At 58.0% G+C, this 50,262-nt stretch carries 34 protein-coding genes and 1 pseudogene (1 of these 35 cut by a window edge); 13 read left to right on the forward strand and 22 right to left on the reverse strand.

The window, feature by feature from the left end:
- The 10 genes from LHW45_01720 to bamA all read right to left on the reverse strand — a co-directional run.
- On the reverse strand, nt 1–2,460 hold the 5' portion of the coding sequence (locus tag LHW45_01720) for a PD-(D/E)XK nuclease family protein (GenBank protein MCB5284296.1). Its footprint begins 420 nt before the window's first position; the window shows 2,460 of its 2,880 coding nt (coding positions 1–2,460); the start codon lies at nt 2,458–2,460; its stop codon lies off the left edge, out of view.
- 297 nt (nt 2,461–2,757) lie between these two features.
- Nucleotides 2,758–3,429, reverse strand: a complete 672-nt coding sequence (locus LHW45_01725; protein MCB5284297.1) for a hypothetical protein — start codon at nt 3,427–3,429, stop codon at nt 2,758–2,760.
- A 28-nt stretch (nt 3,430–3,457) separates the two neighbouring features.
- Entirely contained in the window at nt 3,458–3,664 is a 207-nt protein-coding gene (thiS, locus tag LHW45_01730; GenBank protein MCB5284298.1) for a sulfur carrier protein ThiS, read from the reverse strand.
- Entirely contained in the window at nt 3,661–4,278 is a 618-nt protein-coding gene (thiF, locus tag LHW45_01735; GenBank protein ID MCB5284299.1) for a sulfur carrier protein ThiS adenylyltransferase ThiF, read from the reverse strand. The genes thiS and thiF overlap by 4 nt, the downstream gene beginning before the upstream one ends.
- A gap of 3 nt (nt 4,279–4,281) precedes the next feature.
- The gene (gene mobB / locus LHW45_01740; GenBank protein ID MCB5284300.1) at nt 4,282–5,031 is read right to left on the reverse strand and encodes a molybdopterin-guanine dinucleotide biosynthesis protein B; all 750 of its coding nucleotides are present in this window, start codon (nt 5,029–5,031) and stop codon (nt 4,282–4,284) included.
- On the reverse strand, nt 5,028–5,504 hold the full coding sequence (gene ispF / locus LHW45_01745; protein MCB5284301.1) for a 2-C-methyl-D-erythritol 2,4-cyclodiphosphate synthase: 477 nt from the start codon (nt 5,502–5,504) through the stop codon (nt 5,028–5,030). Before ispF ends, mobB begins: the two co-directional genes overlap by 4 nt.
- A 3-nt stretch (nt 5,505–5,507) precedes the next feature.
- Nucleotides 5,508–8,255 (reverse strand): SIS domain-containing protein, encoded by a 2,748-nt coding sequence (locus LHW45_01750; GenBank protein ID MCB5284302.1) that lies wholly within the window; start codon nt 8,253–8,255, stop codon nt 5,508–5,510.
- Between the two features lie 11 nt (nt 8,256–8,266).
- Entirely contained in the window at nt 8,267–8,965 is a 699-nt protein-coding gene (ispD, locus tag LHW45_01755) for a 2-C-methyl-D-erythritol 4-phosphate cytidylyltransferase (protein MCB5284303.1), read from the reverse strand.
- Nucleotides 8,953–9,900 carry a radical SAM protein gene (locus tag LHW45_01760; GenBank protein ID MCB5284304.1) on the reverse strand — a complete coding sequence of 316 codons (948 nt, stop codon included), beginning with the start codon at nt 9,898–9,900 and terminating at the stop codon, nt 8,953–8,955. Before LHW45_01760 ends, ispD begins: the two co-directional genes overlap by 13 nt.
- Nucleotides 9,901–12,171: an outer membrane protein assembly factor BamA gene (bamA, locus tag LHW45_01765; GenBank protein MCB5284305.1), complete on the reverse strand. Its 2,271-nt coding sequence runs from the start codon at nt 12,169–12,171 to the stop codon at nt 9,901–9,903.
- 182 nt (nt 12,172–12,353) lie between these two features.
- Between bamA and LHW45_01770 the strand changes: the two genes are divergently transcribed.
- Both LHW45_01770 and LHW45_01775 read left to right on the forward strand, forming a co-directional pair.
- Nucleotides 12,354–15,242: a T9SS type A sorting domain-containing protein gene (locus LHW45_01770; GenBank protein ID MCB5284306.1), complete on the forward strand. Its 2,889-nt coding sequence runs from the start codon at nt 12,354–12,356 to the stop codon at nt 15,240–15,242.
- Between the two features lie 48 nt (nt 15,243–15,290).
- A complete protein-coding gene (locus LHW45_01775; protein MCB5284307.1) occupies nt 15,291–16,547 on the forward strand; it encodes a T9SS type A sorting domain-containing protein in 1,257 nt (418 codons plus the stop codon).
- 763 nt (nt 16,548–17,310) lie between these two features.
- Here the strand turns inward: LHW45_01775 and LHW45_01780 are convergent.
- From LHW45_01780 to LHW45_01805, 6 genes and pseudogenes are all read right to left on the reverse strand, one after another.
- Complete coding sequence (locus LHW45_01780) at nt 17,311–18,033, reverse strand: energy-coupling factor transporter transmembrane protein EcfT (protein ID MCB5284308.1); 723 nt, start codon at nt 18,031–18,033, stop codon at nt 17,311–17,313.
- A pseudogene (locus LHW45_01785) lies at nt 18,030–18,578 on the reverse strand (ATP-binding cassette domain-containing protein). Before LHW45_01785 ends, LHW45_01780 begins: the two are co-directional and overlap by 4 nt.
- Nucleotides 18,579–18,670: 92 nt before the next feature.
- Nucleotides 18,671–19,318: an energy-coupling factor ABC transporter ATP-binding protein gene (locus LHW45_01790; GenBank protein ID MCB5284309.1), complete on the reverse strand. Its 648-nt coding sequence runs from the start codon at nt 19,316–19,318 to the stop codon at nt 18,671–18,673.
- Between the two features lie 5 nt (nt 19,319–19,323).
- Nucleotides 19,324–20,247, reverse strand: coding sequence for a hypothetical protein (locus LHW45_01795; GenBank protein MCB5284310.1), 924 nt, complete (start codon nt 20,245–20,247; stop codon nt 19,324–19,326).
- Nucleotides 20,244–20,777, reverse strand: coding sequence for an ECF transporter S component (locus LHW45_01800; protein MCB5284311.1), 534 nt, complete (start codon nt 20,775–20,777; stop codon nt 20,244–20,246). The genes LHW45_01795 and LHW45_01800 overlap by 4 nt, the downstream gene beginning before the upstream one ends.
- Complete coding sequence (locus LHW45_01805) at nt 20,777–21,256, reverse strand: cytidine/deoxycytidylate deaminase family protein (protein ID MCB5284312.1); 480 nt, start codon at nt 21,254–21,256, stop codon at nt 20,777–20,779. Before LHW45_01805 ends, LHW45_01800 begins: the two co-directional genes overlap by 1 nt.
- Nucleotides 21,257–21,434: 178 nt before the next feature.
- On the opposite strand from LHW45_01805, the gene LHW45_01810 reads away from it, so the two are divergent.
- From LHW45_01810 to LHW45_01855, 10 genes are all read left to right on the forward strand, one after another.
- On the forward strand, nt 21,435–22,007 hold the full coding sequence (locus LHW45_01810) for a PadR family transcriptional regulator (protein MCB5284313.1): 573 nt from the start codon (nt 21,435–21,437) through the stop codon (nt 22,005–22,007).
- 1 nt (nt 22,008) lies between these two features.
- Nucleotides 22,009–23,364 carry a TolC family protein gene (locus LHW45_01815; GenBank protein ID MCB5284314.1) on the forward strand — a complete coding sequence of 452 codons (1,356 nt, stop codon included), beginning with the start codon at nt 22,009–22,011 and terminating at the stop codon, nt 23,362–23,364.
- Nucleotides 23,365–24,435, forward strand: coding sequence for an efflux RND transporter periplasmic adaptor subunit (locus LHW45_01820; GenBank protein MCB5284315.1), 1,071 nt, complete (start codon nt 23,365–23,367; stop codon nt 24,433–24,435). It abuts the gene before it with no gap.
- Between the two features lie 3 nt (nt 24,436–24,438).
- Complete coding sequence (locus tag LHW45_01825; GenBank protein MCB5284316.1) at nt 24,439–27,615, forward strand: efflux RND transporter permease subunit; 3,177 nt, start codon at nt 24,439–24,441, stop codon at nt 27,613–27,615.
- A 522-nt stretch (nt 27,616–28,137) separates the two neighbouring features.
- Nucleotides 28,138–29,889 carry an ABC transporter ATP-binding protein/permease gene (locus LHW45_01830; GenBank protein ID MCB5284317.1) on the forward strand — a complete coding sequence of 584 codons (1,752 nt, stop codon included), beginning with the start codon at nt 28,138–28,140 and terminating at the stop codon, nt 29,887–29,889.
- Nucleotides 29,886–32,048 (forward strand): ABC transporter ATP-binding protein/permease, encoded by a 2,163-nt coding sequence (locus tag LHW45_01835; GenBank protein MCB5284318.1) that lies wholly within the window; start codon nt 29,886–29,888, stop codon nt 32,046–32,048. The genes LHW45_01830 and LHW45_01835 overlap by 4 nt, the downstream gene beginning before the upstream one ends.
- A 168-nt stretch (nt 32,049–32,216) precedes the next feature.
- Complete coding sequence (locus LHW45_01840) at nt 32,217–35,024, forward strand: T9SS type A sorting domain-containing protein (protein ID MCB5284319.1); 2,808 nt, start codon at nt 32,217–32,219, stop codon at nt 35,022–35,024.
- A gap of 164 nt (nt 35,025–35,188) precedes the next feature.
- Entirely contained in the window at nt 35,189–37,516 is a 2,328-nt protein-coding gene (locus tag LHW45_01845; protein MCB5284320.1) for a TonB-dependent receptor, read from the forward strand.
- Nucleotides 37,510–38,457: a DUF4249 domain-containing protein gene (locus LHW45_01850; GenBank protein MCB5284321.1), complete on the forward strand. Its 948-nt coding sequence runs from the start codon at nt 37,510–37,512 to the stop codon at nt 38,455–38,457. The genes LHW45_01845 and LHW45_01850 overlap by 7 nt, the downstream gene beginning before the upstream one ends.
- 264 nt (nt 38,458–38,721) lie before the next feature.
- Nucleotides 38,722–40,293 carry a T9SS type A sorting domain-containing protein gene (locus LHW45_01855; GenBank protein MCB5284322.1) on the forward strand — a complete coding sequence of 524 codons (1,572 nt, stop codon included), beginning with the start codon at nt 38,722–38,724 and terminating at the stop codon, nt 40,291–40,293.
- Between the two features lie 914 nt (nt 40,294–41,207).
- Here the strand turns inward: LHW45_01855 and LHW45_01860 are convergent.
- The 6 genes from LHW45_01860 to purS are packed head-to-tail and all read right to left on the reverse strand — an operon-like array spanning nt 41,208 to nt 46,253.
- Nucleotides 41,208–42,338, reverse strand: coding sequence for a hypothetical protein (locus tag LHW45_01860; GenBank protein ID MCB5284323.1), 1,131 nt, complete (start codon nt 42,336–42,338; stop codon nt 41,208–41,210).
- 9 nt (nt 42,339–42,347) lie between these two features.
- On the reverse strand, nt 42,348–44,210 hold the full coding sequence (locus LHW45_01865; GenBank protein ID MCB5284324.1) for a glutamate mutase L: 1,863 nt from the start codon (nt 44,208–44,210) through the stop codon (nt 42,348–42,350).
- Between the two features lie 11 nt (nt 44,211–44,221).
- Nucleotides 44,222–44,623 carry a hypothetical protein gene (locus LHW45_01870; GenBank protein ID MCB5284325.1) on the reverse strand — a complete coding sequence of 134 codons (402 nt, stop codon included), beginning with the start codon at nt 44,621–44,623 and terminating at the stop codon, nt 44,222–44,224.
- A 1-nt stretch (nt 44,624) separates the two neighbouring features.
- Nucleotides 44,625–45,332: a ComF family protein gene (locus tag LHW45_01875; GenBank protein ID MCB5284326.1), complete on the reverse strand. Its 708-nt coding sequence runs from the start codon at nt 45,330–45,332 to the stop codon at nt 44,625–44,627.
- Nucleotides 45,298–45,993: a phosphoribosylformylglycinamidine synthase subunit PurQ gene (gene purQ / locus LHW45_01880; GenBank protein ID MCB5284327.1), complete on the reverse strand. Its 696-nt coding sequence runs from the start codon at nt 45,991–45,993 to the stop codon at nt 45,298–45,300. The genes LHW45_01875 and purQ overlap by 35 nt, the downstream gene beginning before the upstream one ends.
- A complete protein-coding gene (gene purS / locus LHW45_01885) occupies nt 45,990–46,253 on the reverse strand; it encodes a phosphoribosylformylglycinamidine synthase subunit PurS (GenBank protein MCB5284328.1) in 264 nt (87 codons plus the stop codon). Before purS ends, purQ begins: the two co-directional genes overlap by 4 nt.
- A 303-nt stretch (nt 46,254–46,556) precedes the next feature.
- Here purS and LHW45_01890 point away from each other — a divergent pair, with 303 nt between their 5' ends.
- Nucleotides 46,557–49,916, forward strand: coding sequence for a hypothetical protein (locus LHW45_01890; GenBank protein ID MCB5284329.1), 3,360 nt, complete (start codon nt 46,557–46,559; stop codon nt 49,914–49,916).
- The last annotated feature ends 346 nt before the right edge of the window (nt 49,917–50,262 follow it).

Below are 50,262 nucleotides of genomic sequence, written 5' to 3' on the forward strand. Positions count from 1 at the left end.
CTCTTTGGTCATGAATTCCTCTTCCGGAATCAGCCGGAAGGAAACTTCTTGCAGCCGGGGTTTCAGAAACTCGAAGAAAAACTCGCGAATGGATTCCACCAGATTGTCCGAGATGATGCTCACCAGAAACTCGTGGTTGTAGTTTTGCGGGATCTTGTAGAGGTAGAGTTGGTCAGGGTCGTTCAAGATCCTGCCCAAGGCTTCCGCCAGGCCTTTGGAATCCGTGAAAGCCTTTTCCAGACCGGGCAGGTCGGCCTCCTCCCTGGCCAGAGGCAGCAGCACAGACGAAAGAAAGGAGTGCATGATGCTGCCAAAGAGTTTGCGCGTGAGGGTTTCCTGCGGACGCAGTTCCAGTTCCGGAAGCTTGCGCAGATGCTCCAGATACCAGGCGAAGGGGTTTTTTTTGAACCAGGCCAGGCTGTAATAGCTGGTGTGGACGCGCCCGCCCGCCCCAAAATCTTTCTGGGGAGAACAGGGCAGAGTGAAAAAGTCCCCGTCCGGCTGGTCCAGCCCACAGAAGGCCTTGTCGGCGAGCCCGGGAAGGCTCTCCGCGGGGTCCGGAGCAGCCTCAAAGCCAGCCAGATAGAGTTTGGATATCCGCGGCGCCAGCTGCACTGTCTGCTCTTCCGGCTTCTCCCTGTTCACCTCCGGCAACGCGCCGTCCGCCATGGCCTGAACCAGTTCGGTTACAAAGCTGCCCGGCTCGATGTCCTTTTCCTGGTCGCGGTAGCTGAAGATCACGCAACGCCTGCTGGTGAGCACGGTGCGCAGAAAATAGTAGCGTTCACGCTCGCGGAGGTCGGGATAGCTTTTCAGGCCCAGACTGGCGCGCTGGTTTTCGTTGAGCAACCAGACCGGGCTTGGATTTGAAGGGATTTCCCCCTCGGTGGCATGGAAGAAGTAAACGCTGTGGTGCTGCAGGTCGCGCAGATCCAACAGGTTGCTCACCTCCACGCGGGATTCAGCCTCCAAAGCCTGCTGGAAGCTGAACTTGCCGCTACCCAGGGATTCCAGGAACAGCTGCAGAATGGCCGCGGCCAGGCTCACTCCGCCGCAGCCGAAGAGCGCTTCCCAGTCGCTTACAATGGCCAGGTTTTCCAGGCTGGCAAAGTTGGAGAGCCGCTCGTAGAAGACATCCAGGATATCGCTGTGCAGCAGTTCCTCTTCCCGGCACAGGTCCTGGATCCGCAGACCCTCAGGAATGTCGACCAAATCGATGAGGTCTTTGGGCCGGGCGATCCTGCCCAGCTGGCGGAGGAGGGCAAAGTGTTTGTGCAAAACCACCCTAAGCAGGGGAAAACCCTGCTTGCGGTAAAGTTTGCTCAAAAGCCGCAGCTCGCTGTCCACGTAGAGGATATCCTTTTGCAGCATGTATCTCAGCTCTTCCAGCAGCGGGGCCTTATCCGCGGCTGAGAGCCCGTGATAGCGCAGAAAACCCTCTTGCGCGCAGGCATCCAGGATGAGTCGCAGCGGCAGGAAGGATTCTTCCAGCGTGGCCTGCATCGCCTCCAGGTGCCTTTGGAAAACACGCAGCAGCTGAAAGACGTTGCTGCCAACGATGGATTCGGAGCGGGGGATGGCAAAGCGGGCAGGATCGAACAAATCACGGTAATGGGCCTGGTTGAAATGGCTGTCCACGATCACCGCATCACCCTCTTCCCCACTGGCCTGGGCATGGTTGGCGAGGAAGGCCAGCACCATCTGTTCGGCGTTTTCGCATTCCACGATCTCCAGTTGCCTGAGCTTGTATTCCGCCGCTTCCAGGCTGGCCAGGTCGATGCGGGGTGGCTCCAGATCACGGTTTTCTTCCGCCGGGGCCTGCGCCAGCACCAGCACCTCGTTGCCGGCATGTTCCAAAGCATCCAGCAACGCTTTTTCCAGCCGGCTGTAATAATATTGGTTCACGAAAACCACTTTCCGGCCGGAGAAATGAACCCGGGCGCGGTCGGCCCGGCGAGTGAAGATGGGATCGCTGCAGGCCAGTTCCTCCAGTTTGCCCTGATACCGGGAGCGGATCTCCAGAACCCGGAGCAGGTAATCCTCCTGCCAGTTCAGCAGCGTCATCTGGGCGCGGCCGGGAAGGTCGTGCAGGATCTGGCTGTCCACGTTTTCGTCGCAAAGTTCCTCAAAGAACTGGAAGAAGTGGCCGCCCCACTCCACGATGTCGAAATAGCCGTTGATGTGGAAATACTCCCGGTCTTCCTCCAGCAAGGATTGGTAGAGACAGAGCAAGCGCTTGTCGTCACTGATCCGCGGCAGGGAGGGGAGCAGCAGCGCGGCTTTGAAATCCTCCATCGCCACAAACTCGCAATCCTGCAGGGCCCAGCCTTCCATGAAGCGTTGCCTGGCCCTGGCAGCGGAAATGCGGGTGGGAAAGACCAAAATGCTGGCGTCCCTGACCTGGCTCACGGCCGCTGCGGTCAGGTCTTCACTGAAAGAGATATTGATGAGGGCGTGCAAAGAAACCTCCCCTATGGCTTTTTTGCACGTTCGGACCAGGCTGGTTTTCTGTCAAGCCGAAATCCTCCCAATCTCAATGACGAAGGCTATTGATCCGCCCAGTTCAACTTCTCTGGCCCTTTTCGCCTCTTATCAAGCCATGGCTGGAACGGAGGCCGGGCAAGCCTGGCAGTTATGGCCCTCTGGTCCCGCCCTCATTCGCCTCCCGCCTAATCACCGCATCTGATGCGGCTATAAGGCGGGAGGCTTGATATGGACTGATCTGAAAGGGCTTGGAGCCAGCCCGGCTTGGGGCATTCAGGATGTTCCAGAGGGACAAACAGCCCTTAAAGGACAGCCAGAGCAAAGCGAGGTCTTTTTACAGAAATCTTTGCACTGGCGGACGATCTGGGCGTGAAAGTCATTGTAGAGGGTGACCTCCTGGGGAATGCGGGCACAGATGTAATCCTGCAGCTGGTGATAGTCCAGCCTTTCCACCGCGTGGCCGAGCCGCGACAAAAGCCTTTTGGTGTAAGCATCCACCACAAAGACCGGCAGCCCGCCGGCATAGAGGAGGATGGAATCAACCGTTTCCGGCCCCAAGCCCTTGAGGGCAAGCAGCCTGGCGCGCAGGTCCGATAGGTCTTCCGTGAACAAGCGGTCCAGATCGAAGCCGCAGGTTTCTGCCAAAAAATCGGCAAATCCCTTGAGGCGCAAAGCTTTCTGATTGTAGTAGAGGCTGGGGCGGAGCAGCGGGGCCAGGATCTCCACAGGCGTGGCGTGAACATCCCCGAGCGTGGTGATGCCGCTTTCCGCGAGTGCGGCCAAAGCCTTGGCCACATTGCCCCAGGCCACGCTTTGGGTGAGGATTGCGCCGATGATGATCTCGTCCCGGGTCTGGCCCGGCCACCATTTTTGGCAGCCATTGCGATTGAGCAGGAATTGGTATGTTTCCGGCAGGAGGAGAGGCGATTTGCTCGAGCCTGTCATGATTTTTGGTGAAGCGACGCGCTCTGGCTCAGCCGCCGCTGATCAGGTGATAGACGCTTACATCCGCCCCGGCAGGCACTTCCGTGGTATCCCAGTCAGCTTTTTTCACCAACTGGCCGTCGATCTTGATCACCAGCATCATGAAAGTGTAGTTCATCGCGGTGAGCACGTCGCGCACCGTCATGCCTTCCCGCCAGCTTATCTGATGCCCGTTGACGGTGACGCAGGGCGTCATTTCGCCGCCTCCAGAAGCAGTTCCAGACAGAGGTTGGCCTGCATATTGGCCACTGTCGCCACCCGCGCGGAAACCGGGCTTATTCCTGGCTCCAGCTCGGAAACGCCGTCGCCGACAATGATCAACCGGCCCAGAGTCTCGGTGTGGATCAATTCGTTTTTCCCCACCCCGGCAATGCCTGAAGCGGCGATGATATAGCGCTGGGGGAAGAGGCTTTGCCAGGCCTCGATCAGCATCTGCTTTTCCGCGGCAGCATCAAACGCTTCCAGCATGATGTCCGCCTGGGCAAAAATGCTGTCGATGTTGAGTGGGCTTACCTTGATGTGATATATGACCACGTTGGTGTAAGGGCTGATGTGGCGTAGATTGTCTTTCAGCGCGGCCACCTTGGGCAAGCCGACTTGGTTGAGGAAATACTGCTGACGGGCCAGGTTGGCGGTGGTCACCGAATCGTGGTCGGCAATGATGATTTTGCCAATACCTGCCCTGGTGAGGGATACGGCGATATTCGATCCCAAGCCCCCGGCCCCGGCTATGCCCACCACGGCTTTTTGCCAAACTTGCAGCTGGCTGGGGTCATGCCCGGAAAAGAGTTCTGTGTATAGCTTGTCCACGGCTCATCTCCGGATGTGAATCCTGATGTCGCCGCCGTTGTCGGTTCCCTTGAGGTTGGCTGTGAAACCCAGAATGATGTCCCGCAGCAGGTTTTGCACGAAGGGGACGATGGTGAGGGGCTGGCCGCCGATCTCAAGTTCGAGATCCTGCTGGCTGTCCAAAACGCAGTCGGAGCGCCCGGCCCGGCCCTGCACTATGTCCGCGGCTAGTTGCCAGCAGGTTTTTCCGCAGGCGGAGCAGCACTCCGGAGCGCTGTGGGGCAGGATATCGAAAGCTTTGCTGACGGCAAGTTCGATCAGTTGCGGCGTTTGTTCCTCGAGGGAAAACACCGGCAGGCCTTTGTAACTGCTGGTTTGGCCCGAGATCCGGCCACAGAGGCAAAAAACCGTCTCATCGATCAGTTCGTCCGCCTGGGCTGTGTCGTTGGCGCAGACTATCTTGGGCACGGCGGCATCTTTCATGCCTTCGATGATCAGCCACTCGGCGCTGAGCAAACTCAGCATCCGCGGCAGGTCAGGCGGTTGATCCAGGATCAGGGCGGCATCGCGCAAGCCGCGGGCAAATACCTGTGAAGCGCCGGCCTGGGCATGCTTCCAAGAATTTTTGCCCTCGCTGTCGGCCCGATAGGCCTCGGAGTGAATGTCCTTGATGGAGGCCACTTGAAAACCTTTCTGCGCCAAGGCGCTGATGAGGGCTACAGCTAGGGTGGTCTTGCCGCTGTGATGGTAGCCGATGATCCCGATCGCTTTCACACTCGCCTCAGCAGCAAAATGCAGTGCGCAGCCATCCCGCCTCCGCCTCCGGAAACTCCCAAACCCTCTTCCGTGGTCGCTTTCACGCTCACGTTGTCCCGGCCGGTATTCAGGTCCAGGGCCAGATTGGCCCGCATGTCGTCGATGTATGGACGGAGTTTGGGCCGCTCGGCGCAGACGGTGCAGTCGAGATTGGCCAGCGCCCAGCCGCGTTCACGCACCATCGCGTAGGTGCGGCGCAGCAGGTCGCGGCTGTCGGCGCCCGCGTAGGCGGGATCGGAATCGGGGAAATGAGCGCCGATATCGCCGAGAGCCAGGGCTCCCAGCAGGGCGTCGATCACCGCGTGGACCAGCACATCAGCGTCGGAATGACCCAGCAGTCCCAGATGAAAGGGGATCTGCACCCCACCGAGGATGAGTTTGCGTCCCGGTGCCAGGGTGTGAACGTCGTAGCCGTGGCCGATGCGAAACATGGCTCAATCCACCGTTATCGATTTGGACACGTTTTTAGGCACATCCGGATGCACCCCGTGGTCCGGAATGTTCAGCTTGTCCAGCTTTTTCATCTTGCGCAGGCTCATTTTCAGGGCCAGCATCTGCAGGGCGACGGTGGCTGAAAAGCAGGTCAGAAGTCCGTCTCCGGTCTTGGGCAGCATCACGTAGCCCCAGCCGTAGCGTCCTCCCTCGCGGGGATTGTCGCTGGCGTTCTTGAGCAGGCGCTCGTCTTCCTCGGCGATCACGTAGGTGTTGGCGCCGCGGATCTTATGGGTGTTGATCTGCGAAATGGAGAGATTCACGTCGCGGGTTTCGGGGCCGGTGACGTAAATGAGCGGATAATTGCGGTAGAGGGATTCAAAGAAGTCGTGGCTGTCCACGGTGGCGTGGAACAGCCTGTCCGCCGCTGGCGACAGATTGAAGGGCAGATTGCCGGTGAACATGTAGTTCACCAGGGCGTTGTAGATGTCCCGGGTTTCCTTGCGGCTGATGTTCTGCTCTTCAGCCCTGCCATCCAGGTTTTCGATCACCCCGCTGAAGGCGCGCATGAAGCTGCGGAGGTGCTTGAATCCGTAAACCGTGTTCTTGCCAAGGATGGTATTTGGCCCATGCTTGAATTCAGATGCTTCGCGGCCCTCAGCGTGATTGAGCACTGTTTCGCGGATCTTGAGAGCGCCTTCCATCGCCACGCCGCTGATTTTGGTGGCCAGGATGTGCAGCGAAGGCTCCATATAGATCTGGGCCGCGATGGAGTCGATTATGTCGGAGGTGTTTTCCAAAGTCTCGCGGATCAGGGAGGGTATCTGCGGCAGGGTCTGTTCCCGCGCTTCCAGTTTGGCTAGTTGCTCCCGGCGCCGTTCCTCGCTTTCAGGGCCAGACAGTTCCTGCAGTTTCATTTTGGCGGTGCGGATGGCCAGGTAGTAAAACAGGGTGATCTGATTCATGAAGCTCTTGGTGGCGGGTACGGCGATCTCCGGTCCGCAGAGGATCTGGATGGCGAGGTCGCCTTTTTCCACGCCCAAGGTGGAATTGAGGTTGTTCACCAGCACCACCTGGGAAGCCTTCACGCTGCTGGCTTCGAGGTCGTTGAAGATGTCGATGAGGTCCTTGGTCTCACCGGATTGGGATACGCCGATGATGAGGTCGTTATCCTTGATGCAGCGAGAATATTCGCCGCGGAAATCGCCCGGCAGGATGGGCATTATCTCCACACCCGCGATCTCGTTGAAAAAGAGGGCGCCGATCTTGGTGGCGTGAAAACTGGTGCCGCAGGCGATGGAGTAGGCATTGCGGCTGTGGTTGATGGTGTTTTTCACCCGTTCCAGAAAACCCTGCACGCTTAGCTCAAATTCTTGCACACTGTGGCTTTCGGATACCGCGTCGAAGGCCTTGGCCAGGATCAGCCGCCGGATGTCGTATTCCGGGCCGATCAGGTCGATAAAGGTGTTCTTATCGTTGGAGAAGAAATACTTCTTTTCGAAATCCTCCTGCACGGCCACTTCGAAAATGGCGCGGTAGGTGGCCTGGGCGGCCTCAAAGAAGCTGGCGATCTCCCCGGAGGCGAGCAGCGCATTGAAGACGGTGTTCCGTTCCTCGAGGTCATGGCAGTCCAAGATCTCTTTTAGCTTGGCATTGAGCAGATCATCAAGCTTTTCCCGCCGGATGAGTTCCAGCATGCGTTTGCCAGAGTTCGATCCGCCCTGGAACAGTTTCACCAGCTTGCCGGTGGATTCCACTTGGGCGAAGATCTCCTGCTCCATGAAATACTCAAACTCCGGCTGCAGTTCCACATCTTCGGCGCGCAGCCTGGAGAGCACCGGTTTGGTGTCGATCAGGTCGCCCGCCGCGTAGGTTTCGTCGGCGGCGTTCACGCGCTTGAAGCGGAGCTTCTTTTGCGCGTGGATATTATAGCCGGCGGAAGTGAATTCCACGAACTCGCCCTCGCGCAGATTCACCAGCAATTTGGTGTAGCGCAGCACCGCGGTGAGATCGGAGGAGGCCAGTTTGAAGGGCATGCCGTCCAGCTCGCCCACTCCGAAATAGAGACTACTGCCGGCTTTGATGGCCCACATCGTCTGAGTGGCGGGATCCACCACCACCGCCGCGTAAGAACCCACGATCTTTTCGGCTGTGTTGATGATGGCCCGGCGCATGCAGGCTTTTCTGAGCTCCGTGTCCACCGGATTTCCGGCTTTGTCCATCTCGATATCGAAAAAGTGTTCCACGCTGTGCACCAGCATCTCGCCATCGTTGTCCGAAAGAACGGTGTGGCCTTCTTTGGTCAGCCAGATCTTTAGTTCGCGGGTGTTGGTGATATTGCCGTTGTGAGCGCCGTAGAGATGGCGCTTGCATTTCACCTCGTGCGGCTGGGCATTGGTCTTGTCCACATTGCCAAAGGTGGCCCAGCGCACCTGTCCGCAGAACAGCTTTCCTGCCTGCTTCTCGATCCCCAGTGTCTTCACAAGGGTGCTTGGCGCGCCTACATCCTTCAGCAGGACAATGTTTTCGCCATCGCCCTGAAAAGCCGCGCCGGTGGAATCAAAACCCCGGTATTCCAAAGCCCGCAGCAGGCGCGAGGCGTATTCTCCCAGCTTCAGCGTGGTTTTGGGCAAAGCCAGACCCAGCACTCCGCAACCCAGACCGGGCACAGGCAAAGGCATCCGGATATCCTTGAAACAGCCCGCGAACTTGCGCAGGGCATTATTGTAGAGCTCATACAGGCGGGGCATGTTTGCTTCCTTTAGATCAAGCTGTTTTCGAGGATCTGCCGGGCGAAGAACAGATCAACCTCGTCGGTGATCTTCACATTCAGGTCCGAACAGAATTTATAGCGGACCCGGCCACCGTTGTGTTCCACCAAAGCGGAATCATCCGTGCTCACATAGCCTTCCTGGTAGGCGCGCTCGTAGGCGGCCAGGATCAGCTTGTAGGAGAAAACCTGAGGCGTGAACACCTGCACAAGATTGTGGCGGGGCACGGTTTGTTCAACATGGTCGCCCTGGATGCTTTTGATGGTGTTCTTGAGCCTGGCCACGGGGATCACGGCCTTGTCTCTGCGCGCGATCTCCAGCAGTTCTCCGATCAGGTCTTCCGTGATAAAGGGCCGCACGGCATCGTGAATGAACACGAACTCCGTTTCGGGAGGGCAGTTTTGCAGGGCGCCAAACACGCTGTCCTGCCTCTCGATACCACCGCTTACAACCAGCCAGGGCTTCAGGGCGTCCTCAAAATATCCGCGGATCAGGTCTTCACAGTAGCTCAGCTCCTCTTCCGGGGCGGTTACGATGATGTTGTCCACATAGGCGGAATTGAAAAACTTCTGCAGGGTGTGAATGAGGATGGGTATGCCGCCCAACCGCAGCCACTGTTTGCGGACGTTTCCGCCCATGCGGCTGCCGGAACCGGCGGCGGTCACGATCGCCGTGGTCATTGCTTCCATGAGTAAAAGATCCCCCTGTGTTCGCGCTTTACGCTGATTTTTTGCTCCGCGTGCAGCTGGCGCAGAAACTTGCTGACCTCGTTGATGTGCAGGCCCAGGGTGGCGGAGAGGTCTTCCGCCGTGGAGGGCCGGCGCTTGAGAGTTGCCGCGATGGCTGCTTCAATATCCTCCGGGACAGCCACCGCGAGGTTATCCTGATGCGTTTTGGCGATGATTTCCACGGGCATGTCCAGCCGGGCGCTAAAGTAGTTCAAAACCTTGGTCAGCACGGCATCCCCGGCCGCCTTCACCCAGGCTTCCGCGCCGGGACGGTCCAGGGAATTGATCTGAACCAGGTCCGGCCGGATCCTTGCGATCGCTCCGCAGAGACAGGCCAGTTCTTCCTCGGAATCGTTGATCCCCGCGATGATGAAGACCTCCAGCCAGATCTGCCCCTGGTAATCATCCCGCAGCGAGATCAGGGCTTCCACAAGTCCCTCAGCCGTCAAGGCGGGATGGGGTTGGTTGATTATCCTGAAAGTCTGCTGACGGCAGGCGTCTAGGGATGGTAGGATGAGGTCGCAGGGCAGGATTTCCTGGCGCAGGGAGGAGCTGTTCAGCAAGGTCCCGTTCGTGAGCAGGGCCAGCTTATAGCCGGGATATTCGTCTTTAATGAAGCGCACGATCTCGCCGATGCGGCTGTAGAGCGTAGGTTCGCCCGCTCCGGAAAAAGTGATGTAATCCAGTTCCGGCTTGGTTTTGAGGAAATCCCCCAGCTCGCCGGTGATCTCTTCCAAAGGAAAGAACTCCCGGCGTTCCAGCGTAAGGTGGTCGGTGCTCTGAACCTCGCAGTAGACGCAGTTCAGGGGGCAATATTTGAAGGGAACGAGGTCCACACCGAGGGAATAACCCAGCCGGCGGGAATGGACCGGACCGAACAGATGTTTGTATTTCATTCAGAAGGTGGTGCCGAACTGGAGGTGCGGCTCCCAGGTGCCTTCGTCGAGGTTGTAGGCGTAGTCGAAGCCGATCAGACCAAAGGGGCTCTGGATGCGGATGCCCGCCCCCACGCCCTTTTTGAATTTGAGGAAATTGAAGTCCCGCAGCTTGTTGTAGGCATCGCCGGCGTCAAAAAAGACCAGGCCGATGATCTGGTCGCTGCCGATGGGGTAACCCAGTTCAGTGGAAAAGATGATCTCGCGGGTGCCTCCAGTGTCCATCACTCCGTCTCCGTCCTCATCCACCCCGATCCTGCGGTCCGCGTAGCCGCGGATGCCGTCCACCCCCGTTCCGCCCAGATAAAATTTCTCGTCCGGGGGAGCGTCTGTGGAAGAGCCGTAAGGCGTGATATAGCCGAAGCGCCATTTGGTGCGCAGGGTAAGCTCCCGCCAGAGTTCCATGTACCAGTTAACCTGGGCTATCTGCTTGAAATAATCGAAGTTGCCGCCCAGAATGCCGCCCGCCAGTTCCGAGAACAGCGTCATCTGCGTGCCGCGGGAGGGGAAATAGATGTTGTCGCGCGTGTCGCGGCTTACAGTGGCGCTCACGGCGCTGGTGTAGCGCCAGCCTTGGGTGGCCAGTTCGATCAGATTGGCGTTGTAAACAGTATCGATCTGCGTCGGGCTGGTGATCTCGTATTTCTTTGAATAGAGCGAATATCCCGCCACCAGCCGGGTCCTGTCGATCCAGGGCAGATACTGGCCCAGGCGCACACTCGCGCCCCGTGTGAATATCTTGTAGAAAAAGGAACTCCAGTCCTTGGTGGTATAGTAGAGTGAGGAGCCCAGCAAAATGTCGCTGTCCATCAGATTGGGATTGGTGAAGCTGAACTGGAAATCCTGGGTCTTGCCGCCGAACTCCCAGGCCAGACTGCTGGACCAGTTGTTGCCCATGATGTTGTTCATATTCAGCGAAAGCTGGCCCACAAAGCCGTCCTGGCTATTGTAGCCCACCCCGCCGTTGGCCGATCCGGCGGATTTGTCGATCACGTCGATCTGGAGGTCGATGTCGCCGTTTTTGTTCACTGGTGTGTAATCCAGCCGGATGTCCGGCTCGAAGAAGCCCAGGTTGTATATGTTCTGCTGGCTGCGGATCACCTGGCTCTGGCGGAAATAGTCTCCCGGCGCGATTTCCAGTTCGCGCAGCAGCACCTTGTCCTTGGTGCGTTCGTTGCCGGTGATGTGGATCTGGCGGATCCGGGCGCGAGCGCCTTCCTTCACGTTTAGAACGATGGTCAGGGTGCTGTCGGCCCTCTGGATGTCCTGGCCAATCTCGGTGTAGATGAAACCCTCGTCGTAGTAAAGCGTGTAAACCTTGCCCAGCTGTTCGTCGAACTTGGTCTGGTCGAAAGGTTCTCCCGTTTTCAGGGTGAAGGTTTCCTGCAGCTTCCCGGTGGTGAAATGCTCGTTGCCGATCACGGAGATGCCCGAAAAAGTGTACTTTTTCCCCTCACTGATGTTGATGACCAGTTCCTGGGTCTTCTCACCGGTGGAGATCAGTTCGTGCGGCCCCACTTTCACGTCAATGTAGCCGTTCTTCTTGTAATGATCGGCCAGCTTGATCAGGTCTTGGCCAAACTTATCCTGTTCGAAGCGCCCGGAGCGGAAGATGTTCGCGGGCTTGGTTTTCATCCGTTTCAGCAGTGTGGCGTCGTCGAAATTCTCGTTGCCCACGAAGGTCACGGCGTTGATGGCCAGGCGCCCGCCTTCCACCACGCTCACTTTCACCCGCACCTTGCCTTCAGCGTCCGTCTGCTCGTTCAGCGTCACCTCGGCGTTGTTGAAGCCTTTGCTGTTATATTCAGCGGTGAGTTTGCTCACCAGCTCGTGTTTCTGATAGTCGCTCCAGAACGAGCCCGCACGCACCGTGAGCAGCTCGTCCAGCCGGTCCTTTTTCACGGCTTTCATCCCTTCGTATTCGATGAAGGCCAGCACCGGGTTTTCCACCACGTCCACGATCAGGTTCACGCCTGTTCGATAGGGCTCTGTGGATATCCGGACGTCCGCAAACATCCGCATCTTGTAGAGCTGCCGGATGGATCGGGCCACTTCCTCCGGGTCCAGCTGATCGCCCGTGCGCAGGGTGATCGCGGTGGTCACCATCTGGGGTGAGACCGCCTTGTTGCCGCGCACGATGATCTCATATATCGTTTCGCCTGCCGCGAACAGGCTGCCCCAGCTGATCAACAGCATCAGGCAGGGCACCAGGCACCTCTTGAAAATGTGCATTTCTCCTCCCTTGAGAGTTGACGCCTATTTCTGGCAAGGCCGCTTTTTCGTAAAGAGTTTTTTTTGCCGCCCCGCGTTCTTGCGGCTTCTTCCAGCTGTCATTGACAGAAATAACCGGCTTTGGAAACTTTATTGCTTCACTTTTTGGCAATGTCCAAACCACTTTGGGAAGGAGATCCGACATGAAACTTAGACCGGCCCTGCTTGCCGCTTTGGCCCTGGCCTTGGCCGTCTGCGCCTGGGCGGAGCCCACTGCCGCCCGCAAACCCTGGGTTGCGGCGCCCAGCCGGGGTTTTGAAGCCCGCGCCGATTCCCTCACCGGATTCGACGTCCAATCCTACGACCTCACTCTGAACATCAACCATGCCGCCCAGCAGATCAGCGGAAATGTGCTCGCCACCGTCCTCGCGGAGCAGAACCTCACTTCCATTCCCTACAATCTGGTGGGACTGAGTGTCAGCGAGGTGCTGGTGAATGGTGAGCCAGCCGCCTTCACCCACACCGGCGGGATCATCAACATCAGCCTGAACATCCCCGCGGGCCAGACTTTCAGCACCCAGGTCTTCTATTCCGGAACACCTCAGCTCTCTCCAAATGTTTACCACATCGGCATGATCTTCAACACCAACACTGTGTTCACCATCTCCGACCCCGACGCCGCCCGCTATTGGTGGCCCTGTTACGATCACCCCTGGGACAAGGCCATCGTCCATCTGCGCGTAACCCTGCGCAGCGACTGGAAGGTGGCGGCCAACGGCATCCGCGAATCCATCGTGGACAACGGCGATGGCAACTCCACCACTTTCTGGACCGGATCCCATCCCATGACCACCTATCTGGTTTGCGTCACCTGCGGCCCTTACGTGGAGATCAACCAAAGCTTCGGAGACCTGCCCATCCAGAATTTCGTGATGCAAAACCAGTATAACAACGCCCTGGTGGACCTGGCCAATTTGCCGGACATGATAGACTGGTTTTCCCAGATCTTCGGGCCCTATCCCTTTGAAAAATATGGCAACGCGGTGGTGGCGATGAGCACTTACGGCGCCATGGAGCACCAAACCATGACCACCCTGGGGAATTATATCATCACCGGCACGGGAGCTTATGAGCTCACGATCGCGCATGAGCTTGCCCACCAGTGGTTTGGCGACGCAGTGTCCTTCCTGGATTTCAACGACGTTTGGCTTTCCGAGGGCTTCGCCACCTATTCAGAACATCTCTGGACGGATAAAACCGAGGGCTGGCAAGCCGCCTGCGATTACGTGGCATCCAGCTATCACCAGTATTATCTGAACTGGGAGGGAAGCAATCCTCAGACCATCTACGATCCCGATTTCAACAGCTATTTCGCCCCGCCTTCCTATGAAAAGGCCGCCTCCGTTTTGCACATGCTGCGCCTTAAACTTGGCAACGCCCAGTTCTTCCAGTTGCTCCAGTCCTGGTTCGACACCTACAAGCATGGAAACGCGGTTACAGCCGAGTTCCAGGCCATGGCCCAGAACATCAGCGGACAGGACCTGGGCCAGTTTTTCAGCCAGTGGATATACAGCGCCGGGATCCCCGCCCTTGAATACAGCGTCTGGAACAACCCCGCCAGCGATTCGCCCCTGAAAATCATCGCCAAAACCATCTCCAACACCTCCACCCCCTTCCACATCGAGGTGCCGTTCCGCTTTAATAACGGCGTGTTAAGCGATTCCCTGCTGGTGGAGGCCACCCCCGAATGGACTGTCAATAATTTCTGGAACGAACTGTCACCCACCGCTGTTCTGACCCCAAATCACAATAACTGGACCTTGTTGCGGGGCATCACAGAACTCAAACCCGTCCTGGCCGAATGCCTACCCTCGAACTCCTCAGTGCTGCTCGCCTGGGATCCCTTTTTGGATAACGGCAGCCTGGATTACAACCTGTACCGCAGGACCTTGGGCGGCCCGGAGGAATGGCTGCTCCTGAATCCCGAACCTGTAAGCGGACTCAGCTACACCGACCTCAGCGCTCAAAACGGAGTGAGCTACCAATACGCCGTGGCGGCGGTGGACCCTGCTGGCTGGATCAGCATAATGTCTGAACCCCTGCCTGCCACTCCGGTGACCTTCAGTTTTGCCCAAAACCTGCTGGTGGTGGATGAAACCCGCGACGGCAACGGCGCCAACATCAATCCCGACGACGCCATGGTGGACGCCTTTTACGACGCGGCCCTCTCCCCCATCGCTTTCACCCAGTGGGATGTGGGCGTCTTGGGCCTGCCTCCGCTGGGCGCGCTGGGCGAATACAAGCTGGTGCTTTGGCACGCGGACGATTTTTCCCAAAACCAGCTCATTGACCATCTTAACACCCTTGGCGGCTATCTCATCGGGGGCGGAAAAGTGATCCTCTCCGGCTGGAAAACCGCTTCCATCCTCTCGGAGAGCTTTCTCAACCGCTTTGGCGGAAACATCAGCCTCATCTACGACAATTCGCCCAGCCTGATCAGCGCTCAATCCAACTCCTATACGGACATCACCATCGATCCGGACAAGCTGGTCCCCGCTTGGAACGGCATGCTGCCCTACATTTACACTTTCAGCGGAGTTGCCAACCCCCTCTACACTGCCAACATGCTCCCCTCCGCCCAGGGCAACGGCGCCTGCGCCGCTCTGCGCCGTGACGATCAGGCCACCGGCTCCGTTTTCATCCTCTTCGGATTTCCTCTCTATTTCGCTCAGTTCCCCGGGGTGAGCGCTTTCCTGCAGGAGATCATCCCTGAACTTATCGACATCACGGCTGCCGGCGACCCCGGCGCGCCAACTCTGGAAACGGGTCTGGAGATCTGGCCCAATCCCTTCCGCGAAACTGCCGGTCTACGGGTGTCCCTGCCGGATAAAGGCCCGCTTCGCCTCAGTGTTTTCAACCTTCGCGGCCAGGTGGTCCGGCACATCTTCCAAGGCGAAAAAAACTCCGGAGTTCACGGCTTCGAATTTGACGGCCGGGACGAACGCGGAAACCCTCTTGCCAACGGAATCTACTTTCTGAGGATGGAACACGCGGGAGGGAGCCTCACCCGCAAGATCAGCCTGGTAAAATGATTCACAGCCTGGCCGAAAGCCAGGCCTGTAAAGAGCAGGGAGGTGATCATGCTGCATATCTCGAAAGCGCGCTGGACAGTCCTGCTTCTCTTCTGTCTGCTGGCCGGCGTAGCCTGGTCTCAGCCGGAGTTTTTCCACTTGAAAGGCTTGCAGTTCAACTCCTCCGGCGGCGGAGTGAACGGTTCTGGATGCTGGTCATACGAGCGTTACAGTTATTATTCCGATCCCCTGGAACCGCTGCGGATCATCTCTGTCCGCTGGCAGCTGGATGCCTGGATGGAACCCGATCTCGAAACTCATCAGGACAATACCTACGCGTTCCTGGGCCTGGTGGATTACGACCCCGCCGAGGTGCTGGTCCGCTCCCCCGGCTATGACCACACCGGTGGCAACAGCTACCGCGTAAGCCGGATCAGCAACTCAGGCCATTACCTCGAGGACCGGTTCTCCGAAAATCCCTGGGCTCCCTATGCCCAAGTGCAGATCCGCTATTTCTACAATTCCGACCTGTGCTTGGTCCAAAAAACCCGCCGGGTCAACTGGCCGCTGGAATTTTGGAACTACGAATACACTCTGGACCACCGAGGCCGGCGTTTATCGGAAACCGTTAGCAGTTCCAACGATTCACTGAACTGGACGCCGCGCCACAGCTATGAATATATTTATGGCGATGAGGCGGTCCCGGACGGCTATGAGTTTGAAAAATATAGCTCCTACGTACCCTGGCGCCATACCTGCGGCTCCCCGGAACTGCCGCCTTTTCCATACCTGAACGACAGCCAGGTGATAAGTTCCATACTTCGCAGGGAATATCTCAACGGCGCTTGGACCGAGCCGGACACCCTGGCGCTGGATCTCACTTTCTCGGCGGAAGGGGCTTCGGCAACTTGCTGCGATGGCCATTTTACCTGGACCAGCGAGGGTTTGCCCAAAAGTTCAGAGCTTGCTCCGGACGCGGATCCTTATCTCAAAGTTAATTTCACGTTTGGCCATTCTGGAAATTCCGCAGTGAGCGATCCTCTCATCCCCGCGGCGCTCTCTTTGCGGGTGAGTCCCAATCCCGTGCAGGACAAGGCTTGGGTCCATTTCCACGCCCTCCCGGACGGACCGGTCGGACTGAAGCTCTACAATCTGCGCGGACAGCTGCTGCGGGAGGATGCTTTTCCTGAACTTCCCGCCGGATCGGCCAATCTGGAATTGCCTACGGTCGATTCCCGCGGAGAACGCCTGCCCAACGGCATTTATATTTTGCGTGTGGGATCCTCCAAAAGCTCGGAAACAGCGCGCTTCCTGCTTTTGCGCTGACCGCTGTTTTCAAAACCCTTTCCCAGTAAGCATTCCTGTGCAGGCACATGCCGCAATCCTTTCTGGAAGATGATCCCGGCTTTTCTGCCTGGACCCGCCCTGAGCCCTCTCCCCTCCGCCTCTTGTCCGCCTCCCGCTCACTTCCCGCATCTCAGGCGGGAAGTGAGCGGGAGGCTCTTGGGATGTGAATGGGAAGTGAAATGAGGGCGGTGCCGGCAAGATTGTCCAGGATCTGCGGTCAGACCTTTTCCCAACCCTCCGAATATAGTGGGTAACAGCAGAGCGATTCCTTATGGAAATGGTGGAAACCCGGAGCATGTAAATGAAACCAATAAAAAAAGTAAGGCTCTCTTTCAAACGAGTGGGTAGAGTGACAAAATGACTGAAGAACATTAACCCAACACATATTGATTCGTCATTCCGGACGCAGGTGCTTTAGCGCCGGAGATCCGTAGGGGTCCTCGCCGGACAACTTGTTGGCCAGTGGGGTGAATAGAATTCAGCCCTTGCGGGAATAGCCAGTCCAGGCGGGGTCGCTTCGGACGCAGTCTGTAGCGACACCCTTTTAGGGCATTACCCGGACCGTCTGGATTCCTGGTCTGGCTCTGCTGGAGTCGATGCTCTTGACTCACTCGACTCCAGCCTCACCGCCCGGAATGACGGAGCGGGAGAGGGGGGGGGGGGGGGAGAAAATCTGTATCCAGCCGTTCTCGCCACCCAATCGATTTGAAAGAGAGCCAAAAGTAACTGCCGAAAAGCTGGCCTAAATTGTTATGATGATAAGAGATGTAACTCCGGCCAACACCAATGTGAGAGCGAGGTCGGAAAGGCCGAAACTGCGGGTGTGGAGGCATGATCTGGGTCCGGAACTGCGAAAGCCGCGCAGATCCAGCGCGGTGGCCTGGATGTCGCTTCCGGAGAACAGTCCGGCTATCACGGTAAGCGAGATCCGCTGGTAAAGCTGAAGTTTGGCTTTCCAGCGCAGCTTGTTTAGATCAATACCCCGCAGATGCAGCAGGCGCAGGTTGTGTTTGATCTGTCCGGTGGCCGCGGGGATGAGGTGGACCACATAGAAAACCATGAAGCAGAGCTCTTCGGGCAGGCGCAGAGCGCGGAAAGCGAGATCGAAATCCTCATAGCTGAGCCTGAGCAGGACTTGGGCGCTGAAAAACACGATCAGCAGGCGCAGGGAAACGTTCACGCCAGTTCTGAAGCCGGCTCCGCTGAGATCGAGATAATGTCCGCCCTTCAGGCTAATGCCCGGATCGCTGAAGATGATCTGGAATATTATTACCAAAGCGATCAGCGGAATGAATTTGCCGATCTGCCGGACCCAGAGTTTGAGCTCAAAACCCACCAGCGAGCCGCGGAAAAGCAGGCAGAGCAGCAGAAGAACCGCAAGCCAGATTGGATCAGGGATGAAAATGGCCAGGGAGCTGAACCACAGCGCGGCCAGAATCACCACGAGAGGATGCTGGCTGCTCACCCCAGTTCCTTCAGAGCGCCGTTTTCCAAACTCAGCACCCGGGTGAAAAGGCTGTTGGGAAGCAGCCCGGAGTGGCTCACGATGAGATAGCCGGGAGCCTCTTTGGCCGCGCAGAGTTCCCCAAACCGCTGCTTCCGGCTGGGATCCAAGCCCGCGGTGGGCTCATCAAGCAGCCAGAATTTGTCCACTAGCAGGGGTAGCCAGAGCAAGGTGAAAGCGCGCAATTCGCCCGCGGAGAGACGGCTGTAAGGTGTATCAAGCTTGTCCAAAAGAGGATCTTTGAGACCTTGCACCACAGGCTCGGAAAAGCGTTCCGGCCAGGCCAGCCGCCAGGCTTCCAGATCGTGGCGGGGCACCAGCCCAAAGAGGTCATCTTCAGCTTTCTGGCGGCGGAAAACCAGGTCCAGAAAGGCCTCGGGACTCTGTTCAGCCGGGGCTTTGTCCAGCAGCAGAAGCATGCCGGAGCTGGGTTTGAGGATGCCCGCCAGCAGATCCAGCAGCGTGCTTTTGCCGCTGCCGTTGGTGCCTGTGAGCAGGATCCTGTCACCCATGCAAACAGTCAAGCATAGCTTGCGCAGCAGCGGCGGATGGCTTGGATAGGCGAAATCCAAGTCCCGCAGTTGAAAGAGGGGGGCGTTCATGTTGCGAATTCCAGGGTAGCGGTGGCCAAATCGCCGATAACCGGGTTGTGTTCCGCCACCAGCACCATGCGTCCAGCGCTCAGGATTTCCCGCAGCCATTTGGCAAGCAGTTCCAGAGCCTCCTGACTGAGGGCGGTGCTGGGTTCGTCGAGCAGATACAGAGGCGGGTCCAGAGCGGCGCAGGTGGCCAGCACCAGCAGTTTTTTCTGGCCCCGGGAAAGGTGGCCGGGCTCCACCTGGCCAAACTTGCTCAGGCCGAATCTTGCCTGCGCCCGCCCGATCCTCTTCAGCATCTCAGCCGCCGGCAGGCCGCCGTTTTCAAGGGCAAAGGAAAGTTCTTTCTCGATGCGGGGAAAGAAAATCTGATGGTCGGGATCGCTCATCTGATAGGCCAGATGGCGGAATTTTTCGTTCAGAGGCAGGGCGCAAATATCTGTATCGAATAGCGTTACAGAGCCGATCAGCTCAGCCTTCACCCGCTGGGGGACGATGCCACTGAGCGCGTTGAGCAGGCTGGTTTTACCGCTGCCGTTGGGGCCTTTCAGCCAGAGCAGTTCTCCCGGGGCCAGGCAGAAGCTGAGGTCCCGCAGCAGAGGCCGGTCCTGCCGGGGATATCTGAGGCTGAGCCCTTCAACTTGCAGCATCCAGATCAGGGAACGAGTTCAAAGGAGAGGGCGTCATCCAGCAATCCTGGCTCGGCCAAAATGTCGTTCAGAGTGATTTTCTCGGCCCCATATCCTTTTTGGACAATGAAATGCACGTCCGGACCCAGCTTCCAGTCCAGCACCCGGTTGAGGGCGATGAGGGCGTCCAGGTTGCCGGGATGGATGAGGGCGAAATCACCCAACTGGATGTAAACGATGTTTTTCAGCCACATGCCGCCTGGGATGACGGGGCTTTTTAGGTTGAAACCTTCGTCGGTGGGTTCGAGCACGGCACCCCGCAGATGCCGGGGATATTCCAGGGCCAGCTTCATGCCGTCGGCGCTATAAAGTATTGCGCCCAAAGTGTCTTCCCGGGACGAAAGCGGCAGCAGGTCGGCAAAGTAATAACCGCTCAGGTTGATGAACGGCGCGGGGTCTTCCACCAGGGCGGCGGATCCCAGCCGGTCATCCAAAAACTCAAAGCGTTTGGGCATTTGCAGGGGATCGAAGTCCTCGAGCACCACGCGGTCCAGGTCGCGCACCCATTTCATGTCTCGCAGGGCGGGAAAAATGATGCGCAGGCCATTGTCGGGGAAGGTTTTGCCATTCTGGGCAAAGACCAGCCAACAGGTCAGGGTGTCGAATTCCACGCGGCTGAAACTCACCAGATAGCGATCAGCGGATTCCAGGCGGATGATTTTGAAAGGCACATCCAGCTTGGCTTTTAGCCAGTTGTCGAAGCGGATGCCCTGCCAGGTGTCGGTTTTGGTGAGGCCATCTTTTTCCCGTATGGTTTGGAACTCTTCCCGAGGCAGGGAGGCCAGTTGCTGATAGGCAAAGTTTTGAGACAATCCGGCGGGGCCGGTTACCGTGATGGCTCCCAACAGGGCAGCCGTGGCTAAAATGAGGGCTAAGATAAGTTTTTTCATTCCACCAACTCGTAGTAGTTCAATTGTTTGTAAATGCTGCGGGAGATCCAGCCGCCCATCAGCCCGGAAGCCAGCGACATCCCCAGAACGATGAGCAGCAGGGGCAAAGGATGGCGGAACAGCACAATGGCCACCACCATCGCGCCGACGATATTGGCCCCGGCGCAGATCGCCAGATGCGGCCAAAGCCTGGCAGGATCTTTCACCAGGGGTTGGATGAGGTCGGCCAGGATGCCCGGCAGGGTGTAGCTGAGCAGAGTGAGCAGGCCCTGATTGCCGCGCACGCCCATCACCAGGGTCACCAGCGCCTGCAGCAGTCCAAAGATGAAGCCGGTGCCTGGTTTTCGCACGATCAGCACCGCCATAGCCAGCCAGAGCATGTACAATCCACCGGTGAATGAACCTCCGGGCACCATCAGGGGCATGGTGATCATCTTCGAAAGCGGCGACACAATGGGCTTCACGGCCAGGCCGATCCCGGCCAGGACGGCGATGACGATCAGGTCTCGGGTACTGAAGCGCTTGAACATCAGAGCACTTTTTTCATTCTGCCGGTGCCCATGTCGTAGTGGATCAGTTCCACTCCCGCTTCGGCCAGCAGCTGTTCCGCCAGCACGTCGGGATATGTATCCGCGATATACACGGTGCGGATCTCGGCGTTGATGATCATCTTGGCGCAGATGCTGCAGGGCTGATGCGTGCAGTAGAGCGTGGCCCCGCGGGCGCTGGAGCCGTTCAGGCCGGCCTGGATGATGGCGTTTTGTTCCGCGTGGAGGCCGCGGCAAAGTTCGTGCTGCTGGCCTGAAGGAACATTGTTTTGGGCGCGCAGGCAACCGGTTTCAGAGCAGTGCCGCACGCCTTTGGGGCTGCCGTTGTAGCCGGTGGAGAGGATCTGGTTGTCCTTCACCAGCACAGCCCCCACCTGCCGGCGCAGACAAGTGCTGCGCGAGGAGGCCAGAACCGCCATCTGCATGAAATATTGCTGCCAGGAGGGTCGCTTGTTCATCATAACGTCCTTGGAGGGGATTTGCGCTCAGCTTTGCCGGGGGTGCCTTTCTGTCAAGCGTGATTTCCACCGCCCTGCAGGAGAGTCAGAAAAAAAACTTGCCAGATCCGGCCATACTATTAGATTGACTATTATATCTTATAATAGTTTGCGTAATAATAGTAGCCAAAGGAGTAAACGCATGTCCAAACCGAAACTGGTGGTGCTGGGTTTTCTGCACCGGGCACCCATGTACGGATATCAGATCGGGCACGTCACCGAGAGCTTCGGCCTGCCCGTCTGGGCCGGGATCAAGCTGCCTTCGATCTATAAAGCCTTGCAGGACCTGGACGCCTCCCAGCATATCCGGGGCGAACAGATCACCGAAGGCAACAATCCGCCCCGCACGGTGTTTCACATCAACGCCAAGGGCCGTAAATTCCTGGCCGAGATGGTGCGCCAGAATCTGAGCTCTGCCAGCGTCAACTCCCAGGATTGGTGGCTCACCCTCTCCTTTGCCTGGCAGACCGTATCCCGGGAATTTCTGGCGGAAGCCATCCAAAACCGGCTGGCGAAGCTGAAAAACAAGATGATGCGGGCCCAGGACAGCGTTTACCACGAATTGCCCGAAGTGGGCCAACTGCCCTTTACCCATAACCATATCCTGAACCTGGGGCTGCGCCACCACCGCGTGGAAATGCAGACCCTCAAAGAGCTTCTGGACGATGTTCTCACCAACGACCATCATGATTTTTTCACAGATAAAGGAGTGTGATTTGAAACGCTTTATCACTTTATGCGTCCTGCTCGCGACCGCCGTTTTGGGAGCCCAGGCCACCGGCCGGCTCAGCCTGGAGGAAGCGCGGCAACTGGCTTTGCAAAACAACAACAGCTACCAGGCCAAACTCGCGGAGGTTGAAGCCGCGGATTGGAGCAGCAAAGCCGCCCTGAGTAGCTTTCTGCCCACCCTCAGCCTGGACGGCAACTGGCTTTACATGGAGCCAGCCCAGACCGTCATGTCCGGGACCACGCCCATCACGTTGAACCACGATATCCGCAGCTTTGGCTTTTCGCTTTCCCAGCCCCTCTTTCTGGGCGGAAAGATCTGGCACGGCTACAAGATGGCCCAGCTCTCGCAGGAGATCAGCGCCTCCGGACTGGAAGCGCAGAAGCTGGCCACCCTCACTGAGCTGAACACCCTCTATCTCACGCTGCTCCAAACCCAGGACCTGCAAAAGATCTCGGACATGGACCGCCAGTCCGCCGAGCTCAATTTGCAGATCGCGCAGCTGAAGTACGACAATGGCCTGCTTTCCACCGCGGATTATCTGCGCTTCAAAAGCCAGCTGGCCTCCAAGGACGTTTCGCTGCTCCAGGCCCGCACCGCGCTCCAGCTTTCCCAGCTGAACCTGCGCAACTTTCTGAACCTGGATTATCTGCCCATCGCCGATGACCTGCCGGACAGCGACAACGACCCCCTCATCCTCGCCCTCGATTCCTATGACTCCGGCGCGACCCAAAACCTCAGCGCCGCCGCCCTCGCCGCCGGCAAGAACAACAACACAACGCTGAGCGTGCTGGAAAACAGCCTGGAACTCTCCCGGCGCAGTTACGAGATCAGCAAAGGCGCTTTTCTGCCCACCCTGATGCTCATCGGCAGCAGCGAGTTTTCTGAGAACGGGATCGACCGCTACAAGTTCGAGAGTTCCAGCCAGATCATCCTCAACGCCTCCATCCCCCTGCTGCCCCAACTGGGCAACTACGCCAACCTCCAAAAGGCGAAATTCAATTACCGCAAAGCCCAGCTGGAGGCTAAAACCGCCACCGATGGGATCCTGCTGGGCACCGAGGCGGCCGTCCTGAATCTGGTGAGCGCCGCCAAGCAGGTGCGGGCCTCCAAACTGGCCCTGGATTTCACCCGCCAGAGCTTTGAGCAGCTGCAGCAGCGCTTCCGCATGGACCTCATCTCACCCAAGGACCTGCTGGACGCCGAACTGATGCTCTCCGCAGCCCGAATTGCTTATTCCAACTCAATTTACAACTATCACAAAACCCGCGTCAGCCTGATGCAGACCATCGGCATCTCCGACGCCGCCACCCTCGACGAAATGATCTTTACGGGAGTAAAATAAATGAAAAGACAGCTTTTGACCCTGGCCCTGATCCTGCTGCTGGCCCTCACCGCCTGCGGCAAAAGAGGCAAAGACGCCCCAGACACGGCGGAGGACATCCAGCCGGTGACGGTGGAAGAACTCAGCCTCAAGGAACTCGACGATTTCATAACCGTCTCCGGAAAACTGGAGGGAGCGGACACCTTCACCATGAGCAGCGAGGCCTCCGGACTGGTGCTGCAAGTGAGCAAAAAACTGGGCGACCGCGTGAGCAAAGGCGAAAGCCTGGGCCGCATGGACAACCAGGCCTATGTGGACCGTCTGGCCCAGGCTGAGGCTGGACTGGCCTCCGCCGAGGCGAATCTGAGAACGGCCACCCAAAATAAGACCTTCGCCAACAACGCGCTGGACCAGAAACTGATCTCCCAGGCCGAATACAACAACGCTGTTTCGGCCTACAACAGCGCCATGGCCGCCCGGGACGGCGCCAAAGCCGGAGTCGAGCAGGCCCACGCCGCCAGAAACGGTTCGCTGCTCCTTGCCCCCGCCTCCGGAGTGATCTCCAGTCTGAACGTGGCCTCCGGCCAGTTTGTGGCGGCCGGGATGCCCGTGGCCACCATCGTCAGCGAAGGCCGTCTCATCCTCAAGACCGGCGTGGGCGAAAGCCAGATCTCCAGGCTTCAGAAAGGCCAAAGCGCCGAGATCAGCTATCCCGGCCTGGCCAACCCGCTGTCCGGAAAGGTCCGCGGCTTCGGGATCAGCCCCCTGCCCAATTCCGCCACCTATCCCGTCGAGATCGAGATCTCCGGCTCCCAGGGCCTCCTGCCCGGAATGGTGGTAACCGCGAAGATTCTCACCGACCGCTACAGCGACCTGCTCTACTCCTCCCTCACCTATTTTTCCAACGAATTTGGCCGCAGCTACGCTTACGTGGTTGACGCCCAAAACATCGCCCACAAGCGCGAAGTCAAGCTGGGCCGCGTGATCGGGGAACATGTGCTGATAGAATCCGGTGTGAGCCCTGGCGACAAGATCGTCACCAGCGGCGCGGAAAACCTGGAGGAAGGCAGCAAAGTGGAGATCAGGAAATAGCCGATGAAAGTAGCCGAAACCGCCATCAAGTACTCCATCCTGATCAACCTGCTGGTGATCGCCATCGTGATCATGGGGGTGTTTTCCCTGATCCGCCTGCCCCGCGAGGAATTCCCCGCCGTGGAATTCGGCCGGGTGCTGGTGATCACCGTCTATCCCGGCGTTTCCGCCGAAGAGATAGAACAGCTGGTGACCAACAAGGTGGAAACCGAACTCAACGACCTGCCCAACCTCGACAATATCCAAAGCTCCTCGGAGGAGGGCCGCTCCACCGTTTCGGTCTCATTCGACACCAGCGTGGATTCCGAAGAGGCCTACGACCTCGTTTCCCGCGAGATTAGCAAGCTCTCCGACCTCCCCAGCGACGCCCTCGACCCCATCGTGATCCGCCTGGCCATGCGTGAGCTGAACCCCATCGCCCAAGTGGTGATCGGCGGCGATTTCCAGCCCCTCGCCCTGCGCGAACTTGCCGATGACCTCAAAGACGGCATCCTGCGCGTGAAAGATGTTTCCAAGGTGGAACTGGTGGGCGCCCGCGACCATCAGATCTGGGTGGATGTGGACCAAGCCAGGATCGATGCCTATGGCCTCAGCCTCAGCGACGTCTCGGCCGTGCTGCAGGGCCGCAACCTAAACATCCCCGGAGGCACCGCCAAATACGGCAAATCCGAATTCCTCGTGCGCACCCTCGGCCAGTTCAACTCCACCGAGGAGATAGCCCGCATGATCGTGACCTCAGACACCTCCGGCCGCGCCATCCGCATCGCCGACGTCGCCACCGTGCGCGACACCCTCTCCAAGATGCAGACCCGCGCCAAACTCAACGGCCAGGAAGGCATCAGCATCTTTCTCTATAAACAGGGTGACGGCAACATCATCTCCATCATGGACGACGTGCGCGCCTACATCGCCGAGTTCGAGAAAACCCATCCCGGCGCCCAGATCAGCGTGCGCAACGACGGCTCGATCGACGTGAAGAACGGTATCGGTGCCCTCGGGACCAACGCCGTGATCGGCATCCTGCTCGTCTTCGCCGCCCTTTTCATCTTCCTGGGCTGGCGCAACGCGGCCTTTGCCTCCACCGGCATCCCCATCGCCATGCTGATCACCTTCATCGTGATCCCCCTCTTCAACATCACCCTCAACAACCTCACCATTTTCGGCCTGATCATCGTGGTGGGCATGATCGTGGACAATTCCATCGTGGTGCTGGAAAACATCCACCGCTACCGGGAACTGGGATTTGACCACAAATCCTCCATCTCGGAAGGTGTCAACCAGGTGATCTCGCCGGTTTTTGCCTCCACCCTCACCACAGTGGCGGCCTTCATGCCAATGCTGCTCACAGGAGGCATCATGGGCCAGTTCCTCTCCGTGTTTCCCATCGTGGTCACCGTGGCCTTGCTCGCCTCCTGGTTCCAGGCCATGGTGATCCTGCCCACCAACGTCCATCAGTTCGGGCATCGCCTGGAAGCCAAGGAAGACCGCACCACCAGGCTCATCCGCCCGCTGAACAAACTCTACCGCCGCATCATCACCAAGGCCCTGCACCGGCGCGGACCGGTGATAGGTTCTGTGGTGGGGCTGCTCATCCTCTCCTTTGTGGTGCTGGGCAGCGGCGCCATCCCCTTCGAATTCTTCCCTTCCTCGCTTTCCCAAACCATCCCGCTGGAACTGCACACGCCAGTGGGCACCTCTCTGGAAGAAACGGACAGGATCGTCGGACTGGTGGAACAGCATATCCTTTCCATGAAACAGAAGGAAGACATCGAGTTCGTGGTAAGCAACGTGGGCTCCCTCAGCAGCGAGGGGCTGCGTGACAACAAGACCTCGAACGCCGCTGTCAGCATCGACCTGGTGCCCCTTAAAGAGATGAAATACACCCACGAGGAAATCAAAAGCGAAATCCGCCGCTATCTGGACACCCTGCCCGGACTCTACACCTACAAATTCGGCCAGGCCCAGGCGGGACCCCCCATCGGTCAGGATATCGACATCCGCGTCAAGGGCCAGAGCCTCGAACGCCTTGCCTACATCGGCGATGTGGTGCAGTCCAATCTGAAAAAGATCCCCGGCGTGGAAGACATCGACGACAGCTTCGACGAAGGCAAGATGGAGGCCCGCATCTCGCTCGACCAGGAAAAGCTCTCCATGTATTCCCTCAGCGTGGCCCAGGTGGCATCAGCCATCCGCATGGCCAGCACAGGCAGCGAAGTTACCCAGTTCCGCGGCAATGGCGTGGACGAAATCCCCATCCTGGTGAAGCTCAATGACCGCTATACCCAGGAACTCGAAGCCCTCAAGGACCTTAAGATCCGCTCCCGCACCGGCAGCCTCATCGCCATCCGCGACCTCGCCACCTTCGAGATCAGCAGCAGCATCTCCCGCATCGGACACTACGACGGCAACCGCGTGATCTCTGTCACCGCCGCCGTGGGTGAATATACCGAAGGCGGAAAAACCCGCAAGCGCACCACCTCCGAAGTGATCAACCTCCTCACCGGCGACAGGCTGCGCGGCACCAAGGGAACGCTTTCCAGCTTCGAACAGCGTTTCCCCGGCTACACCCTGGAATTCGGCGGCATCCGCGAACAGCAGACAGAATCCTACACCTCGCTTGCCTACGGCTTCCTGATCGCCCTGCTGGCCATCTTCGCCATCCTCGCCTCGCAGTTCCGCAGCTATGTGCAGCCCCTCATAGTGATGGCCACCATCCCCTTCGCCTTCATCGGAGTGATCATCGGCCTGCTGGTAACCGGGCTCTCTTTCTCGCTGAACACCATGCTCTCCGTGGTCGCCCTCGCCGGCGTGGTGGTCAACAACGCCATCCTGCTCATCGATTTCATAAATACAGAACGCGAAAAGGGTGTGGACCGCTGGCACGCCATCATCAACAGCGGCGGCGCCAGATTGCGCCCCATCTTGCTCACCACCGCCACCACCGTGGCCGGGATGCTGCCCCTGGTCTTTTCCGGCGATCCCTCCTCCCAGGCCTGGCGCCCGCTGGCCGTGAGCTTTGTCTTCGGCCTCACATTCTCCACCCTTATCACCCTCTTCGTGATCCCGGTGATGTACAGCGCCGTCGATTCCTTGTTCGGCCGCTTCAAAATGACCCGCTTCACCGAACACACCAAGTTCACCGAAGCCATCACCGCGGAGGAGGAAAGCGGCCACAGCTGACCCCATTGAACCAATGACAAACAATGCGGCCAGGGCGGGGATGCCCCCCCGCCTTGGCCCCGTCTTTCATTCGGTTTCGCGGAAATCTCCTCTGAGAGATTTCTGCCTTCGCCCCCAATATCAATACGGTATCAATACGGAATCATTACGGATGAAATCCGTATTGATTCCGTATTGATACCGTATTGATATTGGGGGCGACGCGGGTTTTTGCCTGGATACAGAATTGGTATCAGGCGCTCTTTTTCAAACTGAGAAGCTGGATTAATCGGCTAAGCACAGAACTTGCACCCGTCCAGCCTCGAATTGTCATTCCAGGCGGTGAAACTGATGCCCGCCTACCCTGACACCCGCCAACCCGAGTCCAGCAAAGTGGGAAAGCACTTTTAGATTGACAAAATGGGACTTCGGAGGAGTTTGGCGCGCACTGTGTGGGTATTGTCAACGGAAGGTGGAAATCTCTCTTTCGCAGATCAGGAAGGGATTTCCGGCTTGCGTTGAAAATATCAACAGGGAGAACGAATGCGTACATTTGACGCCATTCTTCCATATCTGAAGAAGAGTTATGGCAGAATAGCCGGGGGCATAGTGATGCTGATCCTGGTGGACGTGGTGCAGCTGATCACGCCCCGGGTGATGCAATACGCCATCGACAGCATCCAGGAGCGGCGGATCACCTCCACGGGCCTGATCTGGGTGGCCCTGCTCATCATTGGGCTGGCGCTGGCGGTGATGGTCCTGCGCTATTTCTGGCGGATCCTGATCATCGGCAACTCCTTCCGGATCGAGAAATATCTGCGGCAGGATTTTTACAACCACCTGCTGAAGCTATCCCAGAACTTTTTCAACCGCAGCAAGACCGGCGACTTGATGGCCTATGCCACCAACGACCTGAACGCCGTGCGGATGCTCTTTGGCATGGGACTGATCGCGGCGATGGACATCGTGCTGATGACGATCGCCAGCTTCAGTTTCATGGGCTCGATCGACTGGCGGCTCACGGGGTTGGCGGTGCTGCCGATGCCCATCCTCACCATCACCATCACCATTTTCGGCAAGAAGATGCACAAGAGCTTCTTCCGGGTGCAAAAAAGTTTCGCCAGCCTTTCCGGCGCGATCCAGGAAAGCATCTCCGGGATCCGCATCGTGAAAGCCTTTGGGCAGGAAAAACCGGAGCTGGACAAGGTGGACGAGGTTTCCTGGCAATATGTGCAGGAAAACATCCGCATGGCCAAAATCGCGGGCTTTTTCCACCCCTTCCAGAGCCTGATCATCAGCCTTTCGATGATCATCACCCTCTATTTCGGCGGGCGCGCCGCCATCCGGGGCGACATCACCATCGGGCAGTTCATTGCCTTCTTCCAGTATCTGGGCATGCTGGTCTGGCCGATGATCGCCATCGGCTGGATCGTGGACATGTACCAGCGCGGCACGGCTTCGCTGAAGCGGCTGAACGAGATCTTCCAAACCGTTCCGGAGATCGACGACAGCGAGGCTGATCCCGGCATCAAATCTTTGCAGGGCAACATCGAGATCCGCGACCTCAGCTTCCGCTACGGCGACAAGCTGCCCCTGATCTTCGACGCCATCAGCACCTCCATCTCCGACGGCAAGACCCTGGCCGTGGTGGGACCCACCGGCTGCGGCAAAACCACCCTGATCGAACTGCTGGTGCGCATCTACGAGCCGCCCAAGGGCAGCATCCTGATCGACGGACACCTGCTGCACAGGATCCCGTTGAACGTGCTGCGGCGCGACATGGTCTTGGTGCCGCAGGACATCTTCCTCTTTTCCGACACCATCTCGAACAACATCCGCCTGGGCAGCCCGGAAACAAGCACCGAAGAGGTTTTGGAGGCGGCCAGGATGGCCCAGATCCACGACGAGGTGATGGATTTTGAGCACAAGTTCGACACTGTGATCGGCGAACGCGGCGTAACCCTCTCCGGAGGCCAGAAACAGCGCGTGGCCATCGCCCGGGCCCTGCTCACCAATCCCGAGATCCTGATCCTGGACGACGCCCTCTCCGCCGTGGACACCAAAACCGAGCGCTTCATCCTGGAAAAACTGATCGAGACCCGCAAAGGCAAAACCACCATCATCATCGCCCACCGCATCTCCTCGATCCAGCACGCCGACCTCATCATCGTGCTGGGCGAAGGCAAGATCACCGAGCGCGGCACCCACGATGAACTGGTCGCGCAAGGTGGGCTTTACCACGAACTTTACGAGAAACAGCGCATCCGGGCCCGCCTGGAAGGGGAGGAGTTATGATGGGCGGTGGACCCGGACGCGGCGGCGGCTTCGCGGAAGACGACCTCAAGAACAGAGTTTTCGACAAACACCTCTACAGCAGGATGCTGCGTTACCTGCTGCCCTATCTGAAATGGGTGGTGGTTTCGTTCCTCATCCTGATGGTGGTGGCCGGCGCCGAACTGGTGCAGCCCCTGATCCAGCAACGCGCCATCGACGATCACATAGTATCCGACAAAAATATCGCCATCTTTGCCAGCGAAGCTGAGGTGGACGCCTTTCTGGCCAAATACGAGCTGCTCAAGCTGGAGAAACTGGCCCACGGCGGCAACTTTTTCCTGATCATCCCCAGCAAGGAAATGAACAAGATCGACCAGCCAAAGCTTGACGAGCTCACGCGGCGGAACATCCTCGCCGGGGCCAAGGTTTACCTGATCGAGGACAAGCCCTCGAACGTGGCCATCCTGAACAAATACCTGCCGGAAGTGACCGCGCCGGTCGGCGGCAAAAGCGGCCTGGAAGGTTGGTTCAGGCTGGGCAACGGCCAGCTGGCTTTAGAACGAGACCAGCTGAACAAGATCCCGGGGGAGGAACGCTTCCAGGCACGCAGCGAAGCGGCGCACAGCCTCATCTGGCTGGCCCTGGCCTTTTTGGGCATCAGCCTTTTGCGCTTTGTGGCGGGATATTCCCAAATGGTGATCACCACAACCTTTTCCCAAAAAGCGATGAACGACATGCGCCACGACGTTTTCGCCCACATGCAGCGCATGCCGGTGCAGTATTTCGACAAAAACCCCGTCGGGCGGCTGGTGACCCGCGTCACCAACGACATCCGGGCCATCGACGAGATGCTGTCCTCAGGGGTGATCACGCTGTTCCAGGACGTGCTGATGATCATCGCGATCGTTGTGCTGATGCTGATCTTGGACTGGAAGCTGGCGCTGATCAGCTTCGCCATCCTGCCCCTGGTGATCTGGGTGATCCGGGAATTCCGTAAACGCACCCGGGTGCTCTACCGCGAAGTGCGCAAACACCTGGCAGCCCTGAACGCCACCCTGGCCGAGCACATCAGCGGGCAGAAGATCATCCAGCTCTTCAACCAGTATTTCCACAAGCGGAACGAGTTTTCCCGCATCAACCAGGAATATTTCAATACTTCGCTGAAGCAGATGAAGCTCTTCGCCTTTTTCCGGCCTATCATCCATGTGAGCAGCCAGATCGCCGTGGCCCTGATCATCTGGTACGGCGGCGGGCAGATCCTGCGCAACGCCATCACCATCGGCCTGCTGATGGCCTTCACGCAGTATATCTCCAAGCTGTTTCAACCCATCAACGACTTTTCCGAGAAGTTCAACGTGCTGCAGGGCGCTCTGGCTGGCGCGGAACGCATCTTCGATCTCATGGACCAAAACCCCGAGGACTACCGCGACGCCCTGGCCAGCGAGGTGAAGCTGAAAGGCGAGATCGAGTTCAGGAACGTCTGGCTGGCCTACAATCCCGGCGAATGGGTGCTCAAAGACGTGAGCTTCAAGATCCGGCCAGGGGAGAAGATCGCCCTGGTGGGCCACACGGGCAGCGGCAAGACCTCGATCGTGAACCTCATCCTGGGCATGTACCCCTTCCAGAAAGGCGAGATCCTGCTGGACGGAAAGCCGCTCTCCGATTACGCTTTGAACGACCTGCGCCGCAACGTGGGCATCGTGCAGCAAGACGTCTTCATCTTCAGCGGCAACATCAAGGACAACATCGCCCTGAACAACACCGCCCTCACCCGCGAACAAATCATCCAAGTGTCCAAATATGTGAACGCGGACAAATTCATCAGCAAGCTGCCCGAGGGCTACGACGAGCCTGTGATGGAACGCGGCGCCACCCTCTCCACCGGACAAAGGCAGCTGATCGCCTTCGCGCGAGTGCTGGCCTACGATCCGGCCATCTTCATCCTGGACGAGGCCACCTCCAACATCGACACGGAAACCGAACTGCTGATCCAGGACGCCCTCGCCAAGCTGATCGTGAACCGCTCCTCGATCATCATCGCCCACCGCCTTTCCACCATCCAGCACGCGGACCGCATCATCGTTCTGCACAAGGGCGAGATCGTGGAGAAAGGCTCACACTTCGAGCTGCTGGACCAGAAAGGCCTCTACTATGACCTCTACCGGCTGCAATACACCTGATGTGGAGTTTAACGCCGTGTCTTATAACAGCTTGGGGCGATAAATTGTCCTGATGGTTGGAATGAAACTTGCTCCATTGCAGAAACAAGAGAAAAAACTGATTGACAGAAATATGCGGTCAGTTTGAATTGATATAGAAGACTATCCCTTGATTCATAAGGAGGATCAATGAAAAAAAGATGGCTTGTTATACTGGCCCTGACGCTTGTCGCAGCCATGTTTGCCAATGGTAGCCGCTACGAAGTGGTGGCATGGCAGGAAACCTTTGAAACCGGTGCTGCCGGCTGGACCCACTACGACGGCAGCATTCCGCCCAACCTCTGGGCGCCTTACAACTATGGCGGAGCCCAAGGCAACGTCTGGTGGATGGGCGACACCGCCCTGGCCCAGGGAACCAACATCGGTGGCTATTACGACGCCCAATATCTGGTGCTGGACACCCCTGCCCGCACTTTGAGCGCAGCCAACGCTGTTCTAACTTTCAAACTTCGCTACAACGTGGAAGATCCCGCTGGCGCCACGGCCCCCTATACCGGCTGGGACGCCTGCAACGTCCGCATTTCCACAGATGGTGGAACCGTCTGGACCCCCATCGCCGGTACCCCCGCTTACAACATCACCAGCGCCTATTCTTTTGGCTTCCAGCATGGTGAAGGTCCGAACATCCCCGCCTGGGGCGGAGTTTTGGATGCCTGGACCAACGCCAGCTTTGACCTTTCCGCCTATGTGGGCCAAAGCGTGAAGATCCGCTTCGCCTTTGCCTCCGACCCTGCTTACAGCACGGGCGACGCCCCCGCCATGTTTGGCATGATGGTTGACGACATCGCCTTCGGCGGCTACACCAACAACGGCACCGACGACGGCCAGATGGTTACCAGCAGCATGGTCCCGGTGGGCGGAGACATCTGGGCCATCGGCACTGACGCCACGGCTCCGTCACCCACCCACATCATGAAATGCCAGAATGCCCAGGGATCCTACAACCCCAACATGCTGAACTACCTGGTGAGCCCTCCCATCACCCTTCCCAACGATGGAGACATCCGCGTGGACTTCATGATCATGGGCCTCTTCACCGACCCCGACACCTTCCCGGAAGTTGACTATTTTGGTTGGGAAATCTCCCCCAACAATGGTCTGACCTGGAATGCCATGAGCAATCCCTATGGCGATCCCACCGGCACCAACTACGTATATTCCGACGCTCCAGACGTCTGGTCATCCATGACCGGCAGCTATTCCCTGGACGGCCTTATCTCCGATTACGCCGGCCAGACAATTATGCTGCGCTGGTATTTCCTCTCTGATGACGACACCCCCCAGGGTACCGGCATCATGATCGACGACGTGACCATCTACAACGACGTCTTCATCGCCCCTCCGGCTAACCTGGCCGCGACGGTTGATGGCAGCAACGTCAACCTGACTTGGGAAGAGCCTGGTTCCGGCGGTGGCGGCGGCGAAGAAGGCTGGCTGCACTACGACGGTGAAAACGCCGGCAACGCCATTGGCACAGGCGCTGCGGTTGATTTCTCAGTCGCGGCCAAGTGGGATGCCATCGGAACATATGGCATCTTCGACTACGTGGGCATGAACATCACCAAGATCCAGTTCTTCCCCAACGAAGCCAACTGCGTTTACACCCTGCGTATCTGGACCGGCGCCGCGGGCGAAATTGCCTACGAACAGGCAGTGCCTGCCCCCACCATTGGTGCCTGGAATGAAATAGTCCTCACCACTCCTTGGATCATACCCGCCCAAACCCAGATCATGGCAGGTTACCGCGCCAACACCCAGACAGGTCATCCTGCTGGTTGCGATGCCGGCCCCCATGTTCCTGGCTACGGCAACATGATCTACTGGAACAATGCCTGGACCACCCTGAACGCCCTAAGCTCCGCCCTCACCTACAACTGGAATGTCCGCATCTATGTTGCGGATCCCGTAACAGGCAAGGAATACGTGCTGGGTCATGGGCCCTATGAACAGGAAGTTCATGCCTATAATGACGCCACCCTGGAAGAGGTTGGAGCCACCCAGCCTGTCCGCACCCTCGACGGCTACAAGATCTTCCGCGACGACGTGGAGATCGACCAGGTGGGCGCCACCGTGCTCACCTACACCGACGCCAACGTCGCCGGCGGCGTTCACACCTACTATCTGAAAGCTGTTTACGGCGCCAACACCTCCGAAGCTTCGAACGTGGTCACCGCCTTTGTGCTTCCCGCCATGCACGCTGAACTGATGCACGACGACGGCACTGCCGAAGAAGGCTTCAACGTTGGCTCCACCAAGCAGATGGCCGTGAAACACGCCTACGGCCAGGCCGTGACCGTCAAATTCGCCAAGGTCTACGTCCACACCGTGGGAACCGCTGGCATCATCCTCCGCGTCTTCGACAACGACGGCGCCAACGGCATGCCCGGCACCCAGATGGCCCAGTATCAGTATCCCGCCGCCTCCGTGGTGGAAGGCTGGAACTGGATCGCCCTGCCGGCCGACATCAATGTGGCCGACGGCGAATTCTACCTCGCCATCCTGGAAACCACAAACGCCGCCGCGATCGGCCTGGATACTGCCACCAACGGCTACAGCTACAAGAAGATAGCCACCGATTGGGAACCCGTCACCACCGGTGAGATCATGCTCCGCGCCATCGTGGAATACGGCACCGCCAACGACGACAACGTGACCCCGGTTTACACCCTGGACGCGAAGAACTATCCCAATCCCTTCAACCCTGAAACAACCATCGCCTTCAGCGTTCCCAAAGCCGGACCCGCCAGCCTCAAGATCTACAACACCAAAGGCCAGCTGGTTCGCACCCTTGTGAACGATGCCCGCGAAGCCGGCAACCACAGCGTTGTCTGGAACGGCATGGACAACCAGGGCAACAGTGTTTCCAGCGGACTGTATTTCTATCGCCTCAGCAGCGACGGCAATACTGTCACCCGCAAGATGCTGCTGGCCAAATAAGCAAGTTCAACCCGGCTGAAAAGCCGCAGAATACTGGGAGCGACCCGCGTGGCCGCTCCCTTTTTTGCTTTGGGGCGTGCTCCGTGGAAAATTTGGGGTTGGCAGTTTGCAGGCTTTGAATACTCTTTAAATAGCTATCACTTAACTAAATCATGGGAGAATGAATGCATAATCACCTGCTGCCGCTACTGCTGATGCTTGTGGCCGGAAGGCTTTTCAGCGCCACTGTGAGCGGATTTGTGACCCGGGAGGAAAGCGGTGAGCCCCTGCAGTATGTGAACGTGACCGTGGCCGGCACCAAGATCGGCGCGCAGACCAACAAGCAGGGTTATTATGTGCTAACCGTAAACCAGACCGGCAGCTACAAGATCGAGTTTTCCCTGGTCTCCCACCTGCGGGAAAGTAAAAGCTTAAGCATCCGCGGCCAAAACGACGACATCACCCTGAACGCGCGGCTGAAAGAGGCCTCGGTGGAACTCAGCAAGATAGTGGTCACGGCCGATGCCGAAGCCAGCCTGGAAGGGCCTGTGATCCGCGCGAGTTCAATCCACAGGGGCCGGGAGGACATCCAGGCAGTGGTTTCCACCGTGGAGGCGGACGTGTTTCGCGCCGTGCTAACCCTGCCAGGCGTGATGCCCATTTCGGACTTCTTTTCCGGTCTCTATGTGCGCGGCGGCTCGCCCGACCAGAATCTCATCCTCCTGGACGATACCGACGTTTACAACCCCAGCCACCTGGGCGGTCTGTTCAGCACTTTCAACACCGACGCGGTGGAAAACGTTGAACTGATCAAAGGCGGCTACCCCGCCAAGTTCGGCGGCCGGCTGTCCTCCGTGCTGGATGTAACCAACCGCCAGGGCAACCGGGTGGAATCACAGGGCGTGGCCCGCGTGAGCCTGATCTCGTCTTCCGCCACGCTGGAAGGGCCCTGGAGGATCGGAGCGACCGGTGGCTCCTACATGGCTTCCTTCCGCCGCACCTATCTGGAACTGGTGAAAGCCTTCTACGACGAGCTTCCGGACTACTATTTCTACGACGGCCACGCCAAACTGAACTGGGACGTGGACAACCGCAACAAGCTCAGTTTCAGCGGCTACATCGGCCGCGACGATCTTTCCTACGACCTCGGCAGCGTGCTGGACGTGGACTGGGGCAACAGCACCGTCGCCGCGCGCTGGCTGCATCTCTTTTCCCCGCGCCTCTTTTCGAACTTCATGCTGGCTGGAAGCCAGTTCAGCAGCGGCTTGAGCCAGACCTCGGAGGAAGAGGATGAAACCATATTCAGCACCGACAATTCCATCAAAGACCTCACCGCCAAAGGGGTCCTGAACTGGAAACCCAACAACAGCCACGAGGTGGAAAGCGGTTTCGAAGTAAAATGGAACGACACCGCCCTGAAGATGGAAACCTCCTATCAGGTTGACCCCAGCGGGCTTCCGGACACCGCCCTGGCGTCAGTGACCTCCTCCCTCTTTTTACAGGATACCTGGGTGATAAACCCTCTCTGGACCTTGCAGCCAGGCCTGAGGCTGAATTGGTATCGCACGGCCAGGACCATGCCGGACCAGATCCCCGCGGCCAGCTATGTCAATCTGGAACCCCGCCTCTCATTCAAGTGGACCCTGGACGCCGGCGAAAGCGTCTATGCCAATTTTGGCGTCTATAACCAGTATCTCACCCTGCTGGCGATGGATGTGAACACCCCCTTCGACGTCTGGCTGCCGCTGGACGGCTCGCTGCGGCCGGCCCGGTCGCTGCACTATATCCTTGGCTACCAGAGGCGTTTGGGCAAGCACCTGGCCCTGGAATCGGAAATCTATTACAAGGACTACAAAAACCTGGCCCAGTTGGATTCCAATGCCTTTTTCAACTGGAACAACAGCACTGGCAACCTCGCCAGCGCCATGCGGGTCGGAATCGGCCACGCCTACGGGGCGGAATTGCTGCTCCGCAATGACTGGAACGGCCTCGAAGGCTTTGTGGGCTACACTTTCAGCCGCACCCGCCGCAAGATCGAGGGCCTCAATCTGGACCCCCAAACCGGCGCAGCCAACTACTTTTATCCCCGCTTCGACCGCAGCCACAGCGTGTCCATGGTGGAAAACTACAACATCAGCGCCAATACCGGCTGGCAGCCCCTCGGAGCGGATTTCAAGCTGGGCCTCAATTTCACCTACAATTCCGGACAGCCGGTGGAAGTGCCGGAGCGGGTCTATTTCGACGGCGAGAATTTTCAGATCATCTACAGCTATAAAGACGGTTACCGCCTGCCCTATTACATGCGCCTGGACCTGAGCGCCAAACTGCAGTGGAACACGCGCTGGGGCAGCATCGAACCCTATCTGGACATGATCAACGTTTTCGACCGCAAAAACGTGAGCTTTCGCAGTTATCAGCTGGTGCCGCAGGAAGACCTGACCCTGCAGCTGGAAACCCGGGACGGCTCTCAGTTTCCCTTCCTGCCTTTCATTGGAGTGAACATCACATGGTAAGCAAACATCTGTTCCACCTCTCGCTGGCGCTGCTGCTGGCGCTGCTGCTCGCCTCCTGCGAAAACACCAGCGGGCCACGCTTTGAAGGCGAGGTCTTCACTGTGGCGGGCCTGCTGATGGCTGGCCAACCTGTAAGTTTCGACTACCCGGTTTACGTGACCCGCAGCTCAGCCATCGAGGATTTCAGCCCCCAGGAGATCTTTGTTTACGACGCCACGGTATCCATCCGTGATCTGGATGCCGATCTGGAGTTTCAGCTCACCCCTGCCCTGCACGAGTTCAAATTCAAATATATCGACTTAGCCCAAAACATCATCCAGCCCGGACACCGCTACCGCATTGAGGTGCTCGCGCCCGGCGCGGATTCACTGATCTGGGCCGAAACCACGGTTCCCGTTTGCCTTACTGCAGAACCCGACCCCTACGGAACCAATCCGCCCAGCACAGGCTTTGCTTTGGACCAGGATACCGACAATGTGCTGCCCTATCCCCTCATCGACAGCGATTATCCGGCCACCGCCTCCACCGGCGCCACCGCGGGAAATTTCAACCTGATGGCGGAATTCTTCTGCCTGGAACCCTTCAGCACGGACCTCGAATTCACCTCCGATTTCCTGCCTGAAGCCCATCCCGACTCCAGTTTGGCCCCCAGCTACAACGCCGAACGCCCACCCCGCAAACTCAGCTTCATGTACCGCTTCAACTCCACGCCCCTGCCGGGTTTGCCGGACAACTACCTGGTGCTGGAAAACTACGCCACCGCTTTCGTCTTCTACGGACGCTACCGCCTGCGCCTGCAGATCGTTGACGACAACTATTTCAACTACAATTTCATGGACGAAGGCTACCTCCACGGCGGTATCCACAACGCCCTGGGCTATTTTGGCTCCGCCAGCGGCGTGGAGATGTTCACCCGGATCGTGAAGGAAGATACGCCCTGAAGGTTACGGGAGCGTGACACCGGGGCATGGGAATCCAAGCCACACCTTGTCATTCCGGAACAAGGGTTTGGGAATCCAGCCACCCATGTCATTCCGGGGAAGGATCCCGGAATTCAGACTTGGCGGGATTGGCCAGTATGCAACAGACGTGGGGTTGATGCGGACTGCGTTTGTAGCCATCCCATTCCTTTCTGAGATGATTTTTTTTGAATTAAGGAATGCTTTTTGCTACAACATCATACAGATTTTCCTGGAGGCGATCAAATGAATACTGCTTGGAAGAACTGGCTCGTTACTCTGCTGGGGACGCTGGCCCTGGCGGCCCTGCCCCTGGGGGCACAGGAGGTGATGAACGTATATTTCGGCGGCAGTTCTGAATTCAGCCACGGCTTTCGGGCCTGCCAGACCGTGGGTGACAGCCTGCAGCTGTATGATTATGAGATCCTGGCTGAAAGCGTCCTCATCAAACTGGCCACGGTCGGCCCCGGCGGACTCTGCGGCCCCCAGCAGACAGTACACCAGATCACAGTTGAACCTGACTGGGGCGTTCTGTCGGGCAATCCCCTGGCCTTTTCCTGCAAGGCTGGCAAGCTGTATTCCGCCTTCCACACAGCCAACCGGGTGATCGTCTGTTTCACGGATGGCAGCGGCACCAACCAGCATGTTTTCAACACCACCGGACTGAATATCGAAGACCATATGTTCGGCCCCACCCTTTACATCGTGGATGAGGCGCGGGCCTACCTCTGCGCCACCAGCGGCGTCTATCCCCAGGTGACCCAATTGGTGTACATCCTGAACCTGTCCAACAACAGCCTGCAGCTGCTGCACCAAAGCCAGGGCTGGCTGCCGCACTGCGTCCTCTCCTTCGAAGATGAGTTCTTCCTCCTCTGGACTGATGGCGGACCAGACCTCCTGGTGCAAAACCACAACATCATCCAAACCTACCCGCAGGGCTGGCTCCCAGCCAGCGAAGGCGGAGGAGCGGGCTTCACGCAGACCACGAAACTCTGCGGCGACTACTTTCAGACCCTGGCCATCGGCCCCATCGAAGACGCGCCCACCTCTGCCTACCTGGTCTGGCTGGAAGGGAACACGCTGCACAAGCAGTGGTTCAGCGGGTCCAGCTGGCCCTGGCCTGCTCCGCATTACTGGGAGGTAGTCACCCACAGCGACACCGGCTTTTCAGCAGTTCACAACTGGTTTGATGATTGGTCATTTTGCCACAAAACCCTTGTTAATGGCGTATTCAGCGACCTGCTTACCTTCCCTGACCTTACGGGATACCCGAACGCGGCTTTTCTGAGAAAGCTGGATGAGGACTACACCCTGGCCATCAACCGCCCGACGGGCACGCGGTACGGCTTCCATCTGGTGGACCATCCCCTGGGCGTGGTGAGGGATTACAGCTTTGACGGGATGAACGTGGGAGCAAGTTATTGCCTCAATTCCGACCGGAGCGTTTTCCTGCTGGGCAGGACCGCCTACGACGCCCCCTGGCAGATTAGCGCCTTCAGGCTGGAACTGGGCGCATCAGCGCCGGATGAAGAGGTTCCGCCAGCCCCGGCAAGGATCGCGGCCTTCCCCAATCCCTTCCGGTCATCCTGCCAGATCGAAGTAAGGACCGGGGTCCCGCTGGAAGCGAGCCTGGAGGTCTTCAACCTCAGGGGGCAGAAAGTGGCCCGGATCTTCACAGGAAAATTAGCAATAGGCGGAAACCGCTTTGCCTGGGACGGCAAAGATGAAAACCTGCGGGATGTTTCCAGCGGTATCTATCTGCTCAGGCTTTCCACCCCGCAAGGATCATGCAGCCGCAGGATGATGCTGCTCAGGTGACTCTCCCCAATATTTTCGGCTCTCTCAAATCAAGTCGCTCCCAATATCAATACGGTATCAATACGGAATCAATACGGATTTCATCCGTAATGATTCCGTATTGATACCGTATTGATATTGGGAGCGACCCGGGTTTTTGCCTGGATCAAGATTGCCACGATTTACTTTGGTGTGAGCCCCAGATCTGAATCCTTTGATAAAATCCAAATGTGAAACCCTGATTTGAAAGACAGAAGGCGGTGGCTTCAGCCACCGTATCTGCCAGAACCTTCGCTGAGCAAGACGATGTCCGGTGGGCTTCAGCCACCGGAGGGACAATCCACAAGTGATCATCCGCGTGGGGATTTGCCCCGATCGCGACCAGCCGGCGGTTCAAACCGCCGGAAATCGTTTTTCCCTGTAAACCTGATCCCGGTATACGGTGGCTAAAGCCAACGCCTTCCGTCTGTTTGCTGAGTCATGCGGCCGAATGGCAGAGGACAGATTCATCCCCCGCCGAGCTGGAAACCACTTGGTGGGTGGAGCCAAGGTGTCATTCTGGGGTGGAGGCCCGGAATCCATGCCCTGGATAGATCTTTTCCGGCCCTCTTTCAAACTGAGTGGGTAATGGGCTGAACACAAGGCTTTTTTTTCCAACAAAGTGGGTATTGACCGGAAAAAACCCCTCGTCAGAGGTGTGCAGCACTATAGGCGGGGTTCTTTGTCTCTGTAGAGCTTCCGCGGCTTTCAGAGTCAACGCAGGGATTTGGCATCTCAAGGTACAGGATCGGCTTTCATTACGGGTTTCCTCGGTTACCCACTCAGTTTGAAAGAGAGCCAATTAGAGTAGTGAGCATTGCCGGGAAATCCCGCGCGCCAAACAAAGGCGGTCCGAAGACCGCCTGTATTTTTCTAAGGTTGGTATAGGATTTCGATCAGGTCTCGATCACTTCCACGTTGGCGCGGGGCAGGATCATCTTGCTGCCGTCCTCGAACTGGGCTTCCAGCACGCGGACGAGGGTCTCGGATTCCACTTTGGTGAGCTCTTCCGGCAGGCCGGTCACCTTGGCGATCTTGCCGAAATTGGGCTCGCGGATCACGCGGATGAGCGTTCCCGGTTCCAGCACGGGCATGGTGGCCTCTTTCACCACCAGTTCCTTTTCGTCAAAGGGCAGCGGCACGATGATCTCGGGGCGGATGACGCCGGCGCGGATCTGGGTGCGGCCGTGGATGGAGGTTTTCTTGCCGTTGAATTTGTGCAGCAGTTCGAAGGTCTTGCGGGCCATGGTGATCTTGCCAAAACCTTCCGTGACCACGATGGTGAGGCCGATGTTTTCGTGGCCGGTGATGGCCACGCCGATGTCGTGTCCCAGCAGTTTTTTGATATCCCGGTCGTCGATGCCGCCGGTGATGATGGCTTTGGCTCCGTGTTTGCGGGCGGCTTCGATCACATCAAAGGAGACAAAGGCACCGGTGACTATGATCTTGCCGGCACAGGCGTCGGTTACTTCGGCAGGAGTGATCTCGGCGTCGGGGGATTTGGCTATGACCATGATCTCACCGATGGTTTCGCCGCCGATCCCGAAAATTCCCTGGATGTAGGCGCTCTTGTTTTCGATGATGACGCCTTCATCGGGCATCACATCGGTTACCACTCCGTCGATGAAGGCTTTCACCTGCACGGGGATGCGCGGCTCACGGAGCAGGACCTGTCCGGTGACGGAGGATATGCTTTCCACTTCACCCAGCACGGGTGAGCGGACCTCGTTTTTAAACAACCCGGTGCCAAAGAGGCCTTTGGTTTCGGCCAAAATGGTGTGGGTGTCGATCTGCTGTCCGGCTTCGATCTTGATGAAGTTCACCAGTTGCGAGGGAGTTACACCAAGTTTGTTGGCCAGGTTGAACGGCACCACCTTGCCCGGAAGCAGGGTTTCGGCCACCACGGTTTCGGCTTTGACGTGATCGCCCTTTTTCACCAGCACCTGGCCTTTGAGCGGCAGGATGCGTTCTTTTCTCAGGATGATGTTTTCGGTTACTGTGAGTCCGGCAGAGTATGCTTGTCCCATTGTTTCCTCCTACTTCAGGATAGTATCCGGATAGGCCTTGAACTCGGTCATCCATTTCTTCAGGGTGGCGATGCGTTCAGCGCGGTCGGTGGGGATCACGAAGGGCTGGCGTCCGCGGGTGTCCAGAACGATGCCGACGATGCCGCCGTGCAGATCGACCGTGAGTTCCTTGCTCTTGTTCTCGTCGAGGATGAGGCCGCCGTGGGTTTTTAAGGTGGCTTTGGCCACTTCGCCCACGCCGCAGGGGATCAATCTCACTTCGCCGAAGGGAATGTCCTCTTCCCAGATCTTGCCGTCGGGAAGCTCAAGTTTGGCGTAGAGAGCGGGTTTGCCGATCTTGCTCTTGCCCACGGGGGCCACGCAGGAGCCCAGATAGACCATGCAGTCCTTGCGGAACACCTCGGTTGCCGCTTTGGTGCTGATCTCGGAGAGCACACCCAGGTGGGGCATCATGAAAATGCTGTCCACCGCCAGGCGGGTAACGCCTTCGGGCAGGAAGGCGTTGATGAGCAGCATCACGGTCTGATGCCTGCGCGGAGCGTGGGAAAGGACGCCGCCGCTGCCCACGAGGAGGTCGAGGGTCATCAGATTTACGATGGTGGCGCCGGAGGTTGACTGGCTGAAGGCTTCGGAGATGTCGCGTTGGCGCTGCATGCCTTTGAGGCTGCTGGCAAATTCCTTGTGCTGCTCGAAAGCCAGGCGCAATGCTTCGATCGCGATGGCCTGTTCCAAAACGAGTTCCTCCAGCAGGGAGGGGATCGTGGTGGGACGGATCATCTTGTTTTTGATCATGTTGCGCAGATAGTTCTCATCGATGTCCAGCGGCACCCAGCGCATGATGTTGTCCAGTCCGGATGAGGCCAGCACATTGGAGATGCTGTAGCTCATGCCCAGGTTGGCGCTCACGGTGCGGTTGAAAACGAATTCCTCGGTGAAGACGGAAAAGACGTCCGTGGTGGCGCCGCCAATGTCAACACCAACCACTTCGATGTTTTCCTCTTTGGCGATGGCCTGCATGATGTTGCCGACCGCCGCGGGGGTGGGCATGATGGGCACGCTTTCGTGGTCCGGGCCCTGGCACCATTCCATCAGCTTGTTGTAGCCGGGGGCCTGCTTCATCACGTGCTCCATGAAGAGGTCGTGGATCTTGTCGCGGGCCGGGCCGAGGTTTTCGGTTTCCAGTTTGGGCCGGATGTTTTCGGTGACTATGAGGTCCACCTTGTCGGCCAGGGAATCCCTGATAAACTGCTGGGCTTCCTTGTTGCCGGCGTAGATCACGGGCAGCTTGTAGCCGGAACCCAGACGGGGCTTGGGATCAGCGCCACTTACGAGCTCCGCCATCTCCACCACGTGCTTGATGGTGCCGCCGTCTTCGCCACCGGCCATGAGGATCATGTCGGGGCGCAGCTCGCGGATGCGTTCGATCTTTTCGTGATTCATGCGTTTGTCGTTGCTGGAGATGAGGTCCATCACGATGGCCCCCGCTCCCAGAGCGGCACGTTCGGCGCTTTCACCGGTCATGGAGGCCACCACGCCGGTGACCATCATCTGCAAACCGCCGCCGGCCGAGGAGGTGGAGACATAGGCGTCCACGCCCACGTCGCCTTTCCGCGGGATCAAGAATTCCCCGTTTTCCATGAAACGGATGTTGGGGTTGTGATATTTGAGCCGGGCCAGCTCTTCCAATTCCTGAGTGGCGTTGATCACGCCCTTTGTAACGTCGTTAAGCGGGGCTTCCACAGTTGTGGGTGCCTCGCCGCGGATGGTTTGGCGATATTCGCCGTCCACCCATTCGATCAAAATTGCCTTGGTGGTCGTGCTGCCGCAGTCCGTGGCCACGATCCGGGTAAGGCGTTTTTCGTCGTATTGCATCGTACCTCCGCTTATTCAGCTGATTTATCGTCTTTTTTGAAAATTCTTCGGATGACCGCCTTGCGCTGGTTTCTGCGCCGCAGACGGCGGAGTTTGGCCTCGGCCCGGCGCTCGCGGTTGAGCTCTTCGTCCAGCTCGTCGATGCGCTTGATCAGGCGTTTGAGGTGGGCCTCATCCTGGATCATCAGGGCGAAATGCTGGTATTTCTGGGAATCGAAGACCATTTCGGCAAAGGGCAGGATGAAATACATGGCTTGGCTGGCAATGCCGTGCAAGGGATGAAGCGATTCCAGCAGCAGGATCCCGGCCGAGCCCATCTGCTTTTCCACGATGAAGCGCGCCACCTTTTCGATCATCTGGTTCGCTTCGTCGGCGCTGAGCGTGGTTTTGACTTCCTGGTACCCTTTTTTCATGTCAGACAGCCCTCGTGGCCGTGAGCACGGCCACCCTGGACGCGCCGCCCGCTTTCAGCACATGGGAAACTTCGTTGACCGTGGTGCCAGTGGTGAAAACGTCGTCCACCACAATGATCCGCTTTCCGGCCACATCCGCGTTGCGGCGCAGGGCGAAAGCCCCGGAAAGGTTGTCCAGACGGGCCTGGCGGCTCAGATTGGTCTGGCTGCGCGTGTTTTGATGGCGGAGCACGGGTTGGGCGAAAGGAATGCCCAGTTCGAAGGCCAGCGCTCGACCCAGCAGTTCGGACTGGTTGTAGCCCCGCTCACGTTCGCGCACCCGGTGCAGAGGCACGGCCGTCACGAGGTCAAAATTGCCGCGGAAGCGTTTGGAGGCGGGCATGGACAACAGGGCTTGGCTGAAAAAAACTGCCGGAGACCTGAGCGCGTCATACTTCAGGTGATGCACCAGCTCCTGTACCGGGGCTTTGAAAACAAAGGCGGAGCGCGCGTAATCGAACTCGTAGGCCAGGTGGGAACAAGCTTCACAGCGGTAGTTTTCCAGCGGGGCGCCGCATTTATCGCAGTAGTTTTCCCTGATGGGCAGCAACCGCTCGCGGCACTCGGCACAGAGGACATCCGCGGCCGTATCCACAGGACTGTTACAGGCCAGGCAAACCGGCGGGAACAAAAGCTTATCCACAGAGCCCAAAATGGCGTTCCAGCGCATCGAAGATCCTTTTGCCGTCCTGGCTGACCACCGCGTCCGTGGCGGAGCGTTCTGGATGGGGCATCATGCCCAGCACGCGGCCGGAGGGGTCGCAGATGCCGGCGATATTGTCCCGGGAGCCGTTGGGATTGGCTTGCGGGATGGTGTTTCCGGAGGCATCACAATAGCGGAAAACGACGCGGCCGGTTTCCCGCAGTTCGTTTAGAACGTGGTCTTCACAGAAATAGTTACCGTCTTTATGGGCGATGGGCAGGTCCAGCACCGCGCCGGGCGGGATACCTTCCGTGAAAGGCGTGGAGGGATTTTCCACCCTCAGGTGCTGATGCCGGCAGATGAAATCCAAGCCGCTGTTCATCAGCAGCGTGCCAGGCAGCAAGCCGCATTCCGTGAGTATCTGAAAGCCGTTGCAGATCCCCAGCACCAGTCCGCCTCGCCGGGCGAAAGCCAGCACTTCGTTCACGATGGGAGAAAATCTGGCCAGCGCGCCGCAACGGAGGTAATCGCCATAGGAAAATCCGCCTGGAAGCACCACCAGATCGGGATTTTGGAGGTCACGGCCCTTGTGCCAGACCAAGCGGCCGGCATGGCCCCGGGAGGCAAAAACCTCCAGCGCGTCATGATCGCAGTTCGAGCCCGGGAAGGTGATCACGCTCACTTTCAAGCTTGCCCGTCCTCCCGCTCTTCCAGGGTGAAATGGTAGTGTTCGGTGTTGGGATTGGCCAGCAGGTCCCGGCAGATCTGCTCGGCTTCCCGCCGTGCCTGCTCTGGATCGGTGGTGTGGAAACTGATCTCGATGTATTTGCTCACGCGGGTTTCCTCCACAGAGGAGTAGCCCAGCTGGCGCAGGGAATTCGTTACCGCCTTGCCCTGCGGATCGAGCACGTTGGGTTTGAGACAGACGTATATCTTGGCCAAGATCATGCTGTTAACCTTTGTTTTTAATCAATTTATCACATTTTCGCGAAGCCATTTTTAGTCAATGGTTTTTTTGATGCCTATCCGGCTCATGCCCGTGGATGAGCAAATCCCCAGCCCCCAGGCCAATTAGATCTATCCGGCGAAACCAGAACCTCGGTGGATCTGCGCCTACAAGGTCTGGCCAGAGGCTTGTTCCGGGCGACGCCAGACAGATACGGCCTCCACCGGGGAAAGAATTGTTTTGCCTGCAGGGCGATGGTGTTTATAATATTTATGCAAAACATCATAAATTACCAGAGGTGGATCATGCGTAAGTATTTCATGGTTTTTTGGTTAATTCTGTTCTGCGTAAACCTTGCAGGTCAAACTTACTATTCCCGGGGGTCATCAAATTCCTACTATCTGAATTACCTTGCCAGCTGGTCAACCAACCGTGACGGCACAGGCCTCCAACCCACCAGCTTTTCCGGTGCCGGCAAATACTTCGTTGTGCAAAACGGCCACAACCTCACCGCCACCGCGCAGTGGACCGTGGACAGCGGAGCCCTGGTCTGGGTGGAAAGCGGCGGCCGGATCCACACCGGACCCTTTGACCACGCGATCACGGGAAAAGTGTTCAACGGCGGCACCTACGAGGTCACCCACGACAGCTACAGCAACCTGGGCTGGGGTGGCGGCGGAGCCTTGGAGATTAACAGCAACTTCATCCTCAACAACTCGGGCATCAACTTTAACGACAAGGTTTCCTATGGCAACCTGATCGTGCAAAACGGGGAAGCTGACTGCCGCGGGGATACGGAAGGATTCGAGGTGAAGGGAGAGCTGCGCGTGAAAGCCGGCGGAGTCTGGGATGGCGGTCTTACCACCGATCAGGTCCACAGCATAGGCAGCATCTACATGGACGGCGGCATATTTTACGGGTCCTCAGGTTCAGCCCAGGTTACCTACAACCTCAGCGGCAACCTGACCGTCGCCCTGGGCTATTTTTACGGCTCCAAGGAAGGCGGGGCCTGCACCTACAACATCGGCGGCAACCTTCTGCACCAGAACGGCTGGTTTTATGCCACTTTCAGGGATTCCGGCGATCTTCCCTACAATACCTACAACATCGCCGGCAGCTTCACCCGGACGGGCGGCTCCTATTATGCTGTGAACCGGGTGGATGTGGGTTACCCCAGTTTCTACCTGAGCGGAACGGGCAAGAACCTCGGCCTGGGTTCGGTCTCCAACGCCCGCCATTTCATCGAGGTTAAGACAGGGGCGCAATACAACCTCAGCAACGGAGTTAACTTCGATCCCGGAATGCAGTTCTACGTGCGGGGAACCCTGGACGCCGGCACCAACAAGGTCACAGCGTTGGGATCAGGATGCACCTTCAGGGTCCACGGCCTGCTGCAAACGGCCAATACCAACGGCCTGAGCGGATCTACTGTCACCACTTTTTCCTCGAACTACGATCCCGCCATCAGCCTTTGGGAAGGCTGCACGATCGAGTACAACTCCGCGGCCACCCAGACCGTTACACCGCGATCTGACTACAAAAACCTGACCCTCAGCGCAGCCGGGACCAAGACCCTGCTCGCCGGGGCTGCCGTTGCCGCGCATCTGAGCGTGGGAGCGCCTTTGCTGATCGACATCGGGGTCGATCTGGACCTCTACGGCTCACTGAGCGCCACCGCCTCCATCACCGGGGGCAATATCAGAATACTGGGCACATCAGACCGCCTTGATTTGCCTGCCTGCGATCTGGACAATCTTACCCTCAACCGGGCCAACGGCTGCCGGATGACAGGCCCAGTGGAGGTTTATTACATGACTCTCAGCAATGGGGTATTCGAGATATCCAACCAGACCCTGACCATTACAGGAGATTTTATCGCAGACGGCGGCAGCATCACAGGCGGGGCAAGCTCCAACCTAGTGGTTTCTGGCTACAGCTATATTGGAACCCTGGATCTGCCAACCTCCATCACCGAACTCAACCTTCTGGACCTGAGCCGCGCCAACGGCTGCTCCCTGCAGGGAAACCTGGCGGTGCATCAACTGGACCTGAACAGCGGCAGCTTCAACGTTGGAGTCCACACCCTCACTTTTTACGGAGCACTGAACATCTACGGAGGCACACTTAACGCCGGCGGTAACTCCACTCTATCCATCCAGAGTGGAAGCGTGGACATCGATCTGCCTCCGCTAAACCTCTTCGCGTTGATCATGAACCGTTCCGGCCGCTCCTGCTTTCTGGACGGCAACTCCAGCGTGGCGGAACTAACCATGGGAGCCGGGACCCTGAACCTCGGGGACCATCATCAGCAGGTTTCTTCCGCGGCCCGGACCACCGGCGGTTCGCTGACCGGCGGCAGCGCTTCGATCCTGACTTTGGCGAACACGGTCAACCTTGCCTCCATCTCCGGCGGCAGCCTGCATCTGTATAACCAGCTGTGCCCCACCACAGTGGATTTGATCGGTCCCCTAAGCTTGGACTGGTTGAATCTTGCCTCGGGAACGCTTAACCTGGTTGATTCATATTTGACCATCTTCCAAGGCTTTGAGCAAACCGAGATCTCTCCCGGTTCCGGCGTGATGAGCGGTTCTTCGGGATCGGGCATGAACCTTATCTCAAACTCAAACCCCGAGCCATGGCCTGTCCCGGAGGCCATGCTAGGAACCCTGACCGTAGATCTGGCCGGTGGTTGCCAGTTTTTGGGACCGGTGGAATTGCTCACCTCGCTTGCCCTGATGAACGGGGAGGTCGATCCCGCCGGAAACTTCACCGTAAGGGACAATGCCACCATCACGCGCAACTTGGGCTGCCTGAGTGGCCCGGCTGGGTTGGGCAACAACCTCCGGCTTATTTATCTGGCTTCCTGTGAGGCGGGATTTGAGCTCCCCGCCTGGCCAGAACAACAGGCGGCGGAGATATCCGTACACGGAATGGAGAGCGTGGTGACTGTGAATGTGGATTTGGGGCTGTCCCAAAGGATATTCATAGGCCCCGAGTGTGTTTTTGACATCCGGGGATATCAGCTGTATTGCGAGCCCATCGTGCAGTTTCTGGGCGAGGGGCTGTTCTGGGGCAGCGCCCAGATCCCCCTGCAAAGCATGATCTTTTCGGCCCCGCCTGCCGGCTTGCAGATATCGTCGCCTCTATCCATACCAGATTTCCAGTTCAGCCATTTGCCAGACATCCAGCAGCTTAACTCCACTGAAAGCATAGCGCGGACCTGGGGGCTGGACGGCACTCTCAACGACGATGCAATAATCACTTTTAGCTGGGACCAAGCTGCCGACAACGGCCTGGGCTTCGTGCTGAACAACCCGGCCTTCGTTTACCGCTTTGCGGAGGGGGAATGGCAGAACCACTTCGGACCTGTTTTTCTGTCCTCTGAAAATCCCCGGACCCTGACTTTCACCACTCAGGAATTCTCTCTCTGGACCGTTTCGGTGCTTGATTTGAAGGCTCCCGCTGTCACCATATCCAATACCTTGCAGGACGAGGCGCTGCTGGAATGGAACGAGGTGTATCCGGACTGCGATTACGAGATCTGGCGCGGAACTGACCCCTATGGAAGCTTCGGATATCTCTGGACAACCAGCGAGTTATCTTACCTCGATGCAGAGAGTTGTGACCGCGCTTTCTACAAAGTGAAGGCGGTGAAAAACTGGTGAATCAATGCCCTTGCCGGGTCCGCGAGACTCTAGGCTCCTAATTTGAAGAAGGATATCCGGCGTGTCCTCCTGAAGCGGGGTCCTTTCCCTTCAGAATTGCCCCCCGCATGATCCCCGCCTAAACTGCGGGAATCATGCGGGGAGCAGGCGAAAGGCGAACAGGGCAGGACTAAGAAGGAAGGCAGGGCAGGTAAAGAGGGGCAAACCAGACAAATACCCGAAGACCTTTGCACATAATCCTCAGGGTCTGGTTAAAAAGTAAGAGCATTTAGGATCAAAAAGTAGTTTTTGAAATCTGCAAATAATTCTTGACAAAATAGATAGGCTCATATTTTGTCACTCTATC

It is taken from the genome of Candidatus Cloacimonadota bacterium, assembly GCA_020532085.1.
Classification (GTDB): domain Bacteria; phylum Cloacimonadota; class Cloacimonadia; order Cloacimonadales; family Cloacimonadaceae; genus Syntrophosphaera.

Excerpts from the sequence above, each read along its gene's own strand:
- ispD (MCB5284303.1), bottom strand. The coding sequence starts at position 8,965 with ATGGAAGCAATGACCACGGCGATCGTGACCGCCGCCGGTTCCGGCAGC.
- LHW45_01840 (MCB5284319.1), top strand. The coding sequence starts at position 32,217 with ATGAAAAAAAGATGGCTTGTTATACTGGCCCTGACGCTTGTCGCAGCC.
- LHW45_01835 (MCB5284318.1), top strand. The coding sequence starts at position 29,886 with ATGATGGGCGGTGGACCCGGACGCGGCGGCGGCTTCGCGGAAGACGAC.
- LHW45_01850 (MCB5284321.1), top strand. The coding sequence starts at position 37,510 with ATGGTAAGCAAACATCTGTTCCACCTCTCGCTGGCGCTGCTGCTGGCG.
- LHW45_01750 (MCB5284302.1), bottom strand. The coding sequence starts at position 8,255 with ATGCCCCGCCTGTATGAGCTCTACAATAATGCCCTGCGCAAGTTCGCG.
- LHW45_01725 (MCB5284297.1), bottom strand. The coding sequence starts at position 3,429 with ATGACAGGCTCGAGCAAATCGCCTCTCCTCCTGCCGGAAACATACCAA.
- LHW45_01870 (MCB5284325.1), bottom strand. The coding sequence starts at position 44,623 with ATGAAAAAAGGGTACCAGGAAGTCAAAACCACGCTCAGCGCCGACGAA.
- LHW45_01820 (MCB5284315.1), top strand. The coding sequence starts at position 23,365 with ATGAAAAGACAGCTTTTGACCCTGGCCCTGATCCTGCTGCTGGCCCTC.
- LHW45_01770 (MCB5284306.1), top strand. The coding sequence starts at position 12,354 with ATGAAACTTAGACCGGCCCTGCTTGCCGCTTTGGCCCTGGCCTTGGCC.
- LHW45_01775 (MCB5284307.1), top strand. The coding sequence starts at position 15,291 with ATGCTGCATATCTCGAAAGCGCGCTGGACAGTCCTGCTTCTCTTCTGT.
- LHW45_01890 (MCB5284329.1), top strand. The coding sequence starts at position 46,557 with ATGCGTAAGTATTTCATGGTTTTTTGGTTAATTCTGTTCTGCGTAAAC.
- LHW45_01810 (MCB5284313.1), top strand. The coding sequence starts at position 21,435 with ATGTCCAAACCGAAACTGGTGGTGCTGGGTTTTCTGCACCGGGCACCC.
- LHW45_01860 (MCB5284323.1), bottom strand. The coding sequence starts at position 42,338 with ATGGGACAAGCATACTCTGCCGGACTCACAGTAACCGAAAACATCATC.
- LHW45_01825 (MCB5284316.1), top strand. The coding sequence starts at position 24,439 with ATGAAAGTAGCCGAAACCGCCATCAAGTACTCCATCCTGATCAACCTG.
- purS (MCB5284328.1), bottom strand. The coding sequence starts at position 46,253 with ATGATCTTGGCCAAGATATACGTCTGTCTCAAACCCAACGTGCTCGAT.
- LHW45_01865 (MCB5284324.1), bottom strand. The coding sequence starts at position 44,210 with ATGCAATACGACGAAAAACGCCTTACCCGGATCGTGGCCACGGACTGC.
- LHW45_01805 (MCB5284312.1), bottom strand. The coding sequence starts at position 21,256 with ATGATGAACAAGCGACCCTCCTGGCAGCAATATTTCATGCAGATGGCG.
- LHW45_01795 (MCB5284310.1), bottom strand. The coding sequence starts at position 20,247 with ATGAAAAAACTTATCTTAGCCCTCATTTTAGCCACGGCTGCCCTGTTG.
- LHW45_01855 (MCB5284322.1), top strand. The coding sequence starts at position 38,722 with ATGAATACTGCTTGGAAGAACTGGCTCGTTACTCTGCTGGGGACGCTG.
- LHW45_01845 (MCB5284320.1), top strand. The coding sequence starts at position 35,189 with ATGCATAATCACCTGCTGCCGCTACTGCTGATGCTTGTGGCCGGAAGG.
- LHW45_01830 (MCB5284317.1), top strand. The coding sequence starts at position 28,138 with ATGCGTACATTTGACGCCATTCTTCCATATCTGAAGAAGAGTTATGGC.
- thiS (MCB5284298.1), bottom strand. The coding sequence starts at position 3,664 with ATGACGCCCTGCGTCACCGTCAACGGGCATCAGATAAGCTGGCGGGAA.
- ispF (MCB5284301.1), bottom strand. The coding sequence starts at position 5,504 with ATGTTTCGCATCGGCCACGGCTACGACGTTCACACCCTGGCACCGGGA.
- bamA (MCB5284305.1), bottom strand. The coding sequence starts at position 12,171 with ATGCACATTTTCAAGAGGTGCCTGGTGCCCTGCCTGATGCTGTTGATC.
- LHW45_01875 (MCB5284326.1), bottom strand. The coding sequence starts at position 45,332 with ATGCGCTGGAACGCCATTTTGGGCTCTGTGGATAAGCTTTTGTTCCCG.
- LHW45_01760 (MCB5284304.1), bottom strand. The coding sequence starts at position 9,900 with ATGAAATACAAACATCTGTTCGGTCCGGTCCATTCCCGCCGGCTGGGT.
- LHW45_01790 (MCB5284309.1), bottom strand. The coding sequence starts at position 19,318 with ATGCTGCAAGTTGAAGGGCTCAGCCTCAGATATCCCCGGCAGGACCGG.
- LHW45_01800 (MCB5284311.1), bottom strand. The coding sequence starts at position 20,777 with ATGTTCAAGCGCTTCAGTACCCGAGACCTGATCGTCATCGCCGTCCTG.